Annotated in this window: 55 protein-coding genes and 1 tRNA gene (2 of these 56 cut by a window edge); 40 read left to right on the top strand and 16 right to left on the bottom strand. The window is 43.6% G+C overall.

The annotated features are described in order from the left end of the window. On the bottom strand, positions 1-865 hold the 5' portion of the coding sequence (locus MNR06_RS03985; RefSeq protein WP_243538843.1) for a BP74-related protein. It extends 179 nt beyond the left edge of the window; only the first 865 of its 1,044 coding nucleotides appear in the window; its start codon is at positions 863-865; its stop codon lies beyond the left edge, outside the window. 246 nt (positions 866-1,111) lie between these two features. Between MNR06_RS03985 and MNR06_RS03980 the strand changes: the two genes are divergently transcribed. Further along, the gene (locus MNR06_RS03980; RefSeq protein WP_243538841.1) at positions 1,112-1,342 is read left to right on the top strand and encodes a FeoA family protein; all 231 of its coding nucleotides are present in this window, start codon (positions 1,112-1,114) and stop codon (positions 1,340-1,342) included. Then, positions 1,318-3,237 (top strand): ferrous iron transporter B, encoded by a 1,920-nt coding sequence (gene feoB / locus MNR06_RS03975; protein WP_243538817.1) that lies wholly within the window; start codon positions 1,318-1,320, stop codon positions 3,235-3,237. The genes MNR06_RS03980 and feoB overlap by 25 nt, the downstream gene beginning before the upstream one ends. Positions 3,238-3,285: 48 nt before the next feature. Here feoB and MNR06_RS03970 read toward each other — a convergent pair whose 3' ends face one another. Genes MNR06_RS03970 through MNR06_RS03950 form a run of 5 tightly spaced genes read right to left on the bottom strand, consistent with a single transcriptional unit; the run spans position 3,286 to position 9,122 of the window. Next, positions 3,286-4,437 carry a glycosyltransferase family 4 protein gene (locus tag MNR06_RS03970; RefSeq protein WP_243538815.1) on the bottom strand — a complete coding sequence of 384 codons (1,152 nt, stop codon included), beginning with the start codon at positions 4,435-4,437 and terminating at the stop codon, positions 3,286-3,288. Beyond that, the gene (gene rfbB / locus MNR06_RS03965) at positions 4,425-5,411 is read right to left on the bottom strand and encodes a dTDP-glucose 4,6-dehydratase (protein ID WP_243538813.1); all 987 of its coding nucleotides are present in this window, start codon (positions 5,409-5,411) and stop codon (positions 4,425-4,427) included. Before rfbB ends, MNR06_RS03970 begins: the two co-directional genes overlap by 13 nt. A gap of 2 nt (positions 5,412-5,413) precedes the next feature. Continuing rightward, positions 5,414-6,301: a glucose-1-phosphate thymidylyltransferase RfbA gene (gene rfbA / locus MNR06_RS03960; protein WP_243538811.1), complete on the bottom strand. Its 888-nt coding sequence runs from the start codon at positions 6,299-6,301 to the stop codon at positions 5,414-5,416. After that, positions 6,298-7,437, bottom strand: coding sequence for a dTDP-4-amino-4,6-dideoxygalactose transaminase (rffA, locus tag MNR06_RS03955; RefSeq protein WP_243538802.1), 1,140 nt, complete (start codon positions 7,435-7,437; stop codon positions 6,298-6,300). The genes rfbA and rffA overlap by 4 nt, the downstream gene beginning before the upstream one ends. A gap of 41 nt (positions 7,438-7,478) precedes the next feature. Next, positions 7,479-9,122, bottom strand: coding sequence for a HAMP domain-containing methyl-accepting chemotaxis protein (locus MNR06_RS03950; protein WP_243538800.1), 1,644 nt, complete (start codon positions 9,120-9,122; stop codon positions 7,479-7,481). Between the two features lie 185 nt (positions 9,123-9,307). Here MNR06_RS03950 and MNR06_RS03945 point away from each other — a divergent pair, with 185 nt between their 5' ends. From MNR06_RS03945 to MNR06_RS03920, 6 genes are all read left to right on the top strand, one after another. Beyond that, positions 9,308-10,192, top strand: coding sequence for a hypothetical protein (locus tag MNR06_RS03945; protein WP_243538797.1), 885 nt, complete (start codon positions 9,308-9,310; stop codon positions 10,190-10,192). Positions 10,193-10,318: 126 nt separating this feature from the next. Beyond that, on the top strand, positions 10,319-11,056 hold the full coding sequence (locus tag MNR06_RS03940) for an efflux RND transporter periplasmic adaptor subunit (protein WP_243538796.1): 738 nt from the start codon (positions 10,319-10,321) through the stop codon (positions 11,054-11,056). Between the two features lie 4 nt (positions 11,057-11,060). Next, the gene (locus MNR06_RS03935) at positions 11,061-11,798 is read left to right on the top strand and encodes an ABC transporter ATP-binding protein (RefSeq protein ID WP_243538794.1); all 738 of its coding nucleotides are present in this window, start codon (positions 11,061-11,063) and stop codon (positions 11,796-11,798) included. Next, entirely contained in the window at positions 11,795-12,535 is a 741-nt protein-coding gene (locus tag MNR06_RS03930; protein WP_243538792.1) for an ABC transporter ATP-binding protein, read from the top strand. The genes MNR06_RS03935 and MNR06_RS03930 overlap by 4 nt, the downstream gene beginning before the upstream one ends. Continuing rightward, positions 12,532-13,638 carry an ABC transporter permease gene (locus MNR06_RS03925; protein ID WP_243538783.1) on the top strand — a complete coding sequence of 369 codons (1,107 nt, stop codon included), beginning with the start codon at positions 12,532-12,534 and terminating at the stop codon, positions 13,636-13,638. Before MNR06_RS03930 ends, MNR06_RS03925 begins: the two co-directional genes overlap by 4 nt. Next, positions 13,635-14,711 (top strand): ABC transporter permease, encoded by a 1,077-nt coding sequence (locus MNR06_RS03920; RefSeq protein ID WP_243538781.1) that lies wholly within the window; start codon positions 13,635-13,637, stop codon positions 14,709-14,711. Before MNR06_RS03925 ends, MNR06_RS03920 begins: the two co-directional genes overlap by 4 nt. On the opposite strand, the gene MNR06_RS03915 is transcribed toward MNR06_RS03920, so the two are convergent. The 3 genes from MNR06_RS03915 to MNR06_RS03905 all read right to left on the bottom strand — a co-directional run bounded on the left by MNR06_RS03915 (position 14,708) and on the right by MNR06_RS03905 (position 16,046). Further along, positions 14,708-15,217 (bottom strand): hypothetical protein, encoded by a 510-nt coding sequence (locus tag MNR06_RS03915; protein ID WP_243538779.1) that lies wholly within the window; start codon positions 15,215-15,217, stop codon positions 14,708-14,710. The genes MNR06_RS03920 and MNR06_RS03915 overlap by 4 nt on opposite strands. Before the next feature lie 11 nt (positions 15,218-15,228). Beyond that, entirely contained in the window at positions 15,229-15,777 is a 549-nt protein-coding gene (locus MNR06_RS03910) for a hypothetical protein (RefSeq protein ID WP_243538777.1), read from the bottom strand. A gap of 92 nt (positions 15,778-15,869) precedes the next feature. After that, the gene (locus MNR06_RS03905) at positions 15,870-16,046 is read right to left on the bottom strand and encodes a hypothetical protein (RefSeq protein ID WP_243538775.1); all 177 of its coding nucleotides are present in this window, start codon (positions 16,044-16,046) and stop codon (positions 15,870-15,872) included. Positions 16,047-16,084: 38 nt separating this feature from the next. Here MNR06_RS03905 and MNR06_RS03900 point away from each other — a divergent pair. Together MNR06_RS03900 and MNR06_RS03895 are read left to right on the top strand one after the other, a co-directional pair. Further along, positions 16,085-16,160 (top strand) — tRNA-Gly (locus tag MNR06_RS03900). Positions 16,161-16,558: 398 nt separating this feature from the next. Continuing rightward, complete coding sequence (locus MNR06_RS03895; RefSeq protein ID WP_243538774.1) at positions 16,559-17,491, top strand: hypothetical protein; 933 nt, start codon at positions 16,559-16,561, stop codon at positions 17,489-17,491. A gap of 8 nt (positions 17,492-17,499) precedes the next feature. Here the strand turns inward: MNR06_RS03895 and MNR06_RS03890 are convergent, their stop codons facing one another. Next, entirely contained in the window at positions 17,500-20,394 is a 2,895-nt protein-coding gene (locus MNR06_RS03890) for a PAS domain S-box protein (protein WP_243538766.1), read from the bottom strand. Positions 20,395-20,524: 130 nt separating this feature from the next. Between MNR06_RS03890 and MNR06_RS03885 the strand changes: the two genes are divergently transcribed. Beyond that, positions 20,525-21,304 (top strand): alpha/beta fold hydrolase, encoded by a 780-nt coding sequence (locus MNR06_RS03885; RefSeq protein WP_243538764.1) that lies wholly within the window; start codon positions 20,525-20,527, stop codon positions 21,302-21,304. A 34-nt stretch (positions 21,305-21,338) separates the two neighbouring features. Here MNR06_RS03885 and MNR06_RS03880 read toward each other — a convergent pair whose 3' ends face one another. Beyond that, positions 21,339-22,196 (bottom strand): TIGR02147 family protein, encoded by an 858-nt coding sequence (locus MNR06_RS03880; RefSeq protein ID WP_243538762.1) that lies wholly within the window; start codon positions 22,194-22,196, stop codon positions 21,339-21,341. A gap of 73 nt (positions 22,197-22,269) precedes the next feature. Here MNR06_RS03880 and MNR06_RS03875 point away from each other — a divergent pair, with 73 nt between their 5' ends. Then, positions 22,270-23,586 (top strand): TolC family protein, encoded by a 1,317-nt coding sequence (locus tag MNR06_RS03875; protein WP_243538760.1) that lies wholly within the window; start codon positions 22,270-22,272, stop codon positions 23,584-23,586. A gap of 163 nt (positions 23,587-23,749) precedes the next feature. On the opposite strand, the gene pgsA is transcribed toward MNR06_RS03875, so the two are convergent. Continuing rightward, a complete protein-coding gene (pgsA, locus tag MNR06_RS03870; protein WP_243538758.1) occupies positions 23,750-24,325 on the bottom strand; it encodes a CDP-diacylglycerol--glycerol-3-phosphate 3-phosphatidyltransferase in 576 nt (191 codons plus the stop codon). Positions 24,326-24,391: 66 nt separating this feature from the next. Between pgsA and MNR06_RS03865 the strand changes: the two genes are divergently transcribed. The 13 genes from MNR06_RS03865 to tsaE all read left to right on the top strand — a co-directional run bounded on the left by MNR06_RS03865 (position 24,392) and on the right by tsaE (position 35,630). Continuing rightward, positions 24,392-24,802, top strand: a complete 411-nt coding sequence (locus tag MNR06_RS03865; RefSeq protein WP_243538756.1) for an acyl-CoA thioesterase — start codon at positions 24,392-24,394, stop codon at positions 24,800-24,802. After that, a complete protein-coding gene (gene glpX / locus MNR06_RS03860; RefSeq protein WP_243538755.1) occupies positions 24,781-25,749 on the top strand; it encodes a class II fructose-bisphosphatase in 969 nt (322 codons plus the stop codon). Before MNR06_RS03865 ends, glpX begins: the two co-directional genes overlap by 22 nt. A 5-nt stretch (positions 25,750-25,754) precedes the next feature. Continuing rightward, positions 25,755-26,051: a hypothetical protein gene (locus tag MNR06_RS03855; protein WP_243538746.1), complete on the top strand. Its 297-nt coding sequence runs from the start codon at positions 25,755-25,757 to the stop codon at positions 26,049-26,051. A 183-nt stretch (positions 26,052-26,234) separates the two neighbouring features. Next, the gene (locus MNR06_RS03850; RefSeq protein WP_243538744.1) at positions 26,235-26,666 is read left to right on the top strand and encodes a type II toxin-antitoxin system RatA family toxin; all 432 of its coding nucleotides are present in this window, start codon (positions 26,235-26,237) and stop codon (positions 26,664-26,666) included. Then, positions 26,656-27,030, top strand: a complete 375-nt coding sequence (locus MNR06_RS03845) for a hypothetical protein (protein WP_243538742.1) — start codon at positions 26,656-26,658, stop codon at positions 27,028-27,030. The genes MNR06_RS03850 and MNR06_RS03845 overlap by 11 nt, the downstream gene beginning before the upstream one ends. 444 nt (positions 27,031-27,474) lie before the next feature. After that, positions 27,475-28,821 carry an aldehyde dehydrogenase family protein gene (locus MNR06_RS03840; protein ID WP_243538740.1) on the top strand — a complete coding sequence of 449 codons (1,347 nt, stop codon included), beginning with the start codon at positions 27,475-27,477 and terminating at the stop codon, positions 28,819-28,821. Positions 28,822-28,823: 2 nt separating this feature from the next. Continuing rightward, positions 28,824-29,768 carry a tRNA lysidine(34) synthetase TilS gene (tilS, locus tag MNR06_RS03835; protein ID WP_243538738.1) on the top strand — a complete coding sequence of 315 codons (945 nt, stop codon included), beginning with the start codon at positions 28,824-28,826 and terminating at the stop codon, positions 29,766-29,768. A gap of 84 nt (positions 29,769-29,852) precedes the next feature. Continuing rightward, positions 29,853-31,790, top strand: a complete 1,938-nt coding sequence (gene ftsH, locus MNR06_RS03830) for an ATP-dependent zinc metalloprotease FtsH (RefSeq protein ID WP_243538736.1) — start codon at positions 29,853-29,855, stop codon at positions 31,788-31,790. A gap of 60 nt (positions 31,791-31,850) precedes the next feature. Further along, the gene (cdaA, locus tag MNR06_RS03825; RefSeq protein ID WP_243538734.1) at positions 31,851-32,663 is read left to right on the top strand and encodes a diadenylate cyclase CdaA; all 813 of its coding nucleotides are present in this window, start codon (positions 31,851-31,853) and stop codon (positions 32,661-32,663) included. Continuing rightward, complete coding sequence (locus MNR06_RS03820; RefSeq protein WP_243538725.1) at positions 32,660-33,082, top strand: YbbR-like domain-containing protein; 423 nt, start codon at positions 32,660-32,662, stop codon at positions 33,080-33,082. The genes cdaA and MNR06_RS03820 overlap by 4 nt, the downstream gene beginning before the upstream one ends. After that, positions 33,060-34,457 (top strand): phosphoglucosamine mutase, encoded by a 1,398-nt coding sequence (gene glmM / locus MNR06_RS03815; RefSeq protein WP_407933195.1) that lies wholly within the window; start codon positions 33,060-33,062, stop codon positions 34,455-34,457. The genes MNR06_RS03820 and glmM overlap by 23 nt, the downstream gene beginning before the upstream one ends. 1 nt (position 34,458) lies before the next feature. After that, positions 34,459-35,184 carry a pyridoxine 5'-phosphate synthase gene (locus MNR06_RS03810; RefSeq protein WP_243538723.1) on the top strand — a complete coding sequence of 242 codons (726 nt, stop codon included), beginning with the start codon at positions 34,459-34,461 and terminating at the stop codon, positions 35,182-35,184. Beyond that, positions 35,184-35,630: a tRNA (adenosine(37)-N6)-threonylcarbamoyltransferase complex ATPase subunit type 1 TsaE gene (tsaE, locus tag MNR06_RS03805; protein WP_407933194.1), complete on the top strand. Its 447-nt coding sequence runs from the start codon at positions 35,184-35,186 to the stop codon at positions 35,628-35,630. Before MNR06_RS03810 ends, tsaE begins: the two co-directional genes overlap by 1 nt. A gap of 52 nt (positions 35,631-35,682) precedes the next feature. On the opposite strand, the gene MNR06_RS03800 is transcribed toward tsaE, so the two are convergent. Both MNR06_RS03800 and MNR06_RS03795 read right to left on the bottom strand, forming a co-directional pair. Continuing rightward, on the bottom strand, positions 35,683-36,330 hold the full coding sequence (locus MNR06_RS03800) for a thermonuclease family protein (RefSeq protein ID WP_243538720.1): 648 nt from the start codon (positions 36,328-36,330) through the stop codon (positions 35,683-35,685). A gap of 119 nt (positions 36,331-36,449) precedes the next feature. Then, the gene (locus MNR06_RS03795; protein ID WP_243538719.1) at positions 36,450-37,952 is read right to left on the bottom strand and encodes a hypothetical protein; all 1,503 of its coding nucleotides are present in this window, start codon (positions 37,950-37,952) and stop codon (positions 36,450-36,452) included. Positions 37,953-38,150: 198 nt separating this feature from the next. Between MNR06_RS03795 and MNR06_RS03790 the strand changes: the two genes are divergently transcribed. Genes MNR06_RS03790 through MNR06_RS03760 form a run of 7 tightly spaced genes read left to right on the top strand, consistent with a single transcriptional unit; the run spans position 38,151 to position 46,044 of the window. Then, positions 38,151-39,356: a cysteine desulfurase family protein gene (locus tag MNR06_RS03790; protein ID WP_243538717.1), complete on the top strand. Its 1,206-nt coding sequence runs from the start codon at positions 38,151-38,153 to the stop codon at positions 39,354-39,356. Continuing rightward, positions 39,349-40,431 (top strand): tRNA 2-thiouridine(34) synthase MnmA, encoded by a 1,083-nt coding sequence (gene mnmA / locus MNR06_RS03785; RefSeq protein WP_243538715.1) that lies wholly within the window; start codon positions 39,349-39,351, stop codon positions 40,429-40,431. Before MNR06_RS03790 ends, mnmA begins: the two co-directional genes overlap by 8 nt. Next, positions 40,416-41,759: a tRNA (N(6)-L-threonylcarbamoyladenosine(37)-C(2))-methylthiotransferase MtaB gene (mtaB, locus tag MNR06_RS03780; protein ID WP_243538713.1), complete on the top strand. Its 1,344-nt coding sequence runs from the start codon at positions 40,416-40,418 to the stop codon at positions 41,757-41,759. The genes mnmA and mtaB overlap by 16 nt, the downstream gene beginning before the upstream one ends. Next, positions 41,756-42,445: a ribonuclease III gene (gene rnc / locus MNR06_RS03775; protein ID WP_243538711.1), complete on the top strand. Its 690-nt coding sequence runs from the start codon at positions 41,756-41,758 to the stop codon at positions 42,443-42,445. Before mtaB ends, rnc begins: the two co-directional genes overlap by 4 nt. After that, positions 42,445-43,353: a GTPase Era gene (gene era, locus MNR06_RS03770; RefSeq protein ID WP_243538709.1), complete on the top strand. Its 909-nt coding sequence runs from the start codon at positions 42,445-42,447 to the stop codon at positions 43,351-43,353. The genes rnc and era overlap by 1 nt, the downstream gene beginning before the upstream one ends. Beyond that, on the top strand, positions 43,334-44,680 hold the full coding sequence (gene der / locus MNR06_RS03765; RefSeq protein ID WP_243538707.1) for a ribosome biogenesis GTPase Der: 1,347 nt from the start codon (positions 43,334-43,336) through the stop codon (positions 44,678-44,680). The genes era and der overlap by 20 nt, the downstream gene beginning before the upstream one ends. Continuing rightward, a complete protein-coding gene (locus tag MNR06_RS03760; protein ID WP_243538705.1) occupies positions 44,680-46,044 on the top strand; it encodes a sodium-dependent transporter in 1,365 nt (454 codons plus the stop codon). The genes der and MNR06_RS03760 overlap by 1 nt, the downstream gene beginning before the upstream one ends. Before the next feature lie 33 nt (positions 46,045-46,077). Here the strand turns inward: MNR06_RS03760 and MNR06_RS03755 are convergent, their stop codons facing one another. Together MNR06_RS03755 and MNR06_RS03750 are read right to left on the bottom strand one after the other, a co-directional pair. Continuing rightward, on the bottom strand, positions 46,078-46,851 hold the full coding sequence (locus MNR06_RS03755; protein ID WP_243538704.1) for an outer membrane beta-barrel protein: 774 nt from the start codon (positions 46,849-46,851) through the stop codon (positions 46,078-46,080). Positions 46,852-47,006: 155 nt separating this feature from the next. Then, a complete protein-coding gene (locus MNR06_RS03750; RefSeq protein ID WP_243538702.1) occupies positions 47,007-47,576 on the bottom strand; it encodes a glutathione peroxidase in 570 nt (189 codons plus the stop codon). 173 nt (positions 47,577-47,749) lie between these two features. On the opposite strand from MNR06_RS03750, the gene MNR06_RS03745 reads away from it, so the two are divergent. From MNR06_RS03745 to MNR06_RS03710, 8 genes are all read left to right on the top strand, one after another. Next, positions 47,750-49,051, top strand: a complete 1,302-nt coding sequence (locus MNR06_RS03745; RefSeq protein ID WP_243538701.1) for a hypothetical protein — start codon at positions 47,750-47,752, stop codon at positions 49,049-49,051. Then, complete coding sequence (gene purB, locus MNR06_RS03740; RefSeq protein WP_243538699.1) at positions 49,048-50,334, top strand: adenylosuccinate lyase; 1,287 nt, start codon at positions 49,048-49,050, stop codon at positions 50,332-50,334. The genes MNR06_RS03745 and purB overlap by 4 nt, the downstream gene beginning before the upstream one ends. Then, a complete protein-coding gene (locus tag MNR06_RS03735) occupies positions 50,334-51,266 on the top strand; it encodes a S66 peptidase family protein (protein ID WP_243538697.1) in 933 nt (310 codons plus the stop codon). Before purB ends, MNR06_RS03735 begins: the two co-directional genes overlap by 1 nt. Then, positions 51,266-52,327: a serine hydrolase domain-containing protein gene (locus MNR06_RS03730; protein WP_243538695.1), complete on the top strand. Its 1,062-nt coding sequence runs from the start codon at positions 51,266-51,268 to the stop codon at positions 52,325-52,327. The genes MNR06_RS03735 and MNR06_RS03730 overlap by 1 nt, the downstream gene beginning before the upstream one ends. A gap of 64 nt (positions 52,328-52,391) precedes the next feature. Continuing rightward, on the top strand, positions 52,392-53,798 hold the full coding sequence (gene mpl / locus MNR06_RS03725; protein ID WP_243538694.1) for a UDP-N-acetylmuramate:L-alanyl-gamma-D-glutamyl-meso-diaminopimelate ligase: 1,407 nt from the start codon (positions 52,392-52,394) through the stop codon (positions 53,796-53,798). A gap of 279 nt (positions 53,799-54,077) precedes the next feature. Then, positions 54,078-55,949, top strand: a complete 1,872-nt coding sequence (locus MNR06_RS03720) for a hypothetical protein (protein WP_243538693.1) — start codon at positions 54,078-54,080, stop codon at positions 55,947-55,949. Between the two features lie 3 nt (positions 55,950-55,952). After that, complete coding sequence (locus MNR06_RS03715) at positions 55,953-56,636, top strand: hypothetical protein (RefSeq protein ID WP_243538685.1); 684 nt, start codon at positions 55,953-55,955, stop codon at positions 56,634-56,636. Between the two features lie 26 nt (positions 56,637-56,662). After that, a protein-coding gene (locus MNR06_RS03710; protein ID WP_243538683.1) for a hypothetical protein crosses the window boundary here: on the top strand, positions 56,663-56,891 show its 5' end (the start). The gene runs 1,181 nt beyond the window's last position; 229 of the gene's 1,410 nt are visible here — the first part of the coding sequence; its start codon is at positions 56,663-56,665; its stop codon lies beyond the right edge, outside the window.

Here is a 56,891-nt window from a genome sequence, read left to right as displayed (position 1 = left end):
CCGACCATGAATAGGGGGATTTGTCCTTCGCTGAAAGAGCTCTGTTATACCCACCGTGGCCCAATTCAATGCGTGCCACGATTATTTTTTCTAATTGTTTATTCTGAATTTGTTCTCGGGCCGTAGCGACTTGTTGTAAATCGCTCAACGCAATGACAAAAGATTCTTCGGGGTTCGGTCCTTTCGTTGAAACCATAAAATAGTTTTTATCTGCGGCCGGGCTGAAGGAAACAATTTTAGGAAGAGCCGGGCTGATTTTTTCTAAGTTCTTTTCTTCGAAAACTAAAAGCGAATGAAGTCTTTGCTCGCCGATAATTTCAAGGCGCAGGACTTCTTCAGAAAAGTTCCATTTCAACGCCGATGTATCATAATACTTCTCGATGGTGATTTCTTTTTGTTCTAAAAGATTTCCAAATTTTCCATAACCACGCAGTTTTACAGTTTGGGCTTTAAGGAAAAGATTCATCAGTTGCAATTTCACAGTTGTGATTCCGCTTGGAAGATAGTGAGTCACTTCTGGCGAGGTCGTATCCGTTAACGGGTAATTTAAAGACCCCGCGCAACTGGCAGTTATTGAAAGACTTTTCTTATCCCAAGTTTTAAAAGCGAAGCCCTGTTTGCCACTAAGAAATCGGTCCCCGGGAATTTGGATTTGCGCTCCGCCTGCAAGGTCGAAGTGCTGCTCTTGGATTTCATCATCGATTCGTACTTGGCTCCAAGCCCGTTGCATTTCTGGGGTCTTATTCTTGATTGTGACGGTCATTTCCGAGGGCTCACAGAAGCCCGTGGAATAGACGATCTCGGAGGCCATTGAGGTCGAAGAAAGTAGCATGATGCCGTAAATAATAGCTTTACTTAAATCCATAAGACTTAGATCGGTCCAGTCGGGTTTAACTTAAGCTGAAGGACAGAAATCAGGACTTTCGAAGAGTATTAAGCAGGGCCTACAAAGGGTTTCAGATTTAAGCCCCCCAATATGAAAGGATGTACGATTTTTAAAGGGTATTCTAGGCGTTCTCAGTTTGTTTTCAATTGGTCCTGGAGGGGGTAAAGGGTTGGCTTTTCCTGCGCCGTCCCTTTAACAAGAAGGTTAATGTTTTCAAGAGGTTTCATGAACTTACTAGATTCAAAAATTAAACCTGGTCATTCGCTTGAAATTGTCGGTTTTTCCGGTGATCCAGCACTTCGTGAGCGTTTGATTGAAATGGGTCTGCGTATTGGTATCACCTTAACAATTCTTGGTCGTGCCCCATTTGGTGGTCCCTTGTTAATCCGTTTCAAAAATAGTTTTCTGGCTCTCCGAAACGAGGAAGCTTTATGCGCTCAAGTGAAACAAGCCTAACTGTTGATGGCAAAGCCATCGCGCTGATTGGTGCACCTAATTCTGGTAAGACAACTTTGTACAATTGGCTTACTGGCTCGCGCTTTAAAACAGTGAATTACCCTGGTGCCACCGTTGAATTTTCTTTAGGTAAATTGGCGCCACATTTAGGTGATGATTCAGTTCAAGTCATGGACACGCCGGGCACTTACAGCCTGCACCCAAAAAGCGCCGACGAGTGGGTGACGTTACGTGCTCTTTATGAAAATCCCAATTTAGAAAAAGTGGATGGTGTTATCGTCGTTGTCGACGGTACTCAAATTTCTCGTCATCTTCCGTTGGTGATGCAGCTTCGTGAGACTGGTTTCCCAATGATGGTTGTCATAACCATGTCGGATCTTTTGCGCCGCGAAGGTGTAGAAATTGATATGGGTTACTTAAGTCAAACTCTGGCGTGTCCGGTGTTGCCATTTGATGGATTGCTTGCCGGCGGGTTAAAAGAAATCGTCGCTGAAGCTAAAAAACTTCAGTGGGTGAAAGAACCTATTCGTCCAAAAGTATGGCCGTTTGAGATTCAAGAAACTAAACTTCAAGAAAGCGAAAAAATCGCAGAGAAGGCTTTGAATCAGTTCACCGAAAAAGCCCAGGAAAAATTAAACAAGATTGTTTCGACGACAGAAAAATTGGATCGCGTTTTGTTACATCCTATTTTTGGCATCGTTTTATTTGTCGGCATTATGAGCGCGCTTTTTTCTAGTGTTTATTGGCTTGCGACTCCGTTCATGGATTTGATCGATGGATGGTTCACGACAGCCAATGAAGCTGTTGTAGCGTTGGCTCCGGATGCTTTGTGGACCGATTTCTTAGCCAATGGAGTCGTGACTAGTTTTGCAGCCTTCATGGTATTCGTACCGCAAATTTTTATTTTATTTTTTGGTATTGGACTTTTAGAAAGTACAGGGTACCTGGCTCGGGCTGCGACTTTGATTGACCGTCCGTTCAGTGCTTTAGGTATGAGTGGCCGATCCTTTGTGCCTTTGCTATCCGGATTTGCTTGTGCAGTTCCAGCGATCATAGCAACTCGAAATATTCCTTCAACGAAGGATCGTTTGATCACTTCGTTCATTGTGCCTTTGATGAGTTGTTCTGCGCGTCTGCCAGTCTATGCTTTATGTATCGCCTTTTTATTCCATGGCGATTCGGCCTGGAAGGCCGGGGCTTCGTTAGCAGCGCTTTATCTTGGCTCGGTCCTTCTAGGGGCTTTGGCGGCAGGGATTGTCAGTCGTTTCATTCCACGTAAAGAAAATTCTTTCTTTATGATGGAGCTGCCGATTTACCGTCGTCCTAAGTTGCGTGTGTTGTTACGTCAGTCATGGACCCGTACGTATTCTTACATTAAGCGCGCGGGCCCTGTGATTTTTGCTTTTGCCGTGGTGATTTGGGTGGGTTCGACATTCCCTAATTATAAAGCTCAAGATCCTTACCAAAAATTGTCTGATAGTTATGTGGGACAATTGGGCAAGGTGATTGAACCGGTCGTGGCACCCATGGGTGTGGACTGGCGTGTCGGCGTTGGTTTGATCTCGGCTTTTGCCGCTCGTGAAGTTTTCGTTTCTTCTTTAGCAGTCACTTTTAACATCACGGATGCAGATGAAGAATCCCAACAGCAATCATTATTGACTCAAATGGGAACGGCCGTGAATTCACAGGGCGAAAAGATCTTTACTGTAAGTTCTGTGATCGGGTTAATGATCTTTTTCCTGATTGCTCTTCAATGCATGTCGACAGTGGGTGTGCAGATCCGTGAAAGTGGTTCCTGGAAATTTGCAATCACGCAACTTGTGGCCTTCAACCTTGCTGCCTATGTTTTAGTGGTTGTGGTAGTACAGGGGCTTAGATTCCTAGGGGTTCCATAAAGAATGGGGCTTTAAAGCCCCATTCTTTTTTTGATTTCAAATCTTGTTTTAAAGGGATTTATACAGGTCCAAATAGGTCGCTTGAGTTTTTTCCCAGTTATGATTCATCAGCGCCCATTCCTGTGCTTTTTTGCCTTGTAAACCAATGACTTCGGGATGTTTTAAATAATGGCGAATGGCTTCGGCGATGGATTTTGCATCCTCGGGCTCGACCAATAAACCGCGCTCGTTGTGGCCCACTTGTTCAGAGGTGCCCCCGGCATTGGTACCTATGACAGGTTTACCCATCATCATCGAATCTAAAACGCTTAACGAATAAGTTTCGTTGTAAGACGCAAGTACAAACACATCCAAAGCATCAATGTAGGAAATGTATTCTTTTTGAAAAGGAATACGAATCAGATGTTGTGTGTATCGTGGATTTTCAGTTTTATCTTGAATCCAATCGTTCAGCTCTTTAGAAGGTCCTTCAAAAGCGGTACTGCCGTCAGAGTTTTTACCTAAGATAGTAGGATCACCCACCACCCATAGCTGCATACGTGAAAGCTCTTGATCATTTAAGTACTCTAGCGCTTGCACCAACTCGCGGACACCTTTGCCTGGGTCAATTCGGCACAAAGTTCCGAAAACGATTTGATTGGGTCTGACAGCCATTTCTTCGCGCAAGGCTTTGCGTGCGCTGGGGTTTGGTTTGTAAATTTCAGTTTTTCTTCCGTATCGAACCAGACGAATTTTTTCTGGTGCAATAGGAAAGTTCTTTTTCACATCTTGCAGAATATTTTCTGAAGAACTGCACAGAACATCGACTTTTGAAAACAACCAGCGGTGCACCATGTCCTGTTTCGGAGGCGCATTCATATAAAGATTGTAAACGTGTTTAATGTCTTTACGCCCAAATAAAGCCAAGGCGCAAGCCCACATATCCCAGCGAGTGTGGGAGTGTAGGTGAGTGAAGCCGTGACGCTTAATCAATTTTCTAATTAATCTTGCTTCCGAAAGTTTAGAGATCTTATCAGAAGTGACAGAAATTACTTCCACGCCGCCCAAACGAAGTTGCTCACTGACGCGAGATTCAGCGGAGCATAAAACCATTTGTTTAACGCCCATTTCAGCTAACTTTTGTACAAGTTCTGCAGTGTAAATTTCAAGTCCACCCCAGCTGACGGAGTGGATGCAATGAAGTACTTTTATTTCGCCCATAGATTCTTATAGTAATTGATTGTGCGTTCTAGTCCTTCTTCTTCAAAGCGAACTGTTGGCTGCCAGTTCAGTTCTTTTTGTGCTTTGGAATAGTTGATCGCATAACGGAAATCATGTCCTTTGCGATCTTGGACGAAGCTTAATAAAGATTCTGGTTTACCTAAATGTTTCAGAATCATTTTTGCCACATCTAAGTTTTGTCGTTCTGAATTTCCACCCAAGTTATATACTTCGCCGTTTTTGCCTGCTGTGAACACTTTCCACACGCCTTCGTTGTGATCATCAACATAAATCCAGTCACGGATGTTCATGCCCGTGCCATAGATCGGAAGTTTTTCGTTAGCTAAAGCACGTTTGATCATCAAAGGAATGAATTTTTCTTCCACTTGCAAAGGACCATAGTTGTTAGAGCAACGGGTGATCGTCACTGGCAATTTGAATGTTTCAAAGAAGGAACGGCATAACAAATCCGCACTGGCCTTCGAAGCGCTGTAAGGACTGTTTGGAGCAATAGGTGTATCTTCAGTGAACGCGGGGTCGTCTAACTGCAAAGTTCCGTAAACTTCATCTGTGCTGACTTGCAAATATCTGAAGCTGCCAGTTTTTTCAAACTGCGCCAGGCTTTCTTTAAGCAGGTTCAATGTGCCAAGCACGTTGGTTTCAACAAAGATGTTGGGACTTTCAATAGAGCGATCGACATGGCTTTCTGCTGCGAAGTTAATGACACCATAAAACTGATATTTCTTAAAAAGCTGATCCATTTTGTGAGCGTCACGGATGTCTTCTTTAACAAAAGTTAAATGCGGATTTGCATCAAGCTCTTTTTGGATATTGCTTAAGCGGCCCGCATAGGTCAAAGCATCGACGATAACAAAGTCATATTGAGCCTTCACATCGTCACGGCAGGCGATGGTCTTAACAAAGTTGGATCCGATAAAACCAGCACAGCCAGTTAATAAAACACACTTCTTCATTTCTAAAGTTCCTCAGAAATAATTTTTTCTAGGTAAGAGCGGTACGAACACTTTGGCAGGCTCGCCGTAATTTGTTGTAACTGCTCTAAATTGATAAACTTCATACGGTAAGCAACCTCTTCAAGACACGCGACCTTCAAGCCTTGTCTTTCTTCGATGGCACCAATAAAGGCCGCTGCATCAAGCAAAGATCTCGGTGTTCCAGTATCAAGCCAAGCAAGACCACGATACATCATCTCCACACCCAATTTGTCTTCGTGGTGGTAAGATAAAATCAAATCCACGATTTCAGTTTCGCCACGCGGGGAGGGTTTTAGGCTCTTTGCGCGTTTAGCAACTGTATTATCAAAAAGGTAAAGACCAGGAACCGCATAGTTTGATTTTGGTTTTGCTGGCTTTTCTTCAATGGATTTTACTTTTTTTGTTTCTTTATCAAATTCGACTACGCCGTAAGCAGAAGGATCGGCAACATAGTAAGCGAATACGCGACCGTGCAGACTGTTTTCTTTATTCTTTTGCGATTCGATCGCTTTTCTAAAGAAATCCAAATCTCCATAGAAAAGATTGTCCCCCAAGATCAAGCAGACGTGGTCATCCCCGATGAAGTCTTCACCCAGAACAAAAGCCTCAGGCAAACCATTCGGTTTTTCTTGAATTTTATAAGTAAGGTGAATCCCGAACTGGGATCCATCGCCTAAAAGTTTTTTAAATAGCGGCTGATCATCGGGCGTGGTGATAAGTAAAATATCTTTAATCCCACCCAACATCAAAATACTTAAAGGGTAGTAAATCAGCGGTTTATCATACACTGATTGAAGTTGTTTAGTCATAACCCGAGTCATTGGATACAGGCGAGAGCCCGCTCCGCCAGCTAAAATAATACCTTTCATGGTGTCCCCTTAAAAAACTCCTGGATCTTTTCTAAAACGAAAGACGCATCAGCACTGCTTAAATCAGCAAACATCGGCAAGCGCAGCAAACGATTGGCATGGTCATCAGTTACTTTCATAGACCCTTCCACGCGACCATATTTGACCCCCGCAGGGGCAGAGTGCAGTGGCACATAGTGTGTCGTGGATTGAATGCCAGCTTCTTTTAAAAAGCTCCAAAGTTTCGCACGTTCATCAGCTGAATTCAGCAAGATATAATAAATATGAGCATTCGCCTTTGCTCCCTCAGGAACAACCATGCGTTGCAGGCGACCTGCTTTTTCTAAGGCCGCTAGACCCTGGTGATATTGATTCCAGATAGTCATGCGTTTGCTAGTGATAATTTCGCCTTCTTCAAGTTGCGATAAAAGAAACGCCGCTGAAAGTTCAGAAAGCAAGTAGGACGAACCTTTGTCCTGCCAAGTGTATTTATCAACTTGGCCATTTAAAAATTCCTGACGGTTAGTTCCTTTGTCGCGCACGATTTCGGCACGCTTCACTAGACGAGGATCGTTGATGGTTAATGCACCACCTTCACCACACACGATGTTTTTTGTTTCATGATAGCTAAAAGCCGCCATGTGTCCCCAAGCTCCCAAGGCTTTTCCTTTATAGGAAGCAAACATTCCTTGTGCTGCGTCTTCAACAACCCAGATGTTATGTTTGTTTGCGAGGTCCATGATTTTATCCATCTCACAACCAACACCCGCATAGTGCACAGGCATGATAACTTTAGTGCGGGGGTTGATGGCTTTTTCAATGCAAGCAGGATCAATATTCATGGTGCGCGGATCGACATCAACGAACACCGGGATAGCGCCGTAGAGGGCGACCACATTGGCCGTGGAAGTAAATGTAAATGAAGGTAAGATGACTTCGTCGCCAGGACCGATATCTGCAAGCACCATCGCCATTTCTAAAGCGGAGGTGCAAGAAGGTGTGATCACAGTCATCAAAGTCGGAAGATTTTTATTAATCCACTCAGAGCACTTTTTGTTGAAGCTGCCTTCGCCGCTAAGTTTTTTGTTGGCGATGGCTTGAATGATGTACTTCTCTTCGTTCTGACTCTTGGGCGGGATATTAAACGGTATTTTCATGCCGTTTAATCCTAGCCCAAGGACTTTATTGGGGCAACGTATTAAAAGCCGTCCGTAGTCCCAACTTTGCGAGGAGCAAGATCATCATCAAAAGGAATGATTTCAGCCGCCGCTGCCGGTTTTTTAGTTGGCATTGGTTTTACTTGCGCAAGTTCTGCTGATTTAACCGCCGCAGGTACAGGCGCTGTTTTTTTCTTAGCTGCTTTCTTTGGACCAGATGACTCCGCACGGCGTGCAGCCGAGCCTTCGACCATTTGATTTAGTTTTTCCACCATTTTTTGCATCATCTGCGTCTGGCTGTTGATTTCTTCAGCAGAAGCCGCCACTTCCTCAGAGGAAGCTGCGTTACTTTGTGCGCCTTGATCTAATTGATTCATGGCTTTGCTAATCTGAGAAATTCCCGTAGTTTGCTCTAAACTGGCTGCAGAAATTTCATTATTTAAGTCGGCTACTTTTTTAACTGAGCTTACGATGTTCGCTAGGGCTTCACCGGAAGTGTCTGCTGTTTTAGCGCCACGTTCGATCTTTTCAACACTTGCCACAATCAAAGTATTGATGTCTTTGGCAGCAGATGCAGAGCGTTGGGCAAGCGCACGAACCGCCTCCGCGACGACCGCAAATCCCTTACCGTGTTCACCGGCGCGGGCCGCTTCCACAGAGGCATTTAATGCCAATAAGTTTGTTTGGAAGGCGATATCGTCGATCACAGAAATGATTTCTTCAATCTGTTTTGAAGATTTAGAAATATCCTGCATGTTGTGAATCAATTGATCGATGGATTGCTGACCTTTTTCAGCCACTTCTTTTGAAGATTGAGATAGGGCTGCAGCTTGTTTTGCGTTATCTGAATTCATCTTCACCATTGAAGACATTTCTTCCAAGGATGCCACTGTTTCTTCCAGTGATGCCGCCGTATCGGTTGAGTTTTCAGAAAGGCTTTGACCTGCAGAGCTTAGTTGAGTGATGGCTGAAGCCACTTGAGTTCCAGCTTCAGATAAATCACTGCCAATAGAGCTGACTGTTTTACTAATAACAGCAGCGATCCAAGTTAAAATACCAAACACCAGGAAGCCGCAAAGTCCTGCAAGCAAAATAAGTAATTGAGCTTCAAAGGCTCTTTCTTCTTTTTGCTCTTTGTTATTTACAACCGAGCGGTCGTGATCCAGTTTCATATTTCCCGTGATAGCGGCTTGAATGTCGATGGCCATGACGTGCCATTCTCCGCCGTTCATCCATTTGTGAATTTTTGCGTCGGCCTCTGCATTGTTTTTCTCTAGTCCAACCAAAATTTCATCGGTCATCGCGAAGAAGGCTGGCTTCAAATCTTTGGCTTTAGCGTAGATTGCTTCTTGCTCTTTATCGAGCCCGGTTGCTTCATAGATCTCAATACCTTTTTTCAATTCGGCATAAGCATCCGTCGCTCTTTTGATAAATTTTTTGCGCGATTCAAAATCTTCCTTATTTGCAAGAGCAGCCCAAATGAAATAACCAACGCGGGCTCTTTGCATACCGATCGTGCTTAACGCTTCCATATTTGGAATGATATCTGCGTAGGCAGTTTCTAATTTATCTCCCAATTTTGAAGCGGAACGAATGGAAATTAAAGTCACAGCTGAAAGAGCTACGATGGGAATTATGGCAGAAAGCATGAGTTTCCCGCGTAGACCGCGCATCCATTTTGTCATGAAAAAATCCTTGTTAGAGCCAGAGCTGGAGCCTTTATCGACCTTTTAGACGCGTCGCTTTAGTTTGTAAAATGGTTCACTTTTGCTGAAAGTCGCACTGTCCCATTTCAAGTCTAATTTGTTTGAGTTTGTTTGCGTCCTGTTGATAGGATTTTTTTCAGTCTAGACCACAAGAGGGGGTAGTCATGACAAAGTCGACATTAAGTCGCGTTCTTGCAGGGATTGCGTTAGTAGCTACATTGGGATTCACGCATAAAGTCTCTGATTCAAAAACAATGTGCGCTGGTTTTGTACCTGAAAATAATCTAAATATTCCGGTGGGCTTATTTTCTACTGGCGGTATCACAGAAAAACAATTCAACGATGTGTTGGACCGCTTAGAGCGTCTGTACAAAGCAGATGTTGAAAGATTGGGCGATAAATTAAGAATCAACCGTCTTTGGTCTGATGGCACTGTGAATGCTTCTGCTCAACGCAGTGGTAACACACAGATTCTGAACATGTACGGTGGTTTGGCACGTCATCCAGCGACGAATGTTGAAGGTTTTGCATTGGTTGCCTGCCATGAGTTCGGTCACCACAATGGGGGCGCTCCGAAATCCGCAAGCATGTGGGGTAGCTGGGCTACTAATGAAGGTGGGTCCGATTACTTTGCTTCTTTAAAGTGTCTTCGTCGTTTCTTTGCTGAAGATGACAATGCAGCGATCTTAAAAGATCTTGATTTGGATCCTGTGGCTGATGCGGCTTGTACGGCTCAATGGCCCAATGAACAAGATCGTTTGATCTGCCTAAGAACATCTTTGGCTGGTCAATCTGTAGCGAATCTTTTCCAAGCTCTTCGTAAAGAAACAACAGCTCCAAACTTTGGTACTCCAGATAAAAGAACTGTCACTCGCACGAACGATGCGCATCCAGAGACACAATGTCGTTTGGACACTTACTTTGCTGGCATGCTTTGCACAGTCAGCGAAACTGATCCTGTGAACAAAGATGACTATAAAGCAGGTTCTTGCTATGCGCCTCGCGATTCTATCGGCGTTCGTCCACGCTGCTGGTTTGCTGCGAAGTAATTCCGGCTTCAAGTTTTGAATACAATAAAAAACCGGAATTCCTAAAAGGGTTCCGGTTTTTTGTTTTTTAAAATGGCCTGATCGCAAAAATCGGTTTTCTGAGGGTCTTAAGCTAAGCTAGGACCTATGCCTAAAAAGAAGCTTCTTCCCATCGCTGTGGTTTTAGTTCTTCTGCTGCTTGCTTATCTCGTGAAGCTGTTTTTCTTTAAAAAAGAATTTTCCTATGCTGGAACTGTTGAAATTACCAGAGTTGATATTCCTGCACGCGTGCCATCGGTCATCAAAACCTTCGAAGTAAAAGAAGGCGAGACGGTGAAAGAAGGGCAGAAGTTATTAAGCCTTGCCTGCGAAGATGTGCGCATCGCCTATGATCTTATCAAAAGTTCCTATGATCGAACAAGAAAGTTATATAAGGGCGGGAGTATTGCCCAAGAAGCCTACGATCAGGTGAATAATAAAATGCTTGATACAGAGTTGAAGCTCAGTTGGTGTGATATAGCATCCCCCTTAAAGGGCACTGTCATTACGACCTATTTTGAACCTGGGGAAATGGTTTCACCGGGCGCTAAACTTTTAACCATCGGTGATCTGCAGAACGTTTACGCTTTTTTTTATCTGCCCCACGATGAAATCGTCAACTTAAAGCCTGGTCAGAATATTTCAGCTCGCCTTCCGGAAATGGATGAAAAAGAGTTTGCTGGGACCATTTCGTATATCAATCCTGAAGCTGAATTCACTCCTAAGAATGTGCAAACTCGCGAAGAGCGAACGCGCTTAGTCTATGGTGTGAAAGTGCAGTTCGCTAACAACGAAACATTATTAAAACCCGGTATGACTTTAGAGTGGGCCGCGACTAAGGAATAATTGAATGCTGATTTCTATTGATGCAAAAAACATTTCTAAAAAAATGGGACCGAATCAGGCTTTAAGCAATTTAAATATGTCATTCAAGGCCCACGAAATCCACGGCATTATTGGCCCTGAGGGAGCAGGCAAGACGACGTTGTTAAGACTGATTATAGGCCTTTTAAATTCCGATGCTGGCGAAATCTATTACCAAGAACAAAATCGCCTGGTTGATTTTTCTAACATGCGCGAAGGCATTGCTTATATGCCTCAGACACAAAGTCTTTATCCGGAATTAAGCATCCACGAGCATTTGGAATTTTTTAAGACGCTATATCAATTAACTGATGAACAGTATTTTGCACGTCGGAAAAAACTTTTGGCCATGGCTCGCCTGGAAGATGTTACGGATCGACTTGCCTCGCAGCTTTCGGGGGGCATGTATAAGAAGCTGGGCTTGATCTGTGCGTTGTTGTCAGCGCCCTCGGTCTTATTACTTGATGAACCAACAAACGGTGTCGATCCACTGAGCCGTCGCGATTTCTGGAAGCTTCTTTATGAGTTAAGAGAGAACGAAGAAATTTTAATTATAGTAACGACCTCATATATGGACGAAGCTTTGAAATGCCAAACAGTGCATTTGCTTTTTGATGGAAAAACTTTGATTGAAGGAAATCCCCTAGAAATTTTAGCTTCCAAGAACTGTGAAAGTTTCGATCAAGTTTTTTTGCAGTACGATGATACCGTGGATAGTTTATGAACGTTGTTGATGTCGCATCTTTAAGTGTAAAGTTTGGCGACTACTTTGCGGTGAATAAAATTTCCTTTTCAGTAGGACAAGGTGAGATCTTTGGTTTTCTGGGCGCTAACGGCGCTGGTAAAACCACAACTATTCGCGTGCTCTGCGGTCTATTGCTACCCACCGAAGGTCAGGCTCAGGTTTGCGGTTTTGATGTTCTTAAAGATGCCGCCAAAGTAAAAAACTGCGTTGGCTATATGTCTCAGAAATTTACTTTGTATGATGATCTTACCGTTAAAGAAAATCTGGAATTTACCGGCGCCTTGCGCAAGCTGGATGAAGAAAAGCTTCGATTGCAAAAAGAAAAGCTCTTGGAATTTATTAGATTTAAAGGTGATGAAAATTCCTTAGTAAAAAATCTGCCTGGCGGAATCAAACAGCAAGTCAGCTTAATAGCATCCGTCCTGCATAATCCCAACATCGTTTTTTTAGATGAACCCACCGCCGGCGTCAGTCCAGCCTATCGCCAGCGCTTTTGGTCTTTGATTCGAGTGTTGGCTAAAGAAGGTAAGACAGTTTTTGTGACAACTCACTATATGGACGAAGCAGAACAATGTGAGCGTATAGCTTTAATGCGCTCTGGAGAATTGATCGCGCTGGATTCACCTGAAAACTTAAAGCGTCACAGTTTTCCGGATAAAGATCCCCACAAAGTCACCTTAGAAGAAGTCTTCATCCAGCAGGTAGAAGGGCGATGAGAATTCATTCGATTTTAGCCATCGCTAAAAAAGAGGTTTTTCACATCGTTCGTGATCCCTTCACTTTGGCCTTAGCTTTGGCGATGCCAGTGATTATGGTTCTGTTTTTTGGTTATGCGATTGAATTTAACATGCGCCACATCAGTCTTGCTATTTACGACGGAAACAAAACCCCTTTATCTCGCTCTATCGCGGAAACTTTTAAAAGCTCTGGATACTTTGTGGGTTATTCGGTTGTCAGTCCGGCTTTGGCACAGAAAGATCTCGATGCCGGTTTTGCCCATGCAGCACTGATTATTCCACCTACTTTAAGTCAGGATTTTCGCCCGTTTTCACAAGCCTCGGTGCAGGTTTTAGTGGATGGCGCGGATAATTCTTCAGCGGGTTCCATTCTTGGCTATATTGGGGGACTGCACCGGCGGGTGTTAGAAAAAGAGTTCGGCAGTTTTCAATTTTCGATCGAGATAAAAACTAGATTCCTATTTAATCCCGAATTGAATTCTCAGTGGTTTGTCGTTCCGGGGCTGACAGCTGCAATCATAGCGATCTTATCCATTTTGATGACGGCACTGACCGTGGCTCGTGAATGGGAAAATGGTTCCATGGAACTCTTGCTCGCAACGCCCGTGAAACCGATTGAAATCATCCTAGGTAAGCTTTTGCCTTATTCAGTGATGGGTATTGCCTCAGTGTTTTTTGTTTTTATACTTTCTCAGGTCGTTTTCGAGGTTCCATTTCGGGGAAACTTTTTTGTTTATCTTCTAGCTTGTTTGATTTTTCTAAGTACGTACTTGGCGCAAGGTCTTCTGATCTCGGTGGTCACGCGAAAACAGCAACTGAGCATGCAAATGGCCATGCTATCAGGGCTTCTTCCGACCATTTTACTGTCTGGATTTATTTTTCCCAATGAACATATGCCCACGTTTTTCTATTATTTCACGATGCTTTTGCCGGCTCGTTGGTTCATTAAAATCAGCCGCGAGCTGTTCTTGCAAGGCTCAACATTCCTAGAAATTCTTCCATCATTCGCAGTGCTCTGTGTTCTGTTTATCTTAATGATCTTGCTAGCGACCAAGAAGTTTAAAAAGGATGTTGAGCCGTGAAAACACTTTGGGGGTTTATAAAAAAAGAATTTCGCCAAACCCTGCGCGATCCACGCATGCGTTTTTTACTTTTTCTAGCGCCTTGTGTGCAGCTGACAATTTTCGGAGTTGCTCTTTCCACGGAAGCTAAAAACATTCGCCTTAGTATCGTCGGCAGTCCTTCAGACTATAGTTTGCAAAAGATGGAACAACTAGCCCTGGCTTCGGGATGGTTTATCCCGGCGAAAACTATATCAGCAGATCCCTTTGAACAGATACAAAAGGGCGAAGCTGATGCTGTGCTGGTCGCCCCGGTTGGTGGGTTAGAAGCAAGTCTCGGAAAGCAGCAAGGAAAAGTTCAGCTATTAGTGAATGCCACGAACGTCAACCGCGCTCAAAGTATCGAGAGGTATTTACTAAGCATCGTAGCAACGCAATATCCATTCACGCCGCCGTTACAGTTTGATCTAAGAGTTCTTTATAATCCCGCCTTGCGCACGTCGATGTTTTTAGTGCCGGGGGTGATGAGCTTATTAGTTTGTTTGATCACGGTTCTGTTAACCAGTATGTCCATTAGTAAAGAAAAAGAAATGGGCACATTTGAAACTTTAATTTCTGCTCCGGTGACTCCAGAAGAAGTCATCTTAGGAAAGACCGTGCCCTTCGTACTTCTAGGTCTTAGCAATGTTCCTTTGATTGTTTTGATTGCCATGGTTTTCTTTGGCATGCCTATGCGCGGCAGTGTTCTATTGCTGTTGCTTTCATCGTTTGTGTTCGTGTGTTGCACTGTCGGAATCGGATTATTTATTTCCACCATCGCGCGCAACCAGCAACAAAGTATGATGGGCGGCTTTTTATACCTTTTCCCATCAGTCTTGCTATCTGGTTTGGTGTTTCCCATCGAAAACATGCCCTGGGCCTTAAGGATTTTTGCTTTAATAAATCCACTGACTTATTTTATCGAGCTATTAAGAAATATCATGTTAAAAGGCGGGGATCTAAGGTTGATAAGTTTTAACTTATTAATTCTTTCAGCCATGGCAGTGACTGTGATCACTGCCAGTTGGCGAAAATTTAAAACCACGCTTGGTTAATCGCAGCACACGCAGCCGTTTTCGTCATTTTGAATCGGTACGGGCTTTACTTCGTCCGATATTTTTTCCAACTCAATTTCAAAAAGATCTTCTGTCTTAGTGTAACTGAATTTTGAATAAAGTGATAGGTGGTAGATGTTGCCGTCAAGTTTACGGATGCGCGTGAAGTTGCTAGCACTTTTAGATTCAAAAAAATAAAGATACTCTGATTGCGTCTCTTCATATTTATCGTTACTGCCTAAACCATTCTTGGAAGGATAGCCAAAAGAGCTTACTTGTTCGCCGCCCGCATAAGTCGGCCTAAAGAAGGCAAAACTTGTGTAATAAGGTTGAGCATCAACCGTAAAGGCCGTGGATTCACAAAGCTTTACCTCGGCAACGGATGGTGAAGAACTTTGATTTTCACAGGAGCGAATCTTGTAAGTGCCTTTTAAAGCAGAAAAAGTAGTGGCTTGCGCTGAAAATGCCACTAAATGCAAAGTCGCTAATGCCAATAGAAATTTCATGATGAGCTCCTTTAATCGTGAATAGGTCCGCCGTTTTCGTCACTAGGGTCGCAGGACTCGTCCACCTCGTCGCCAGATGAAGGCGGCGGAGGCGGTGGAGTCGGAATATCTGTGATTCTTTCTAATTCTAATTCAAACTTGTCAAAGTATTTAGATTTAGAAAATTTTTGGTGATGGGAAAGAATGTACCGTCCATCTCTCACTCTTCTAAGGATGGTGACTCCACCGGCATCAGGTGCATTGCTAGTGAAGGCGGCAAAATAGTCTGCTTGTTCGTAATAAGTGCTCTTGGGATGGTTTGCCGTGTCCTTAGGAAATCCGAAGGCACGAATCCAAGCTCCGGGTTGATTTGTCGAAAAATACATCATGGAACCAGTGGCAGTTGGATAAAAAGTCACTTGGAGATTTTCGCAAAGGGTGCGATCCCAGGGCGAGGGTGTTGAGCTTTCATTGTCGCAGGAAAGGATTTTATAGTCGCCCTTCATATTCCCAAAAGGCACTGCAAATGCAGCTGAATAGAGGCAGGCACATAAAAATAGAATGCCTTGAATAAAGCGCATTTTAAAACTCCCGGTTGTTTTTAAGATATGTATCCTAAAATGGGCGTTTATACGAATTTGATTTTGTTAATGCTAGCCGTGGCAGCTTAACTTTATTGTTTTGGAGCTTGAATCACCGGTGGGGAGGCCGGTAAACGGGAAGTTTGGTTGCGATGCCCCCAGCTATAGCCCACAAAATAGGCAAGACAGCCAATAAGAGCGAAAAACATCCATTTTTTGATGCGATTAACCAACCAAGTTTTCATTTTTTGATTTTTAACCGTTGACATAAACCTCTGGCAACTGTAATTTTGGTTTCTCTTCGAGCGCGGGAGTAGCTCAGTTGATAGAGCGATGCCTTGCCAAGGCATAGGTCGCGGGTTTGAGCCCCGTCTCCCGCTCCAAATTTTCCAACCACCAGTTATAGTCGTATTAATACTTCCCTTGTGGTGGAAAATTTCCGTTAGAGCAATCGGCTTCGCCGATCGCATAAAAAACCGCCATAGGGCGGTTTTTTTATTTGTGCTGTTAGCACTCCGCCGTTGGCGGAGTATTACCTAAAGTTTCCCGCCTTATTCGTTTGCTTTGGTTTTGTCTTTTTCAGCCGCCGGCTGAAAACTCCCTTTTCTATCGTTTTGTTTGGGTCAGTGGTTCAGTTACGGTCGTTTTTGCCTTTGGCAAAAACTCCTACTGAGAGGAACTAAATAATTAGACAGTGCGTTTTGTTTTGGGACTTGGTTTTGGGACTGGGTCTTGCATTATTCAGCTTCGTTGGCTTGAACTGCAAACGGAGAGATCTTAGATGAAAAAGAAATTTGCACTTGTGAATAGTAAGAGCGTTTTTAAATTGTCTTTGATTGCTGCTTTGATATTTGCGGCTGATCTTGCTTTGGCGGCCAAAGGTAATGGCAAAAAAGCGGTGGGTGGTCATTATACAGTTTATCGTTATGATGTGGCTGCTAAAGGATCCTGTCTTCCTGAGCATGGATCTAATCCTTCTGAAATTTTAAGACGAAATGGAATTAAATATTTAGGGAATCCTTCCCGGGATGAAGTTGCGGCTTTGGCTAAGGGGGTCGCGCAGGTTGAAAACTTACTGGGTGATCCTTTGCCTCGTCCGTGGCGACAAAATTTTAACTTTATCGATGCCTCGGGAAGTTGGAATCAAGGTCCTACGACCATCAACGTGCGACGTCCTAAAGGTTCGCCTAAGGGCACCAATGTGGGACGTTTGATGCATGAATTAGGGCACAGAGTTGGTAACTCCGGCATTTATCAAAAATACGCTGGCTACACGGGGCGCACTCGCTGCGCAATTACGGGGTATGCGGCTTCAAAATTTAACGAAGAATTTGCTGAAGTTTTTGAAGCTTACGTGGTCTATCCTGACCTTTTAGAGAAAAAGTGCCCGAAGGCCTTTGATTTCATGGCGAATCAATTGTTTCCAAATACTCATCATAAAATTGCGGCCTGTGATCGTACTACGGTTGCAAAAGATCCCGATTTCCCCAATGGTATTCCAATCCCAATTCCTCGTCCTAAGGACTTCGATACGCCTTCAGAAGTGGAATCTCAGCAGGATGTTGTCGTAACTCCTGATACGGGTGATGACGAAGTTGATGTTGATGATGAACACGAAGAGACTGATTCAGAGGGTGATGCAGAAACTGAAGATTCTGTTTCAAACGAGCGCGTTCCAATTCCAACAGCGCGTCCTGCGACAGGTGTAAGATAATTATAGAACTATCTACTTCCAACTCCTTCGATGTTCATCTTGGGAATTGTGAAGTGGAAAGTAGTTCCTTTTCCTAATTCGGATTCGGCCCATATTTGCCCGCCGTGGTTTTCTACTATTCTTTTACATACCGCAAGCCCGATACCGGTTCCTTCATACTGGCCCTTGTGGGCGCGGCTGAAGATTTCAAAAATTCTTTCCAGGTGTTTTTTCTCCATTCCAATTCCTTGATCTCGAATGCTGAACTGCCAGTGTTCACCTTTTGTCGTTACCTCGATATTGATTTGAGGCGATTGGGTGGGTTTGTGGAATTTCATGGCGTTGGCTATCAAATTTTGGAACAGCTGTTGGATTTGGATTTCATCCCCAAACACTTCCGGTAGCTCTGAATCGATAGATAGGCGAGTGCCAGTTTCTTCAATTTGCGCCAGAAGATTTTTTCGAACTGTAGCCACGGCTTCTTCTGTGCTGACTTTTTTAAAATCTTTTTTCTCCGTACCGGCTCTGGCGTATTCCAATAGGCGATCAATAAGAATGCGCATTCTATTTCCCGCATTAATAATGAAATCTAAATACTCTTCGCCTTCAGGGCCCAATTTGCTTGCAAAGTCTTCAGCAAGAAGTTCTGAAAATTGAGTGATCGATATCAACGGCGATTTTAAGTCATGGGCTGCGATGGCGGCGAAACGATCCAGCTCCTGATTCTTTTCTGCTAGTTCTCGATATAGTTTTGCTTTTTCGATTGAAACGCTGGCTCTTGTCGCCACTTCTTCAATCAGGGTCTTGTCGTGTTCAGAGATGGCTTCAGCCTCTGAAACGACCATGATGGCACCTATAATTTCATGGTCTGACGTCAACGGCACGCATACCAGGGATCTGATATTGAGCTCCTCTAAATAATCATGAAGCTTTTCGTCGGTAACGCCTTTTTTTAATTCATCTTCAGTTATACTTTTTTTGTATTGAGCTTTCCCGCTGCGCGCGACCTCAGTAGGGCAAAGAGGATTGCCCTCCGTGTGGGGATATTCATTTCTCATACGGCGAACCACGTCTACCTTATCCCTATCTTTGTGAGCTACGCCCACAGGGTGAAGGACGTTGTCGCCATTAAACAACTCGGCCGTGCACCAGGTTCCTACCTTGGAAATTATTTTTTCTGCTAAAGTTTGAAGAGAGGTATTTATATCCAAAGATTCCGTAAAGGTTTGGGCTATCTCTAATAGAAACTGAGCATCTTCCTGGTGTTCTTTTTCTATATGTATATCCGTATTGGCGCCGACGTACTTAAGAACATTTCCTTGGGAATCTAGAACAGGGACGGCGCGCACTAAATGCCAACGGTATTCCCCGGTTTCGCCGTTTCTAAAGCGCTGTTCAGTATTGAAGGGTTTTCCATGCTTAAACGATTCCGGCCAAAGCTCTTTGGTTTTTTTTACATCCTCTGGATGCATGGGCTGTAAATCTAAGTCATCCCATTTTGTGCCTTTAGGAAGCCCTAGATATTTATACCACCAGTCGTTATACCAATCGACATAACCGTCAGGCGTAGCCGTCCAAATAATCATCGGCAATGCATTTGCTAGTTCGCGGAATTTTGATTCGCTTTCCTTTAAAGCCTCTTCCGTAAGCTTTTGTTCGTGAATGTCAGTCCATTTACCAATCCAACCTTGCAAGACGCCTTGGTCGTCAAAGGTCGGATTTGCACGACACAAAACCCATCGCCAGCCGCCGCTGCGGCTTTTGATTCTTTGATAGAAGCCCATATCAGCTTCTTTTCTTTTAGCATCGTAAATGGAATCTAAACTGTTATCTACATCATCGGGATGAATAACTTTAGTGAACTTATCGCCGAAGGCGGCCACTTCAGGGCTTAATCCTGTGAATTCTTCGAATTGATGACTGACGTATTCAATCTCGATGTTCTTATTCATATACCAGATGATGCCAGGCACTTTGTTTAGCAAGGTGCGGAACTGCTCTTCGCTGCGGTTACGTTCCTCTTCAAAGCGCAATTGGTCGGTCATATCTTCGCAGATAACCACGCCCGCTACGATGGTGCCGGCATCATTGCGGATTGGATTCGCAGTCAGTCTTAGAATGCGGTACTCGCCATCGTGGCGTTGGATTTTGATAAGTTCACCTTCAACGACTTCACCCGTTTTAATAGCGCGGGCTAAGGGCCATTCGTGGGCTTGCAAGGGAGTCCCGTCCAAATGCCAGCCTTCCCTTTGTTTATATTCTTCAAGGGAATTTAAAAGATTGATTTCACGCCCAAAAATTTTTTTGGTCATCTCATTGGCAAAAACGATTCTTCCGGTGGGTGCTTCTGCAAAAATAACTCCGGCAGGTAACTGACTCATCACCGTTTGAAAGCGGATTTTTTCAAGCTCTACTTCATCGGTCAGCCGCTGGTGTTCCTTGCTCGAAGCGACCAGAAATTCTCTTCCGGCTTCTTCGATACCTTCTTGCAAGCAATCAAGTATCATGGCGATTGTTTCAAAATCTAAACCGCCATCTTCATCTATGACTGAAAATAGTATTCGGCGTAAAATCGAATACTCGTGAAGAACCTGATCCAAAGTGAAGTTTTGGAGTGTTGCTCTTTGTTTGCCATGGCTTTTAGCGTCTTGATAGATTTCGGGACTTTCCGGAGTGATGTCTCTTTCTAGAGCTTTCGCGATATCTTCTAGCAAAGTGGGTAAAGAGTCGATCAGAGCCACAGTGGAGTTGCCTTCCGCGGCCGGTAAAACTTCACGGCTGGTTTCGATGAAGTCTTGCAAGATCCTATCTTTATTTCTTCTAATGATCTTGGCATTTCGTGGATGGGCCGAATAGGAATGCAAACGAGAGTAACGCCCGCTGTGAGGAATATTTGAATGTAGATCCGGACGGTGTTGACCCATAGGACTCCAAATAATGGAAATGATAACAACACGGTGTTCGGAGTCATCTTGATCGTTGTTAATCTTTTTTTACGGAGGCGGATGTGAACCTTCGTTTGCCTTCGCGAAGAAGTTATTTGAAAATACAAATATGATTTCTGATTCTGAACAGTTCATTTTAGTTCCCGGTGGAAAAATCTATGTCAAAACATGGCTGCCGGTCAGCACTGATCTTTCACCGATCCTTCTCTTTCACGACTCCTTAGGTTGTATTGATATGTGGAGATCTTTTCCAAAAGATCTCGCAGAAAAAACGCAACGACCTGTTATCGCCTATGACCGTTTGGGGTTCGGTAGATCGTCCGAGCGGATAGGACTGCCTTCAGTAAGGTTCGTTGATGAAGAAGCTGAAGTTTATTTTCCTGCTTTGATTCATGCTCTGTCGTTAAATAAATTTGTATTATTCGGTCATAGTGTTGGTGGAGCGATGGCGATTGCCTGTGCCGCAAAATTTCAAGGCCCGTGTGAAGCAGTCATCACAGAGGCAGCCCAAGCTTTCGTTGAAGATTTAACCGTTAAAGGAATTTCTGAAGCCAAGGTGGCTTTTTCTAATCCACACAGTTTTGATAAACTTAGAAAATATCATGGTGAAAAAACTGAATGGGTTTTTAAGGCGTGGACCGATGTGTGGCTTTCGCCAGAGTTTGCATCATGGAGTCTTAAAGATGCTTTGCCTAAAGTAAAGTGCCCGGTCTTGGCTATTCATGGGGATAAGGACGAATATGGCTCTGTCCAATTTCCAGAAATGATTTGCAACTTGTCGGGTGGGCCTTCGAAAAAATTAATTATTTCAGATTGCGGGCACGTGCCCCATAAAGAAAAAGCGGAATTGGTCTTAGATCAGGTGGATAGGTTTTTAGCGTCAAAATAAAAAAATCGGCGGGCACCGCCGATTTTATTTTCTTTTAATTTCTTTCCGTCACTTCAAAGAAGCTTGTTGAAAGAGCGAATAGTGTGTCTTTGTTGTTTGAAGAATGAAGCTCTTGCATGATTTCTAAGCGGAACTTGCGGATTTTTTCAGAAATTTCTTTTGCTTTAGAGCTGTCAGTTGCAACGACCGTGCAGCCCATGTCCCAACGCTTGCGGTTGGCGATGTCCATAGCCTCAGCGGCTTTATTTTGCATCTGTGAATAGAAGTTGCGGGCTGCTTCTGAAGAAGCTCCATAACTTGAAGAATACTTTTGCGAAACCGAAACCCATTTATTTTCGTCCTTAGTCACCATTTTCAAAGTCTCTAAGCGATCTAGAGATTTTTCTACGGTGTCTAGAGAAAGACCTAAGCGGGAAGCGATATTTTCAATGGATGTTTCAAAGTTATCTAAATGTAAAAGCTGTAAGATAGCTGTGTAATGCCAGTCAGAAATAACAGCGAACTCATCTTCACCAATTTTTTCAAAAGCTTCCTGACGAACTTGCACGCGTTTTTGCGCCATTTCTCTAAGTACGGCGCTGCGAGCGTGTTCTGCTAATGCTAAATCAACAAAGAAGTCTCTTTCAGACGCAGAAAGATTCAGTTTCGTCGCAAGATTTACCGCACGACTTTCTGAAAGACCAACTTTGTTATTGATGATTTCACTAAGGCGAGAGCAAGGAACTTCCAGATCGCGAGCAAAAGCACGAAGAGAATAAGAAGGATTCTTCCTTTGTCTGCGTTCTAATTCTTTCAAAATATAATCGCGATAGTGGTGTTTTGACATGGAACGGGTTTTTACCGGATTTTTAGATGATGTCACGCGAAATTCCGCAATGGTGTTCCAGCTCATTCCGCCCTGTAGATCTGCAAATCTATATCTAATCTTTTTAAAACCTGAGCCGCCCTGGATACCATAGTCTCTTATGAATCGGTTGGCCTGGGGTTTTAGTATTTTTTTTGTAGTAATTTACGGGTCCTACAATGCTCATGGCTCGCCTTTACGCCTTTCAGAAGCATTAGAGCAGGGGCTAAGCTCGTCTCCTAAAACCCAACGGGCCGAATCTTACTTGCGTGAAAGCGAGTGGAAAAAAACCGAGGCCTACGCCGGATTTCTGCCAACTTTAACAGCCAGTGCAAGTTATCTGTTTGATAAAAAATACCTACTTGTCGACGTGGCCTTGAACGGATTACCTGTATCGATTCCTCAAGTGATACCGACCTCAAATTTATATATCACGGCCCAGTGGTCTTTGTTTGATGGCTTCAGTAGTACTTACCGTCTGCGCAGTGGAAGGTCCTTAGAAGCCTCAGCAAAAAGTGATTTAGATTGGACTCGGTTTCAAGTCGAGCGCGAAATCACTCTTTTATTTTATCGGGCCCTGGCAGCTAAAGAAATGCAAGCGGTGGCTGAACAAAATTTGAAAGCATTAGATAATCATCTTCGCAATGTGCGGCTGTTTCGTAAAGTGGGGTCTTCAACAAACATTGATGTTTTACGTGTCGAAGTTTTATTAAGTGAAGCTCAATCCGAAGAATTAAATGCCGCCGATAATGTTGAAACTAGTAAAGCACGCCTCAGTGAAGCGTTGGGAGCAGATCAAGATGTGGGCGAAATTGAAGGTGAACTGCCGCGATTAAAAAAAGACCTGATAAGCGATATCAAATTTGACGTCATCACTGAGAGGTCTGATTTAAAATCCTTGATGGCCAAAGTTGAAGCTTTGAATTATCAAGAGCGAGCGGCTGAAAAGTACTGGGTGCCAAAGGTTTTTTTAATGGGGCAGTATCAATACTATAACAATCGCACGGATGGATTTGATGACTATGATAACTATCGTGAGGCTTATTATTATGGTGTGACCCTGACCTGGAATATCTTTGATGGATTGCTTTCCATAGCTCGCTCTAAACAAAGCATTGAACAGAAATATCAGTCCGAAAAAGTTTTACGAATGGCGCAACTTAAAGCCAAAAGAGATTTGGATTTTTGGAAAAGAAAGTTCGTTTACTTCTGTACGTTGGTGGACGCCCGTCTCAGCGATATCGCTAAGGCTCAAGAAAGCACTCGACTTTCGCGGGAAGGCTTAAGGGCCGGAGCAAGAACCAATAGCGACGTCCTAGATGCCGAAGCTGATCTTTTTCGCGCCCAGGCAGGTGTCGTGAATGCGCAGCTGGGGGCCATCGAAGCTTTGATCAACTTAGAATTAAGCCTCGGTCAAAAAATTGCGGATTTTAAATAAAGTTTTATTTATTTTGTTACCACGAACGAAGGAAAAGACGTGGCAGCAAAGGACGGTGGATGCTGGTTTTTAGCTGAAGCAATTTTCAAATAACTGCTCAATAAAAGAGCTAGAAAAATGAAAAACCAATTACTTGGAGATAAATGCAACAGCATAAAAAACCTTAGTTAATAGGGCTTCCTAGAGCTTTTTTGCTTTTTAGATAGCCAACGTAGTATTCGATACCGCTCGTTATACTTAAAATGACGCTGATCCACAAGACACCGTAGGCGATTTTGTCCAAATAAGGCAAATACGGCTCCATGGATCCAATAATTACAAGGGGGATGGCCACCATCTGCATGGCCGTCTTCCACTTACCGGCTGGTTTGGCTGCTATAACGATTTGATCTGCCGCGGCAACCGAGCGGATGCCGCTGATAAAATTGTCCCTAGCCAAAATAATGATGACCATCCAAGCATCGACTTTGCCTTGGGCCAAAAGCATGGTCAGGACGCTGGTCACTAGAATTTTATCAGCTATCGGATCCATGAATTTTCCGAAGTTACTTACGGCATTGTATTTACGTGCGTAGTATCCATCGTAATAATCCGTGATAGAGGCAAAAATAAATACGACAGCAGCGATCACGTTATACCAAAGGTCGTTGGGCCACATCAGTGCGACAATTACAGGCACAATAAAAATTCGACTCATGGTGATTCGCATAGGCAGATGTTTTTGAAACTCAGTCGTCATTTTTAGCCCTCATAGCATTTTGGAATAGCACTAGACTAACCTATCAATGGCAGCTAGAAATAATCAATGTTTATTCATCGTCACAAAGTGCAGTTTTACGAAACAGATTTGATGGGCATTGTCCATCATAGCAACTATCTTCGTTTTTACGAAGAAGCGCGGGTGGCTTGGGCCCATGCCCATGGTTTATTGGAATATCAAAAGCCGGGGTCAGCCAGTCACTTTGCTGTTTATGAAACACAAGTGAAGCATATCAAGCCCACATTCTTTGGTGATGATTTAGAAATCGACGTGCAAGGTAGAACGGAAGGAAACCGCATCGTGTTCCAATACCGTCTGCGTGGTCGTGACAACGAAGTGTGTTCTGTGGCGAAAACGGTGCATGTGCCACTAGGACCTGATTTAAAACTTCTAAGACTTCCGGCTAATATGAAGGCCGCAATGGAGAAAGAACAATGGACAGAAACCTGGCTTTAGAATTTGTACGCGTAACGGAAGCAGCCTCTTTGGCATCAGCTCGTTGGATGGGACGTGGAGATGAAAAAGCAGCCGATGCGGCCGCAGTCGATGCCATGAGAAAAGCCTTTGACGTTGTTCATATGGACGGAACCGTTGTGATCGGCGAAGGGGAGCGTGATGAAGCTCCAATGCTTTACATCGGTGAAAAAGTGGGCAGCAACGTGAAAGATGCTCCCGCTTTGGATATTGCTCTGGATCCTTTGGAAGGTACAACAATCTGTGCGACCGGTGGACCTGGCGCGATTTCTGTTATTGCGGTGGCTGAAAAAGGAAAATTCCTTCATGCGCCGGATACTTACATGGATAAAATTGCCTGTGGTCCTGCAGCTAAAGGTAAAATTGATATTGATAAATCAGCTACTGAAAACATTCGCGCGGTCGCTGAAGCCCTCCGTAAGCCAGTGAGCGATTTAACAGTTGTGATTTTGAATCGTCCTCGACACGAAGCTTTGATTGCTGAAGCTCGTAAAACGGGTGCGCGTATTAATCTTATTGGTGATGGTGACGTGTCTGCAGCGGTGGCAGCAGCATGGCCGGATTCTGGGATTGATTTGTTAATCGGTATCGGTGGAGCACCCGAAGGAGTTATCTCCGCAGCAGCCATGCAATGTTTGGGCGGTGACTTCCAAGGTCGCTTGAAATTCAGAAACCAAGAAGAACGTGACCGTGCAAAACGCATGGGCGTAACAGATCTTGATAAGAAATTTACCATTGATGAACTAGCTTCTGGATCCGTGATGTTTATCGCGACTGGCGTCACTGATGGCGCACTTTTAAAAGGGGTTCGTTTCGGTGCCAATGGCGCTGCAAAAACTCACTCTGTAGTTATGCGTTCTGCAACAGGCACGATCCGTACTATTGAAGCTTTCCATGATCTTTCGCGCAAACCTAGTTTGAATGTTTAGTTTTTATGGAAGTGAAGCTGATCTGTTTTAACTGCAACAAGGAAATGACCTTCCACGGTCTGATCGGACGGCGGGAGGAATGTCCTCATTGCCGTTCTGATGTTCATGTTTGCAAAAACTGCGAACATTATGACGTCAAAGTTTATAATGAATGCCGTGAAACAGCAGCGGACGTCGTACGCGAAAAAGATCGCGCCAATTTCTGTGATTACTTCACGCCACGCAAAGGCGGCACCGGAGCTGTTGATAAAAAAGCAGCTCTTCTTGCAGCGGCCGAAGCTTTGTTTAAAAAGCCAACCTAACGTAACATAAGGTTGGCGAGAAGTAGTCAGCTGCAAGGCGGAGGATTCTGGCTGCCACGGAGGCGTACCTGAAGGGTACGTCGGAGAGCAAGACAGAACCGCACAACGCAGTCAGCTGGCTTATCGACGACCGTGGTCTAGCCTCGCGTTGACTCATGATAAACAAGTTGCCAGACTTACTTTATGGCAAAAGCATCTACCACCGAAGTTTTCAACTGCACTCCCGAACAATTCTATAAAATCATTTCAGACTACGAAAAATATCACGAGTTTTTGGCTGAAGTTAAGCAATGCAAGGTGCTTAAAACTGAAGGCAATCGCAAGCTTGTTGAATATAATGTTCAAGTTATCAAGTCTTTGAAATACTCGCTGTGGATGACGGAAAATGCTCCGACAAGCATCACTTGGGAATTTGCATCCGGTGATATTTTTAAAACATCTGTGGGTTCATGGAAGTTAGAAAATGAAGCCGGTAAAACCCGTGCAACATACACCGTTGAAGCGACTTTCAGTATGTTTGTTCCCGGTCCTATCGCAAATGCCTTGGTCAGCGTGAATCTTCCAAATATGATCAGCAGCTATCACAAAAGAGTAAAACAACTTTATGGCGTCTGATGATTCACACAAAAAAGACGAAAAAGACAACAACCAAGGGGACCTGAAAGGTTTTCTTGGCGATACTGTGAAAAAAGTTTTCACCGCAGGAATGGGTGCCGCTTTTTTTACGGAAGAAAGTCTTCGAAATTATGTGTCTGAATTAAAACTTCCTAAAGAAGCCTTGAACATGCTGATTCAAGGAGCCAATAAATCCAAAGATGAAATGACCCAAAAGGTTACTAAAGAGATCGTTTCAATTATTCAAAAGATCGACTTCGTAAAGGAAGCGTCGAAATTTGCAGAAACCCATAAATTCAAAATCACTGCAGAAATTGACATCATCAAAAAAGATCCAACCGACAAAGATAAAAAATCTTCGTAAATCCTAGACTAAGGGCGATCTCAAGTTGAGACGCTTTTTGGCCGATAAATTTACCATGGAACAAGAAATACTTAGCGTCATTTCAGTGGTACTTTTCTGCGGTTGCTGTCATCAATTTATCAAAACAATTGTGACACCAATTCCAATGCTAGCAAGCGAACGCCCGTATGCAAGAGCAGCTATGCAACTTGGCAAGTTCTATAAATCGATGGCATGGGGAGCAATGACTTCTGCGTTTCTTCTTGGTCTCGTTTATTCTTTTCACTCGGTATTTACCTCGCTATAGTTGCTTTGAGACCGATGAAAAAGACGCATCTGACTGCGTTGTGCGGTCCTGTCTTGCTCTCCGGCGTACCCTACGGGTACGCCTGCGTGGCAGCCAGGATCCTCCGCCTTGCATATGCATCTTTTTGATCGGCCTCAAAGAACCAGTGAGGTGTTTTTATGGGGTCGTTTTCAACTGTTAATCCTGCTACCGGCGAAGTTCTAAAATCCTACAAACATATTTCTTTTGATAAAGCTGAAAAAGTTATTGCCGATGCTAACGATGATTTTAAAGTTTGGCGTAAGACTTCTTTTGCTGAGCGTAGTGATGTTCTTAAGAAATTAGCGGACGGGCTTCGTAAGCATAAAGCTGAGTTTGCTGAGTTGATGCATTTAGAGATGGGTAAGCTTGTGGCTGAGGCTAAAGCTGAGATTGATAAGTGCATTATGACTTGCGAATACTATGCGGAATCGGGTCCTAGTATGTTGCAAAATCAAAAGGCTACTCCATCGACTTATCCTTCTGCAGAAGTTAGCTTTCAGCCTCTGGGTGTGATTTTTAGTATTATGCCTTGGAATTTTCCTTTGTGGCAGGTGATTCGCTTTGCTGCGCCGGCGGTGATGGCTGGGAATGTGATTCTTTTAAAACATGCTGATTTGACTGCCGGGGCTGGGGAATTGATTGGGAAGATCTTTTCTGAGCTTGGAACTACAGTTCAGCTTTTGCGTAACTTGCATGTCGATCATGAAGTGGCGGCGCAAATAATCGCGGATTCTCGAGTGAAAGGTGTGACTTTCACTGGCAGTAGTTCGGGCGGTAAGGCTGTGGCTTTGGAAGCTGCTAAAAATTTGAAAAAGATTGTTTTGGAGCTTGGTGGCAGTGATGCGTACTTGGTTCTTGCTGATGCGGATATTGAAAAGGCTGCGAAAGTAAGTACTAAAGCTCGTCTTGTGAATGCAGGGCAAAGTTGTGTTGCAGGGAAACGCTTTATTGTCGACGAAAAAGTTTCTGCTGCTTACATCAAAGAATTCGTTAAAGAAATGCAGGCGGCTGAAATTGCGCCTTTGGCTCATTCCCGCTTTCAAAAACAGATTATCGAACAGGTTGAAAAATTAAAATCCTGGGGTGGCAAGGTTGTACTGGGTGGCACGGCTCCACAGGGGGCTGGGGCGTTCTATCCGCCGACGGTTGTAGTTTTTGAAAAAGACCATCCTGAAGTTCACAAGATGGAGGTTTTCGGTCCGGTGGCTTCAGTTATCGTCGCAAAAAACACCGATCACGCTCTTGAAATTGCCAATTCCTCACCCTTTGGTTTGGGGGGCGGGATCTTTACTCAGGATGTTAAAAAGGGCAAAGATCTCGTTGAAAAAGAATTGAATGCAGGATTTGTAGTTGTGAATGACCAAGTCAAATCGGATCCAAGAATTCCCTTTGGTGGCGTTAAAGAATCAGGGTATGGTCGTGAGTTAGGGCCCTTTGGAATTATGGAATTTGTGAACATCAAAACGGTGGCCCTAGGGAATTGACGGTGGTTTTAAAAAAGCAGGATTTGGACCATCAAGTTTGGAAATTGATCAAACTTCATGCTTTGCAAGAAAAAAAGATCCTTGTGGCATTATCTGGCGGTGTAGATTCCGTCGCACTGCTGCGCACGCTAACAAAGGTTCATAAAAAAAATCTTCTGGGTGCGGCTTACTTTCATCATGGCGAAGACTCCAATAAAGAATACCGTGATCGTGCTCAAATTTTTTGCGAAAAACTTTGCAAGAAATGGGGTGTGCCGTTTTTCCCTCTGGCTTCAGCAAAAAAACTAAAATCAGAATCTCAATATCGCGAAGCGCGATACCAGGCCTTTAAGGATTTGATGCAAACGGAAGGTTTTGTGGTTTTGGCAACAGGCCATCATCGCGAAGATCTGTTAGAAACTCGACTTTTGCGTTTGATTCGTGGCACGGGGGCCCAGGGGCTTCAAGCTATGCATGAATACAAAGCAGGGATCTTTAGGCCGCTGCTTGAAATTGCAAAATCAGAACTCAAAGATTATCTGCGAGCTGAAAAAGTGCGCAGTTTAGAAGATCCCACGAATAAGGATCTGGACCCTTTGCGTAATTGGGTGCGCCTTAGATGGTTGCCTCAGCTTGAAAAAAAACAACCAGGTAGTTCTGCGTCCTTAGCACGATCTTTAGAAACCATCGCGTTAGAGTTAGAGGGATCTTCTCAAGGGGATTTGCTGCAGCAGAATGAGGATTATAAGACACACGGCCTTTTGCGAGGTTTTTACCTGTCATTGAATCCCACTGAACAAAAAAGATTGTTGGCGCAGTACCTTTTTGCCCTCGGAAAACGGGATTTTTCTCAATCTCAACTCGAAGAAATTCAAAAGCGCCTAGACAAGTCGCAAAAAGTGATCACATTCCAAGTAGGAAAATGCAATTGGGAAGTTAACGCACAGCAAATCAAGGTCCAGTCCTGATTTTAGAGAGAAAATCTCTCTGTGTTGATGTAGCTTTCATGTTAGTCTTGAAGGGTGATTTGACCCTGACCGAAAGGAACTTAAATGCGATCAACTCAGAAAACGCTAGCTCTGTGGTTCTTCTTGATCATTATGGCTGTTTTTCTATTCCAAGCCTATGAGAGCAAGCACCAAAAAGTCATCGCTGACATGAATTATTCAAAATTCACTGAAGCTGTTAAAGCCAATGAAGTGGCTAGTGTGACTTTCCGCCAAGACAGCAGTGAAATCGTCGGTGAAGTAAAACCAGAATTTGAAAAAAAATATAACGGAACTCACTTTGCGTTCGTTGGTAATACTCAAGATGAAGGCTATAAATTCCTTCAATCCCACGGTATCACTCCAAACTATGAGCGTGCTGACAACGGTGGATTCTTCCAATCACTTCTGGTGAACTGGTTGCCGCTGATTTTAATCGTCGGTATGTTTTTATTCATCATGCGCCAAGTGCAAGTGGGCGGCGGTAAGGCGATGTCTTTCGGTAAAAGCCGTGCGCGCCTTTTAACTGAACACAAAAACCGTGTCACTTTCAAAGAAGTTGCGGGCGTTGATGAAGCGAAAGATGATCTTCAAGAAATCGTAAACTTCCTTAAAGATCCAAAAAAATATACGAAACTGGGTGGACGTATTCCAAAAGGTGTTTTGCTAGTAGGTCCTCCGGGAACTGGTAAAACCTTGCTTGCTCGCGCCGTTGCCGGTGAAGCAGGTGTGCCATTCTTTACAATCTCTGGTTCTGACTTCGTTGAAATGTTTGTGGGTGTCGGTGCAAGCCGCGTTCGTGACTTGTTTGAACAAGGTAAGAAAAATGCTCCATGCTTGATCTTTATCGATGAGATCGATGCTGTCGGTCGTCACCGTGGTGCTGGTATGGGTGGTGGTCACGATGAACGTGAACAAACTCTGAATCAGTTGCTAGTTGAGATGGATGGTTTTGAATCTACTGAAGGTGTGATCTTGATCGCAGCGACGAACCGTCCTGACGTATTAGATCCTGCATTATTGCGCCCAGGTCGTTTCGACCGTCGCGTGATCGTGAATAAACCAGACCTTAAAGGTCGTGAACAAATCTTGTCTGTTCATATGCGTAAGACACCATTGGGACCTGACGTTGAGGCTTCTAAGATTGCCCGCGGTACACCAGGCTTCTCTGGTGCGGATTTAGAAAATCTAGTGAACGAAGCAGCTCTTGTGGCCGCTCGTACTGATAAAAAATATTTGGAAATGGAAGACTTTGAAAAAGCGAAAGACAAAGTCATCATGGGAGCTGAAAGAAAATCCATGGTCATTTCTGAAGAAGATAAACGCGTAACGGCTTACCATGAAGCGGGTCATACGCTGGTTGGTAAAAAGCTTGAAGGTTTAGATCCAATTCACAAGGTGACGATCATCCCTCGCGGTATGGCTTTGGGTGTAACTCAAACCCTTCCTGAAAAAGAAAGCGTTTCATTGTCTAAGACAAAAGCTGAAAACATGATCGCCTTCTTATTTGGCGGCCGTGCTGCTGAAGAAGTGATCTTTAAAGACATTACGACTGGTGCAGGAAACGACATTGAACGTGCGACTGAAATCGCCCGTCACATGGTTTGCCAATGGGGTATGAGTAAGCTAGGTCCTTTGGCTTTTGAAAAACGTGAAGGCCCTGTGTTCCTAGGAATGCAATATGGTCACACTCATAAAGATTATTCTGAATCTAAAGCTGAAGAAATCGATGCGGAAGTTTCAAAAATCATCCATGATGGTTACACAGTGGCTGTGAAAATCCTGACTGACTATAAAGATGCGCTTGAGCGTTTGGCTTTGGCTCTTCTAGAGTACGAAACCATCGACGGCCATGAAGTCGACATGCTTGTGAACGGAGCTGCGATTTCTGAAATCGAAAAATACCGCTCTAATAAAAAAGACGGCGGGGTTGGGGTTATCAGCGCCGCTAAGAAAGATTCATCAGGCGATCCGGTGGGTAATACCGGGCCAGTAACGATTTAACAATCTGACTTTGAATAAACCCATTCTTCGGAATGGGTTTCAGCTTTGTGGGGCATCTTGATGTTGCAGCAGTTTGTCGACAACCTGATCTTTATCGTTCAGCATCTTCGTATTCAAGATGCGATCGATATGCTTCTGGTTTGGATGGTGGTCTACCGGATCTTAATTCTGATCAAACGCACCGGCACCATTCAAATGCTCTCGGGCCTAGGGGTTTTAGCCATTGGCTATATCCTCAGCATCTGGTTAGAGCTTTTTACCTTTAATTGGATTCTAGAAAAATTCTTTTCAAACTTATTCGTGATCGTGGTCGTCTTGTTCCAGGCCGAGATTCGCAGAGCTTTGGCTCATATCGGAAGCAATCCGTTCTTTAGTGATTCATCCAATGTCCAAGAAACCCAAGTGATTGAAGAAATTGCTAAGGGTGTGATTTTAACTGCACAAAAAGGCTTCGGCGCCTTGGTGGTGGTAGAGCGTGAAATCGTCATCGACTATCACATCGAATTCGGAACAGAGATGGAATCAAAGGTTTCTGCTGAACTTTTAGCTTCGATTTTCCATCCCGAAAGTCCTATGCATGACGGCGCGGTTCTTATCCGTAACGGTAAGATCCACTCTGCAGGCTGCTTTTTGCCCTTAAGTAAAAACCCAGCTTTGGATAAAAACCTGGGAACCCGTCACCGTGCTGCGATTGGTTTAACGGAAGAAACAGACGCCTTGGTGTTTGTGGTGTCTGAAGAAAATCGTTCTATCGGTATCGTACAAGGGGGGCACCTTTCTACCCAAGTGGAGCTAGGTGATATTCGTAAAGCCCTTTATGAAACCTTTGGCTTAAAATATAAAGCCTTCTCACAGCAAGGGGAGGGCGTATGAGACGTCGTTGGTCCAATGCCTTAACTGAAAATTTCAGCTATAAGGTTGTTGCTTTATTCATCTCGTTGATTTTGTGGCTCACGATTCTGGGGCGCCGTGATTTCGTCTTAAGTAAAAATATCGATATCGAACTTATCACTGCACCTGGAACTCAGGTGGTGGCGCAGACGGCGGACCATGTGAAGGTGAAAGTTTCAGGTCCCCGTTCTTCATTAAAAAAGTTCTTGGAGAGTTCCCTGTCTCAGAGTATCACATTGGATGTTTCTCAGAAGGGTGAAGGGGTTGTGTACGTTGATATCCCTTTAAATAAAATCGAAGTGCCCATCGGCGTAAGGATTTTGGGGGTTCGTCCCAACCAAATTCAAGCTGAGATTGTGAACGTGAAAGGTCAGATTGATGACAAACAAGAAGGTAACTAAATTGGATAAAAAGCCTGCAAAACTTTTTGGTACGGATGGTATCCGTGGTACTGCAAACCAATGGCCAATGACTCCAGAAACTGTTGTGAAAATCGGTCAAGCTATTGGTTATCTTTTGCAAAAAGAAGCCCATTCAACTTCAGGTCCACGCAAGGTGGTTATCGGTAAAGACACTCGTTTATCTGGTTATATGATCGAACAAGCTCTTGCCAGCGGACTGAATTCAATGGGTATCTTCGTGCAACTGGTGGGTCCACTTCCAACCCCAGGTATCGGTTATTTGACTCGCACGATGAGAGCGTCTGCAGGGATCGTGATTTCTGCTTCCCACAATCCATTTCACGATAACGGTATTAAAGTTTTCGGTTCTGATGGTTTTAAAATTTCTGAAGCCATGGAACAAGAAATTGAGCGCCTGGTTCTTGAAGAAGACCTGACTCAGTTTTTGCCAGCAAGTAAAGAAATTGGTCGCACACGTCGTATTGAAGATTCCCAAGGTCGTTATATCGTTTACGTTAAAGGCACATTCCCCCTTGAATACACTCTTGATGGAATGCGCATTGTTCTAGATACAGCCAACGGAGCTTCCTACAAAGTCGCGCCGTCCGTATTCCAAGAACTGGGTGCTGAAGTGATTCAATTGGGTGATGATCCAAATGGAACGAACATCAACGATAAGGTGGGTGCTTTGTATCCAGCAAAACTTGCTGAAGCTGTTTTGCAATATCGCGCTGACGTCGGTATCAGTCTTGATGGTGACGCGGACCGCGTGATCATGGTGGATGAAAAAGGTGAGATCGTTAACGGCGATCGTATTCTTGCTATCTGTGCATTGCACATGAAAGAGCGTGGACTGCTTAAAGGTGACACATTAGTAGCGACGCAAATGTCGAACTTCGGCCTTGAAAAACGTATGAACGAAGCGGGCATCAAACTTGTGAAAACAGGTGTTGGTGATAAGTACGTTGTCGAAGAAATGCGTAAAAATGGTTACAACCTGGGTGGTGAGCAGTCAGGTCACATCATTTTCTTAGACCATACCACTACGGGTGATGGTTGTATTGCGGCTTTAAGCGTTTTAGCCGTGATGAAACAAACTAAGAAAAAAATGAGTGAACTCAACCATGTCTTTGAAGACATGCCGCAAATTTTAATTAACTGCCGTGTGAAACGTCGCACGGACCTTCATGAACTTCCTGGTTACAACGACATGATCCGCAATATCGAAAAGAAATTGGCGGGGAATGGCCGTGTGTTTGTTCGCTTCTCTGGTACCGAACCGGTCATCCGCGTTTTAGTAGAAGGTGTGGATAAAACACAGATCAATCAGTTTGCTGAAGAAATCGCATCTTTCCTAGAAAAAGAGCTATCATAGTATGAAAAATAAAATTCGTTTGGGTGTAAATGTGGATCACGTGGCGACTCTTCGCCAGGTGAGAGGTGGAACTACGCCGTATCCAAGTGTTTTGGATATGGTGAAAAAATCCGTAAAAGGTGGCGCAGAGCAAATCACGATTCACTTGCGTGAAGACCGTCGTCATATTCAGCTTCATGATTTAAAGCTTCTAGCTAAAGAATGTCCTGTGCCTTTAAATCTTGAAATGGCTGCAACTTCACAAATGGTGGCTTTTGCAAAAAAGTACCGTCCTGACTGGGTTTGTTTTGTTCCTGAAAAACGTGCGGAGCTGACAACTGAAGGTGGCTTAGACGTAAAAAAAGGTTTTAAGAAAATGGCCCCGATGGTTGAAAAACTTCAACGCATTGGTATTGAAATTTCCATGTTCATTGAGCCTTCCATTGAACAAGTGGAAGCGTCTTATGAAATCGGCGCTGATGCTGTTGAATTCCACACTGGCAAATGGGTTCATCTTACGGGACCTCGTAAAGAAAAAGAGTGGAAGCGTTTAGTAGACGCTGCTGAATGGGCGAACTATTTAGGTATGAATGTTCACGCTGGTCATGGACTTGATTATGGTCACTCTAAAATGATCAACAAGCTGCCTTATTTGCAAGAAGTGAACATTGGCCACTCTTTGATCTGCTATGCGCTAGAAGACGGTTTAGAAGCTTCTGTGCGCAAAATGAGAAAGATCTTAAAGTAATGCCATTTGCCTTAAACTCTGAAAGAACGGTGAGCAATCTCAGCGAGCTCAAAGAGTTTTGGGTGGAACTGCTTCCGCACATAAATGATCGCTGCATTCTTCTGATGAGTGGTGATGTCGGTGCGGGAAAAACCACATCTGTTCAGTTTATCGCTGAAATTCTTGGGATGCGCGATGTTCAGTCGCCGTCATTTGCGATTCATCTTCGCTATGAAAATGCCCAAGGTCGCACTTTGGATCATTTGGATTTGTACCGTCTTAAAGATGATGATGATTTGGAAAGCTCTGGTTTTTGGGATTTGTTTGCGCAGAAGAATTCTTTGATCATCATTGAATGGGCCAATCGCCTGGATTTTGATTATCTGCCTTTGAATTGGCAGCGCTTGGAAGTAAAATATGAAAAACTAGGCGAAACCGAAAGAAAAATCACCACAAGACTAGTATAAAAAAAAGGCAGCTCATGAGCTGCCTTTTTTATTCTAACTATTTTATTCAAACCTAGTTTGCGTAACCCATCATTTTTGCATCGTCGGTGTTAGAGAAAAACACGCGACGATAAACTGGCACCTTTTCGTAGTTATCAGCTGCATATAGTTTTTTAGATTGCGCATCACCCACTTGGTTTCTGCCAACTTGATTGCGCGAAGTTAAACGGAAAATATAAGGAAGTTCTACATCTGAATTTTCATAGGCAAAAATGCCGCGTTTTGCATCGTAAGCTTCTTTTGCAGCTTTGCTGTAATCACTGACATAACGTTTATCAAATGGATAGATGAAGTACATTGCACCCCATCCTTGACGAAGCATCTCTTTATTGATGTCGACTCCGTCTTTAACTAAACGACCTAGGATTCTGCCGTGTTTGTCAGCTTGGCTGCCATTCGAAACTTCAACGATGGAATCAACTGGAAGTAATGAGCGCAAGAAATCACGGGCTTGGTAAGCGATTTCACCTTGGGTGTTACCAAAGAAATCAACTTCTGGAGTGTCCACACCCATCAATCTTACTTTGTATTTCAATCCATCATTCACACCAACAGCGTTAAGAGTATCGCCGTCATGAACTGCGGTAACACGAATTTGAAAAGCAAATGCGCCCAACGGCAAAAGGACAATAGCAAACAACAACGAGCTAAAAAGTTTCACAGCCTGCCTCCGATTTTCAGAAGGCAATTTACCATGGAACATCGAAAGCTTAGAGTCTTAATATAGATAGGGAGAAATTCACAAAAGCTGTCAAAAAAGTAGACGCCGGGTGGATCAGACTAGGCGGCAAAACCCTTCAGAAACTCAGCAGAAAGCTTTTCAGCCAGGTTTAATGAAGTTTTATTGTAAGCAGACTTTTCGGCAAAGCCCATGATCATGCCGATGATTTTTTCATTAGCAATAATAGGTGTGATCGTCACGTGATCCGGGATCTTAGCTTCATTCCAATCATCAAAGAATTTTTCATTCAATTCATTGATAGAAATATAACCGTGATAAGGTTTTTGTGTGTTCGCTACGATGCTAAAAATGCTCGGTGTTGCTAAAGGAAAACGGGTTGAAGTGTCCTTCATACCTTTAAAGTTTTCATCCCAAGCAAAGGCCGTTAATTGCGTTTCTTGATCATCCAAAGTCAGGATCATGGACTTTTCAAAATGCGCTTTCATTTCACTTAAAGTGCTTTTGATTTTCTCAGTCAATAAAGCGGCATTTTTCTTTTTCACTTTATCCAAAGCAAAAGTTCCGTTCGCCACTGGATTCATAGTCGGTTTTGCTTGGGAAACAGCCTGTGGACGAGGAGTCATTGGAATTGGTTTATTCCCAAAACTGTCTTCAAAAGCGGGAGGCAATTCCGTTTTTGGCGGCGGTGGAGGAGGCATTGAAGGCTTCTTCACTGGCTCAGACGCAGCAACAGGAGCTGCGGGAATGACTGGCGCCTCGACGGGCTTTGGAGCTACTTTTAATTCTGGCTTCGCTTTCGGAGCAGGTGCTGGCACCTCATCCATCAGCATTAAGTCATCATTAGCTGGCGCTGAGGCAACTGGCTTAACTTGAACCGCAGGAACCGTTTCTTCAAGAACTTGTGAGGTTTCAGCAGCAACGGGTTCTAAAGCTGGAGCAGCTTCTTGAATCGCATTTAAAGCTTCAAGGCGAATCTGTGTTGGGCCATCAAATAGACCATCCATTGCCTCTTCAGATTTTTCACTCACTTCATCAGCAACAGCAACCTCTTCTTGAACCCCAAGGTCATCAAAAGAAAAACTGTCAGTAGACTGCTTCGTAACAGTGACAACAGATAAATCAAAACCTTCAGGAAGTTCACTTGCATCCATTGAAGCTGCAACAGCAGGAGTAAGAGTAATTGGAATTGCAGTTACTGCTGTATGAAGTCCTGCTTTTTCAGCATAGGAATTCAAACTTTCAAATTCGGCCAATACGAAAATGGCCGGCACCGAAGAAGGGAAATCCTGTGGCGGTTGAAGACAAGCTACGATGAGGGAACCATCCCACTCCGCCACAGGCAGACACTCCACAGACCATTGAAAATGGGTCGCCCACTTCGCGAACATTTCCTGGGAAAACGGAGTTTCTGTAAAAAATCGTGACTGAAGCTTAGGTAGTTTATAATGAGTCATAGCCCAAGAAAGGTACTTCTCAGAGTCGAGAGATTTTCCTTTTAAAGCAAAAGCCAAAAGGCTCAAGGATGAACCGCTCTTTTCAAAAGATTCGGTAAGTCCTTGAAGTTGCTCTTTAAAGTGTTCAAACCAAACTGGATTACTCATTAATGGTTTTATCGGAAAATAGAAGGAAAACCTTAGGCTTAGCCGGGCATTCGGGGGCCAAATAACCAATATGAGCCTTATAGAGGTCTAGGTTTGAGTGAATATTTTCCACCTTCGTTAACGCAGTAGACACCCAAAAACTTCAAATATTCATAAGAGTTTTCAATACTTAAGAAATGTGCTACCTTTCGCCAACTTATGACCCAGACCAAGATCTTCCACTATTTCGACCATAATGCCACGACCCCTGTGTGCAAAGAGGTCCTTGAAGCTTTGCCCGAGTTGGCAACGGCTTGGGGCAATCCCAGTTCTATTCACTGGGGTGGAAGAATGCCAAAAAATATTCTGCGTGATGCACGTAAAGCTGTCGCTGATGCCGTTGGTGTAAGCCCGTTGGAAATCGTTTTTACTTCTGGTGGCAGTGAAGCGAACAACACAGTTCTAAAAGGTTTGTTTGAATATTATCAAACGGCTCCGTTTCTTTCACCAGAACAAAGTCGTCGTACTCACTACATGTGTTCTTCCGTTGAACATCCAAGCATTATCAAAGCGATGGATCACTTGAAGTCTTTGGGTGCACGCGTGGATTTCATTCCGGTAAATCGCCAAGGTCAAATCGACTTAAAATTTTTCGAAGAGCATTTATCAGAAGAAACAGCTTTAGTGTCTGTGATGTTTGCCAATAATGAAACAGGCACCTTGTTCCCCATTAAAGAAATGGCGAAAATGGCCCACGCTAAAGGAGCTTTGTTTCATACAGATGCTGTTCAGGCCTTTGGAAAATTGCCGTTGAATTTAAAAGAGCTGGAAGTGGATTTCGCCTCTTTTTCCGGTCACAAATTTTATTCAGTGAAAGGCTCAGGATTTTTGTATTCACGCAAAGGTTCCAACTTTTCTTCGCTGATCAATGGCGGAGGTCAAGAAAGACATCGTCGTGGTGGAACTGAAAACACTTTGGGTATTGGTGCCTTAGGTGTGGTTGCTAAACGTGTGAACTTGATTGCTGATAAGGCAAAAGAGCTCACAGTTCTTCGCGATTACATGGAAAAAAGAATTTTGACAGAGATTTCTGAAGTGACCATCACAGCTGGGGAGTCAGCGCGCTTACCAAACACCAGTTCATTGGTGTTAAATGGTGTCGACGGGGAAACCATGTTGATGGCTTTGGATATCAAAGGTTACGCGGTTTCAACCGGAGCAGCATGCTCTAGCGGAAATCCTGAACCAAGTCCGGTGTTATTAGCGATGGGACTAAGTCGGGCAGAGGCGCAAAACAGTTTGCGTGTCAGCCTGGGTTGGGACACGACGCTAGAACAGGTTGATGGTTTTATTGAAAATCTTAAAACCGTTGTTAATAGATTAAGATCGTTAAGAAGTGATGAAGGAGATTCAACCCATGTCTAAAGGACGTGTGCTTGTTGCTATGAGCGGAGGCGTGGACAGTTCTGCCGCGGCTGCGCTCTTGGTCGAACAAGGCTATGAAGTTATCGGTGCGACTATGCAAGTGTGGGACTATTCCACTTGCGACATCGAAGAAGGAAACGGCACCTGCTGCTCAAGCATCGATGTGGATGATGCGAGAAGTGTAGCAGATCGCTTGGGTATTCCGTTTTATGTAATAAACTGCGAAGCGAAGTTTAAAGCTTCCGTGATTGATCCTTTTTTAAAAGCTTATCTTGAAGGTCAAACTCCGCTTCCATGTGTGAACTGCAATACCTATTTAAAATTTGACCACTTAGTTAAAAAAATGCGTGAGCTTGAGTGTGATTACCTGGCAACAGGCCACTATGCTAAAATCGTTTACGATGAAAAAGGTAAAGCTTCTATCCATACATCCACAGATGATTGGAAAGACCAAACGTATTTCTTATTCACTATTGATCCAGAGTTAGTACCAAAACTTTTATTCCCTGTGGGCGACATGAAAAAGCCGGAAGTCCGTGCTTATTCTGAAAGCCGTGGTTTGGTCACTGCGAAGAAAAAAGATTCTCAAGGTATTTGCTTTGTAGGTAACCAAGGCTATCAAAACTTTATTAAAAGCCAGGTGGATAAAACCGTTCTTGATTCTAAGCGCGGTAAAATCAAACGTTACCCAGAAGGTGACGTGATGGCTGCCCACGAAGGCATTCACAACTTCACTATCGGTCAAAGCAAAGGCTTAGGCATGGATCACCATGAAAAGCTTTTTGTTATTAAAATTGATGCTGAAACAAACACGGTATGGGTGGGTGATGAAAGTCACTTGTTTGCTCACGAAGTGGATGTGATTGAACCAAAACTTCTTGGTGATATTGCTGACGGCGAAGTTATGAATGTGAAAATTCGCTATCAACATAAAGGTTCAACCGCACAAGTGTTTAAAACTGAAAGTGGTTACCGTTTGAAGTTTGAACAACCACAAAGAGCGGTGACTCCAGGTCAAGCGGCCGTGTTTTACCGTGATAAAGAACTTGTGGGGGGCGGATGGATAACACTGTAAAGTATCAAGTTCATACGTTTGGTTGTAAGGTAAACACCTACGATGCAGGTCTTATACAAAAGAACTTGAATGCCAATGGCTTTACTCCGGTTATTCACGGTGATAAATCAGCGCGCATTCACGTCTTGAATACGTGTGCAGTGACTGCTGAAGCAACGAAAGAGGCATTAAGATACATTCGTCGTCTTAAAGTTAAAGACCCATTTTGTACGGTTGTAGTTACGGGATGCGCTGCTCAAGTAGATACAGGTTCATTTTCTAATCTTCCGGGTGCGGACCTGGTTGTCGCAAACTCGCATAAATCAAGTTTGCCTGATTTGTTAAATAAGCATTTCCGTGGCGAGCTGACTGAAAAAGTATTTAAGTCGAACATCTTTAAAAAAGAAGATCTTGAAGCGGGTGGAGGTATTGAGAAACACCACACGCGTACGTTCCTGAAAATTCAGGATGGATGTAATAGCTTTTGCACTTACTGCATTATTCCATATGCGCGCGGCAAAAGCCGCTCTATTCCTGTTGCTGATCTGGTGCAAAGAATTAATGACCTTTATGCAGAAGGTTCCCGTGAAGTTGTATTAACGGGCGTGCATATTGGTGATTACGAAGACGAAGTCACTGGCAAAAAATATGTGATGGAAGATTTGATCGAAGCACTTTTAGCAAAAACTAAAATGCCACGTTTCAGACTTTCAAGTTTAGAGCCTGTGGAAGTTTCTGAAAGACTTCTAGAGTTATATAAAGATTCACGCCTGTGCCCGCATTTCCATATGAGCATTCAAAGTGCGAATACCGATGTGCTATTTCATATGAAGCGTAAGTACACTCAAGAAGATGTACGTAAGTCTTTAAATGCCATCGCAGAAAAAGTACCGGGATCTTTCGTGGGGATGGACGTGATCGTAGGTTTCCCAACAGAAACTGAAGAACAATTCCAAGATACTTACAATACCCTTGCGGAACTTCCTTGGACAAAAATCCACGTATTTCCTTACAGTGAAAGACCAGGAACGCGCGCGGCAGCCTTAGATGTGTCGGTGTATCCGCACATCAGAGCAGAAAGAGCTGCCAAACTTCGTGAATTAAGTCTTTCCCGCTACACAGAAATGGCTCAATCCCAAATCGGTTCTACTAAGAAAGTTTTGGTTCTTAAAAATGCCGCTAAAGGTGGTCAAGGTCTAAGTCATGATTACTGGCCTGTGGACATCATGGGTGCAGAGAGTTTCTTAGATCACTGGGCTGGACAAGAAGTGGATTTAAAAATCACGGGTTATGATCATTCCAATAAACAACACATGGAAGGTCACTTGATCGGCGAGGTTTTAACATGAATCAGTTAGAACAACGTTTAGGTTATAACTTTAAGAACGCAGCTTTGCTTGAAAGAGCTTTGACTCACAAAAGCTTTGCTAATGAATTAAAATCGCCAACGGAACACAACGAAAAATTAGAATTTCTAGGTGATGCTGTTCTTGATCTGGTTGTTGGTGAATTCTTGTACGAAAAATTTCCTTCAGACACCGAAGGCGGTCTTTCTAAAAAAAGAGCCAGCATCGTCAATGAAGAGGTTCTGTCTGAACTTGCTATCGGCATGGAGCTTAATAAGTACATGCAACTAGGTAAAGGCGAAACCTTAACGGGTGGCGCGTTAAAACCTCGTCTAGTTGCTTCTTCGTTTGAAGCTATCGTTGGAGCCTTGTTCTTAGATGGCGGCTTTGAAGTGACGAAGGAATTCATTCGTCGCGAGTTTGCAGCTTTGACTGAAAAAGTCTGCGGCAATGAGGATTTTGAAAAGGATTATAAAACGCGTCTTCAAGAAATTGTGCAAAAGGCGCTGAAGGAAACTCCGAAGTATGAGGTTCTGGCTGAAGAGGGCCCACCCCATGACCGCGAGTTCCTAGTGTGTGTGAAGGTAAAAGAAGACGTGTGGGCCCAAGGGCGGGGTCGCAGTAAAAAGAATGCTGAACAATCAGCGGCAAAAAACGCTCTAGAAACAAAGTATAAGGAGACTCACTAATGGCATACAAAGCTGGATTTTTAGGACTGATCGGTCAACCGAACGCGGGTAAAAGTACGCTGATGAATTATCTGGTTGATGAGAAAGTTTCCATCGTCTCTTCAAAACCACAAACCACTCGTCGCAGAATCTTGGGTATCTGGAGTACGGATCAGGGGCAAGTTGTTTTCGTAGATGCTCCGGGTGTGATTAAAGCTGAAAAAGGCCTAAATAGTTTCTTGGCAAGAGAAGCAAACGAAGTGATCTCTGATTCTGATGCGCTATTAGCGATCGTCAGCGTTGATGAAGAAAAGCCAGAGCATGCTGAACAAATCGTCGATATGGTCGCTAAAAGCGGTAAACCTTGGATGGGTATTATCACTAAGGCCGACATCGAAGAAAAAGCTCATCGTGTTCTTATCCTTAAGGACATGATCGAAAAAAAGGGTGGCAAGGCGCTTTCGATTTCCGTGAAAGAATCCCTGCAAGATTCAGAAGAGCGTGAAGCTCTTTTAATTGAACTTTTAACGATGATGCCTGAATCACCAGCACCATTATACGATATCGAGCTTTTCACTAGTGAAAATGTTCGTGAGATGGTGGCAGAAGTGATCCGCGAAAAGTGCTTTGAATGCGTTCATCAAGAAGTTCCGTATTCACTTGCTGTGCGTATCATAAAATTTGATGAAAACGCATCTCCGATTCCGAAAATTTATGCAGAGATTTTGGTTTCAAGAGAAAGCCACAAAGCTATTGTCATCGGCAAGGGTGCTGCGGTTATCAAAGAGATCGGCATGAAAGCCCGCAAAGAAATTGAAAAAATAATGGATAGTAAGGTTTTCTTGGATCTAAAAGTGCAAGCGAAACCAGAGTGGTTTGAGAACAAGAGAATTATGAAGGAGTTGGGATATGCAACAAAGTCTGAGTAAAGCGGAGTTTGCGCCCAAGGTGGCCATCATTGGTCGCCCGAACGTAGGTAAATCAACACTGTTTAATATTATCACTGAGTCCCGTAAGGCTGTGGTTAAAAACCAAGCTGGGGTTACTCGTGATATTATGATTGAGCCCGTTGATATTTGGGGTAAACAGTTTGATTTGATCGACACAGGTGGAATCACTGAAGCCGGTGACATCTTTTCTAAACTAATTCGTGAACAAGTCACAGAGTTCTTGCACTCTGTTGATTTGATCGTCGCTGTCATGGATGGTCGCGCAGGACTAGTGCCTGAAGATCGTGATATCATCCGCGTAGCTAAACAAACCGGTAAGCCATTCTTATTAGTTATCAATAAAGTTGATAGAACAACGGAAGAAGAAATTGCCAAAGCTGATTTCTACGAATTCGGTGTTGATATTATTTCAGCTTCTTTTGAACAACGTCGTGGCGTAGGCGATATCTTGGAATGGATCACAAAACAAATTCCAGAAAATCCAGGAACAGTTAAAGAAGGTTTAAACATCGCTATCGTTGGTAAGCCGAACGTAGGCAAAAGCTCTATCTGTAATGCGATCTTGGGTTCTAACCGCATGATCGTTTCTGATGTTGCTGGTACGACGATTGATGCCGTGGATTCCCCATTTATTTATAATGGATCGAAATACACTCTTGTAGATACTGCGGGTCTTCGTCGGTCTGCTAAACGTGAAGATGATCTAGAGATCATCTCTGCATTTAAGTCCCAAGAAGCGATTCGCAGAGCCGATATCGTTTTATTGATGGTCGACGGAACTGTAGGCCCTACGGATCAAGATGCGCGCATCATGCAAGCGATCATTGAAGATCATAAAGGTGTGATCCTAGTTGCGAACAAATCAGACCTTGGTGGAAAAGAAATTCCTGAATACCGCAAAACTTTCCGAGAACAAGTGGAAAGAGTTTTCCACTTCTTTACTGATGTGAACGTCGTATTTACGAGTGCTAAAACTGGCTACGGGCTTGAAGAGCTTTTTGAGATGATTGAAAAAGTAGGTAAGCAATTAACATTCAGAGTTCCGACTTCTGAGTTGAATGACTTCTTTTTTGAGACGATTCGTAAAGCACCAGCTCCAGTTTGGGGAACAACGAACGTGAAGTTCTATTACTTGACTCAAACTTACCAGCGTCCGCCTGCATTTATTGCGTTTGCGAATCACCCTGACGGCGTGACGAATTCTTACCGTCGCTTCTTAACTAAGAACATCAAGGATCGTTGGGATCTTTACGGTGTGCCTATACGTATTTTCTGTATGAAATCTCGTAAGGGCGGATCCGAGTAATGGCAAAACGCGGCTCATGGAGAACACGCTTTGGGTTTTATCTTTTGGCCATTGGCTCTGCCTGTGGTCTTGGAAATCTTTGGCGTTTTCCCTATGTGGTAGGTGAAAACGGCGGTGGTGCCTTTATCCTTATTTATGTCTTTATGGCCTTAGCGATCGGTGCACCGATGCTTATTGCTGAATTGATCCTAGGTAAGAACAGCCGCAAGTCCGTTATCGTTGCAACTCAACAGCTTAGCACAAAAGCCGGCAAACATTTTAAGTGGGTCGGGCGTTTTGCGGTCATCTTAAGTATCGTTGTACTTTCTTATTACGCTGTGATCAGTGGTTGGGTTCTGCACTTTTTAACTCAATTTTTAGTCTCGTTATTCAGCACCCCTGAAGTCGTTACCACGAAAACCAATCTTGCTTCTTTGATGTCGAATGGTTGGCTGCAATTTATGTTAGCCAGCGCGCATTTGTTAATCACCGTTGTTGTAGTTGTAAAGGGTGTGCAAGAAGGTTTAGAAAAGTGGATCAGTTATACCATGCCGTTATTTGCGGCCTTGGTTATCGTTCTGGTTGTTAGATCTTTTTCTTTGCCATCAACCCCTGAAGTATTGCGTTTCCTATTCTATCCTGATTTTTCAAAGCTTAATTTAGCTTCCCTTAATCACGCCCTAGGACATGTGTTTTTCACTTTGTCTGTAGGTTTTGGAACCATGGTGACCTTTGGTTCTTATATGCGTGAAGAAGATCATCCGCCGACGGCAGGATTCCGTGTGACTTTGGTTGATACGGCCATTTCATTGATCGCTGTTGTGATGATTTTTCCCGTGGCTTTTCAGGCGACCAATGCTCCACTTACAGATCCGGCTTTGATGTTTGAGGTTTTACCTAGTTATTTAATCAGCATTCCTGGCGGAGCTTTGTTTGGTTTGGCTTTCTTTGCCTGCCTTTATATGGCGGCGCTGAATGCCAGTATCGGACTTTTAGAAGTTGTGGTTTCTAACTGGGTGGATGTGCAAAAGAAGATGGAACGGGGAAGTGCCAGTTGGTATTCGGGTATTATCGCCCTTTTTCTTGCCACCTTTCCTGCGTTATCCAGTACGTTGTTTGCTGACTTTGAAGTGAAGGGAAGATCTTTGATTGAGTCTCTGGATTCTTTGTTGATCAACTGGGCGCTACCGATTGTCGCCTTAGGTATGTTGGTCGCTTACAATCTAGGAACTTCCGAAAAGGAAAAAGAGCTGAACTTTGTCGATAAAGATAAGTTCGTAAGTTATACGATGTATCCCCACTGGTTGTTCACCCTGAAGTGGGCTGCACCCTTTGTCATCGGGTTGGGCCTGATTCTGCAAATTATAGGCGCTATATTAAGATAGAAACTAAAAAGCCCACTTTCGTGGGCTTTTCTATTAGAAGTTCATTCCGATGATCGCCAGGAACGAGAAAAAGTCCCCGGTTATATTTTTATCAAGTTTTTCTGTACCACCGCCTGAAGGGATGAAGTTCTTATTTTCATCGCTAAAGTTCACATAGTGGTAAGCACCTTGAATTCCAAGATAAGCTTTTTTACGCATCAATGGAATTTCTAAACCTGCACCGATGTCGACACCCATAGCAGAGTCACGGCTGAATCCATCTAGACCCGCAATAGTGTAAGTGCGATAGAACTGACCAAGGCCGCCTAAGATATAAGGATTAAGATCAGCAAGACCACGGGTTACGTTTTGAGTATTCAAGTAATACTTTAAGTCAAAGTTAATAGAGCTGATTGACACGTTCCCAGTGTAAGTAACACTTTCATCATTTGTCGTAAAGCGCACGGCATGGTCACCTGTTTGGAAGCCAAGGCTCATCGCTAAACGAAGATCAAAGAAATAGCTTAAGAAAATTCCGAAGGTAGGGGCTGCTTCATAGGTATCTGCCATGTTTCCTGAAAAACCGCGGGTACCGCCAGCAAGACCGATCGTAAAGAATCTACCGTTACGGAAAAAGTTGATATCCGCTTCTTCATCAGATTCTTCATCGAATTCACTGTAGTCAGTAAAGGGGTCATAGGCTTCATCGGGATCGACTTGCGCTAAAAGATATGATTTATGATCCGACTGTGCTTGGGCATGATTAGAAATGGTCAGGCCAAAAAGCAGCACAAGTGCGGCAGTGCCGAAATGAATAGCGGTTTTCACAAGTTCCCCCTTAGGAAAGCCACCTCCAAAAAAGGCCACTTCCCTTTATTTATTATCGAATAAATCGGGGCAAAACTTCAAAAAAAAGTATGAAAACCCAGGCTAGGTCTTAAGGTTTGTCTCAACTTGAAACAAAAAATTTAAAATGCTTTTACCTACAAGGGTTCTTCAAGGGCTTTTTCGACGGCATTGATGATACTGCTAGAAGAAGGCTTGGTGATGGAACTCCAGCGTTCAATGACTTCCCCTTTGCGGTTCACTAGGAACTTTTCAAAATTCCAGCTGACATCCTTGAATAACAAGCCTGGCTTTTTTTCCGTCAGAAATTGATAAACGGGTTGTTTGTCTTTGCCGCTGACCGGAAGTTTATCAAACAAAGGAAAAGTCACGCCGAATTCTTTTTCGGCAAACTTTTGAACCTCGGTGTTGTCGCCTTTTTCTTGCTTAAAGTCGTTAGATGGAAATCCTAAGACGATGAATCCGCGGGATGCGTATTTTTTGTACATCTCTTCAAGGCCTTTAAGCTGTGGCGTGAATCCACATTGGGAGGCTGTGTTAACAACCAACACCACTTTTCCCCGATAAGTGGAAAAATTGATCTTCTTTCCAGTCAGGGAATTTGCGGAAAGCTCAAAGAAATTTTCTGGTTTCTCATTGGGTGAAGCATCTTTCCCGTAAACCAGGGTTGAAGCAAAAATAAGAATGAAAAAGATGAAGTGGCGCATAGGTTCCTCCCAAGCGGTTTAAAGTCTAAGAGTCCTCGTCCTAAAGGACAAGAAAAAGGGATTTGATAATATTTAGATGCAGCGCGCGCCTTTGACTTTAAGGAAGCCTGATTTTCTAATCATTAAGACCGTTTAGAAGATATTTTCAAACAAAAAGAAGGAGCCCAAAAACCATGGAGTTGGGAAGTCCATTGATTTTGATTTCTGCTTTTGGCCGAGGCCATTGGTTGGCGGCAGCATTAGCAAATGAAGGAATCAAAACGACGTTGGTGGATGTCTCATCAAAACTTGGTGTGTGGCCCACAGAAGATGTCGAAGGTCCCTTTGGCTTTTTTCGTAACGAAAAAATTTCTGAATCCCATTTGGAACGTTTGTATTCCGATGACCCTTTTGAAGAACTTCCGAATGGTTTTACCCTGTGGATGAAAGACGGTCCCTTCGAGTGCAAAGGTCCTTTGACTAAATTTAAAATAGAAAAAGCGAACCTTGATTCCCAGGTGAAAGAACATCTGGCGGGGGCTGTCAGTGGGAAAGCCCGTCGTGCCCTTTATCGCAATATCGACTCCTTAGAATTTGATCAGTCATGGTTGCTTCATCTTGCCCATCAGTTTGCTGCGACCACTTATCAAGCCAATGCTTGGTCGGCGCAGGCGGGTGAGGCTTTGCCGGTCTTTTCTAACTTTTTAACTCGTCAGGCAACTCGCAACGGCCTAGAAAAATCTTTAGAGTGGTTGCAAACCAAAGGTGTCGATATCATTCGTCCCCAGCAAATCATGGACGTGTCGTTTGGTTCAAAAAAGACCATCACCGGTTTAGAGCTTTCAGGCCAGAAACAAGGTTTGTTCCGTCTAGAGCAAATTGTGTGGATGCTTTCTAGTGAAGAGACTTATTTTTTAAATGAGCGTTTAGGAAAATACTTTTTCCCCGAAGGTGCTATTGAACCTGAATGGTCTTGGGTTCGTTACCGTGTCGGCTTAAAAGAAAGTTTTGAGCGCGATCGTTTGCCAGCCCATACGTTGGTGATTGAGGATATGAATTCGCCTTGGACCCACGAAAATCTGATGGTCCTTCAGCGCACTTCTTTGCCTGATCAGTTTGATGTGTGGATGCGACTGCCAACGGTGCAGCGATTCAACAAAGATTACTTAACTTCGCGCAGTCAGCGCATGAAGAATTATTTAAGCCAAAGAATGGCTTTAACGGATCCCCAGGTCTTAAGCTTCCCGCAGGAATATTATTATACTTACTCGCAATTGGGTGCGACTCGTTTCCCGGTGTTTTCAGATAAACACGGGTCTCGTCGCGGGCAAGCACAATATAAAAACTTGCACCTGAGCAATCCTGAAGTATGGCCTCACTATGCGTGGACCGCGTACTTTGAACGCGATGAAATGATTTTAAATAAACTCACTGTATGGTGGAAAGAAAAGCTTCTTAAAGAGCAAAAAGAAAAACGAAAGGAACACGTTTCGTGATCGAAAGATACACTCGCCCGGAAATGGGCCTTTTATGGCATTCAGACCATCGCTTTGGAAAAATGATGGAAGTGGAAATTGCTGTGGCCGCTGTGCAAGCTCAAATGGGAATTATTCCTAAAGCGGCAGCAAAGGCCATCGCACAAAAATCACGATTCAGTGTTAAAAGAATCAGCGAAATCGAAAAAGAGACTAAGCATGATGTCATTGCCTTTGTTTCAAACCTGGCTGAAAACGTCGGTCCGCACGGAAAATACATTCACTACGGCATGACATCTTCAGATGTTTTAGATACGGCGTTTAGTCTGCAGGTGCGTGAAGCCGGTGAAGTGCTAATGCGCTCTATCGCCGGGTTAGAAAAAGCTTTAAAATCATTGGCTAACAAACACGCAGAAACTTTGTGCGCAGGTCGTACCCACGGCATGTTCGCAGAGCCTACGACATTTGGTTTTAAGATGGCGGGTTTCTTAGCTGAAACAGAACGTAATGCTAAACGTGTAAGAGCTGCTCTTGATACTATGAACGTATGTAAACTCAGTGGAGCGGTTGGAACATATTCAAGCCAATCACCGAAGGTGGAAGCTGCCGTCGCAAAAAGATTAAAGCTAAAAATTGAAACGATTGCGACTCAAGTAATTCCTCGGGATCGACATGCTGAGATGTTAAATGCTCTGGCAATGCTGGGAACTGGATTAGAGCGCTTGGCAGTTGAACTTCGTCATTTACAAAGAAGTGATGTGGCTGAAGTGACAGAGGGCTTCACCAAGGGGCAAAAGGGGTCTTCGGCAATGCCCCATAAGAAAAATCCAATCAGTGCTGAAAACATCACAGGGCTTTCTCGCCTGTTAAGAAGCTATGCTATTGCGGGGTTAGAAAACGTGGCCCTATGGCATGAGCGTGACATTAGCCATTCTTCTGTGGAACGGGTGGTTTTTCCAGACGCCTTTATTGTTGCTGATTATGCCTGCAACCGCATGATGATCTTGCTTGAAGGTCTGGATGTGAATAAAAAGCGCATGCAAGACAATATCGATAGTTCGCAAGGTCAGATTTTTAGTTCCCATGTTTTACTTGCGTTGATTCAAAAAGGCATGATTCGCGAAGAGGCTTACGCTTTGGTGCAAAGACTTTGTCATTCATTGGGTTATGGCGAACACTTGCGCGAAAAATTAAATCAGGATCCAGAAGTGCGTAAGCTTTTAAAGCCGAAAGAGATTGACGAAATCTTCACCGGCAAAAAACATAAGAAATCCATTAAAGATATTATCAAACGAGTGCAATAGTGGCTGATTGGAAGTTTTTAAAAGAAGGCGATGTGATTGATGTGGTAGCCCCAGGTTATCCATCGCAAGCCCATGAAGTCGAAGGTGCTGCAAATTTTCTAAAAAAATGGAATTTACAAGGTCGTATTCCGCCGGGACTTATTAAACCGCATTTTTTGCATGCCCATGAAGATGAAGACCGTTTTGGATTTTTAAGGGCCGCTATTGAGTCCAAAGATTCCCATGTGATCTGGTGCTTGCGTGGTGGTTACGGCAGCAATCGTCTTGTGCCGATGCTTGCGAAACTAAAAAAGCCAAAAGCTCCGAAGCTTGTTATCGGTATTAGCGATATCACCTCACTTCATACGTTCTTTATTCAAGAGTGGGGTTGGTCCACATTGCATGCGCCCTTGTTAGATCGTTTAGGCCGAAACTTAGTAGCGCCGAAATATGAAAAGGAACTTCACAACATTCTTTTTGGCAAACAAGACCAAATCGAATTTAAAAAGTTAAAACCTTTAAATGACGCCGCAAAAAAGACGGGGAAGATTCAATCCAAAATTGTCGGGGGAAATCTCACGGTTCTGCAGTCGACTTTGGGAACTCCATGGCAAATTAAGACGGATAAGTCTTTGCTCTTCGTAGAAGACCTTGGCGAGCGCGGATATCGCATCGACAGAATGTTTGAACAGTTCCGCCAAGCGGGTTTGTTTAAAAGATGTCAGGGGCTAATTTTAGGCGATTTTATTGGTGGGGAAGAACCATCAACGCAAAAGAATAATTTTAACTTAGTATTTAAACGTTGGGCCCAGGATTTGAATATTCCCATGTACCAGGGTCTAGAAGCAGGACACGCCGTCGTACAAAGACCTGTACCCTTTAATACTTCCTGCGAGTTGACCTTAGAAAAGGGCAAAGCTCGTTTGGTTATTGAAACCGGAGGACGCAAGTAATGAAATTTTCAGTGTTAGAAAAAAATCTAATCAAACAGCTTGAAGAAAATATTCGTGATACGACTCCAGGTGTGATGGTTCGTGCCTATCAGGGTGGTCGTATCATCTGTGACGTCGCTGTGGGTAACACCTATGCCTATTATGATTTAGCCAGTCTGACGAAAGTCATCTTTGCGGTGCAAGGGATGCTGTGGGCGTTTGAACAAGGGAAGTGGAATTTTGAAACGAAAGTTAAAGATTTAATTCCGTGGTTTCCGGAAGAAACAACTAAAGTGACTGAGCTACTGACACACAGTTCTGGTGTTCCTTGGTGGTTGCCGATTTACCAAGAAATCAAGCCAGAGCTTTCTCGTGAAAAGAAATTTGAGCAGCTTAAAGAGATTCTTAAAAAAGTAAAAGTAGATAAACAGGATCAGGCTATTTATTCAGACGTGGGCTTTTGGTGTCTTGGCTTTATCTTAGAAAAACTTTTTGATAAGCCGCTTTTGCAAGTCTGGGAAGATATTAAAAATAAATTCTACCTAGGAACGACTTTAGAATTTCACCCTGACAACACCTTTACAACGCGCGCCGGACTTTATGCTCCGACAGAAGAGTGCCCCGTTCGTAAAAAGCTGATCCAAGGTGAAGTCCATGATTTAAATGCGTGGAGCCTAGGTGGTGTTTCTGCCCATGCTGGACTTTTTGGAAGTATCGATGATGTGGGTTGGTTCTCGCTTCACTTGCGTTCTCATTTAATGGGGATTGCAAGATATTCGATTCGTCAAAAGACGGCCCAACTTTTTGCTAAACGTGCTTTGCCAGAAGGTAAAGGCGATTGGGCAATGGGATACATGATGCCAACTCCAGGTTCAGCAAGCTGCGGAACTTATTTTAGTTTGGATTCGATCGGTCACACGGGATTCACGGGGACTTCGATGTGGTATGACCCGAAAATGGATTTAAGCGTGATCATTCTATCTAATCGCGTGCTTTATGGCTCTGACAACAAAGCCTTCAGCAAATTACGCCCTGAAATCCACAACTGGATCGTCGAAAATTATCGCAGATCCGGTGTTTAAGGCGAAGGCGCCCCTGGCTGAAGCAGTGTAAGAAACATTCAATAAAGTAAAAGGAAACCTTTAAATGGAATTAAAAGCAGGAAGCCACATTCATCTGATGGGAATTTGCGGGACGGCGATGGCGTCTTTAGCGGGTTTACTAAAAGATCGTGGATTTAAGATCACTGGAAGTGATTTGAATCCTTATCCACCGATGTCGACTCAACTTGAAAGTTTGGGAATCAACATCATGAAAGGCTATAAAGCCGAAAACCTTCATCCAAAACCAGACTTCGTCATTGTGGGGAACGTGATTTCTGCAAACAACGAAGAAGCGCAAGAGTTGAATCGCTTGGGCATTCCATTTACTTCACTACCGAAAGCCATGGGTGAGTTCATCATCCAGAATCGTGAAAGCGTTGTGATCTCTGGAACCCACGGCAAAACAACGACAACATCGATGATGTCTTGGGTGGCGGAAGTTCAAGGGGTAAAACCAGGCTTTCTGATTGGCGGGATTGCGAAAAACTTTTCTCAGTCCTTTAAAAATCCTGAAGGAAACTATTTTGTTATCGAAGGTGATGAGTATGATACGGCTTACTTCGATAAAGTTCCTAAGTTTGTTCACTATAAACCAAAGCACGTTATTTTAACGTCTGTTGAATTTGATCACGCGGATATTTATAAAGACTTGCAAGCAGTGAAAGATTCTTTTGCTAAGCTTATGCATCTTATTCCTGAAAACGGAACTTTATTAGCCTGTGCCGATGATGCCAATGTGATGGAATTAAGAAAGCTAGCTCGCTGTAAGAATTCCTACAGCTACGGTATTGGTAAAGGTGACTTCCAAGCTGAAATTCTAAGCCAAGATGAAAAGGGTGTGAATTTCCAAGTTCGTCACGGTGGCGAAGTTTTAGGGCCTTACCTTGTTTCATTAACGGGGGACTACAACATCCTAAACGCTACAGCTGTTATTGGACTTTCAAAATGTCTGGGATTTTCTGAAAGCAATATCAAAAAAGCCTTAGAAAGTTTTGAAGGAGTCAAACGCCGTCAAGAAATTCTAGGGGAGCCAAACGGCATTTTGGTGATTGAAGATTTCGCCCATCATCCAACGGCAGTAAGGGAAACAGTGAAAGGTATTCAGAAAAAATATCCAAACCGCAAAGTGTTTTCTGTGTTTGAGCCAAGAAGCGCGACATCTCGTCGTAAGGTATTTCAAAAAGATTACGTAGAGGCATTTAAAGGCTCCCACGAGGTCCTTTTGGCAAAAGCTTTTGATCAATCTAAGATTGATGAAGAAAATCGTTTTTCTTCCCATGAGCTTGTTGCAGATTTGCGCGAAAGTGGAGTGACTGCAGAGGATTTTGATTCCGCTGATCAGATAGTTTCTGCTCTTAAATCCCGCGCTAAAAGGGGAGATGTGATTCTTATCATGAGCAACGGTGGCTTCGATGGGATCTATGTCAAACTTATGAACGCGCTTGCTTAAGCGGATTTTTGTTTCACTCTGAAGCAGAAATCATCTGATTTTCAATTTATTTTCAGAACCGGAACACTTTGTTTTCGTTTAGTTGCAAGGTGTTTCGTCTCTTCTTGAAACAAGTTTTTACCAGTCTTCAACTACTTAGCTAAAAGTGCTTTTAAATACTGTCTCAAGTAAAAACAAAAGCCGCATTTTGCCTCTTGAAAATTCCTCTTCGTCAGGTTTCTGACAGTCACATAAACGCCAGATTTGGTCGATAATGTAATGACTTGGGGGAATGAAAATATGAATGGCAACAAGCTGGGTTTACGCCCTTACTTGATTGTAGTCTCTTTAGCGTTTGCTTGTGTAAGTGCGCAAGCCGCATCTGAAACAGATATGCGTAACGCTAAGAAACTTTATGAGCGCCTTACTGGCGTGAAAGTCAATTCAAGCAAACCCGAATTAAAAAAGGTCGCTGATCTTTTAGCTGAAGGTAAAAAGCTTGAGGCGGCTCGCTATGTCACGACTTTGCCGGATTTCCTTAACGTGCAGGTTAAAAACTTGGCTTTGCGTCTTTCAAACAAAGACGAATCAGTGAAGGTAGGCTTCAGTGATTTTGCAGCACTTATCGTGGGTGTCGTTCGCGATAACAAAGACTTCCGCGACATTCTCACTGCTGATTATTTCTATGAACTCAATGGCGTTACAAACCAAGATGACTTAAGAACTCGTCATTACAATCAAAGCCACTTCGTTCCTGCTGAAACGACGTACATGGATTTAACGAAAGCGTTGGTTCATAAGCCTCGCCAGCAGATGGTTGTTAGCTCGGTGGATACCCCGTACAACCAAAAAGACAAATCTTATCCGCTAATGACTTTAGCGAACAATCCAGAACCAGCGGGTGTTCTTTCGACTCGCACCTTTGCTGAAAGAGCGTTGGGAGGCGGTACCAACCGTCGTGCGGTTGAATTTTCATTAAAACAATTTCTTTGTGTTTCCATGGCGGAAGCTGCGGATTCAAGCGCTTCTGACCAATATGTAGGTCGCGACGTTGAACGTTTCCCAGCTGGTGATTATAATAAATATCTTACTTCTTGTAAGAGCTGCCACTCGGTAATGGATGGTATGCGGGGTGCCTTTGCGAAGATGGATTATGCCAACTTCACAAACTCAGGCGCAACGGGCGTTTACTCTGTGATGCATGGTGATTTCTTTAAAGATAATGATATCGCAGCAGCTTATAACAAGTACCTTGCGGATGTCGTGAATCCGACAACAGCTTCCATCATTCCAGACCTAGAGACTAACCAAGAAAACTCGATCTGGTATAAAACTCGTTATGATTATTTGATTATGCGTGGGCAAACGGCTGTTAACGCTAAAAACACACTAGATGCGGCTTTGATTCAAATCCGCGATCCAAAGATTGTGACGTCTTTGATTGCTGAATATCGCGTTAAAAAAGCAGCGGCACTTGCTGACTTTAGAACGAACCGCAATGATGCAACTTACAGAACAAATTACGTAAAAACGTGCTTAGACCATTTGGGTAACACGGCAATCACTGCCGAAGTTCAAGAGCAACGTTTCTTACAGTGTAACTTGGACTCTAAAAAAGATATGTCAGTTCTTTACGCTTACTATGGTGAATCGATGGCTGCTAAAGGTGTATCACAGGCGGATATTGACAAACTTCAGGGTAAGTTAGTGAATCGCAATCGCCAAACGAATAACAACTACATTCGTCCCTACCTCGAAGCGAAAGAACAACTAAAGCTTTACCCACGTAACGTGTTTGATTCAGACACAGGTGTTGCGACGAAAATGAATAAAGGAAGTTACGCTTACGGTTTCGTAGTTAAAAGCGATAGCTTCGTGAACAATGCGACTTTGGGTAGCAAGGCTACGTTCTTTGGCTGGCGTGGTCCCAATAAGGATGGCGGTAATGGTCCGAAGGATTTCGGCCGCATGTTGGCGGATTCGCGTCGTTTCAGTCAGTGTATGGCAAAACGTGTTTATGAAGGCGTTTGTATGAAGAAACTTGAATCAACACAGTACACGACTTTGGTTCGCCTGGGTGATCGTTTCGAAGCTTTGAATTATAACTTAAAAGGTCTTTATCAAGAGATCGCTCTGGATCCAGTGTGCGGCCTTATTAAGGATGGGGAGTAATTCATGATCACGACTAAAAAAATCGGTGTCTTCATCGGTATTACATTCTCATTTTTATGCGTCACTCTTTCTTTTCAAAACTGTGCCCAGCAATCTGATTTTGCGTCTTCAGACCCAGTGGCGTTTGGCGATGGTGGCGGTGAAGAGCAAACTGATTCAGGAACAGTGGCACAAAAGTCTGAAAATCCAATTGAAGGCGCACCCACGGATGCCAAACAAACTTTGGAATCAATGATGTCTTTATTGAATCTATCAGGCGCTGATATCAATATGACGGAAGTAAATAACGAGATCAATTATCGTCGTAACTTACTTGTGCCGCAAAACGATATCAAACTTATTAACTCACCTTCTATTATCGCTATGACTTCGTTAGCAGCCGTGGTTTGTAAACAGGCCGTTGCTAAAGAGAAAAAAGGCACGAAGGATATTTTTAAATATATTGATTTTGCTCAAGGTCCCAAAGCCTACGGAAAAATGGGTGCAATCAATACTTATATTCTGATGGTCGATCGCTTTTGGATGCGCAAACCTTCAAAGGAAGAAATCACCATGTTCTCTGAAACAGTGGATGAGTATTTTAGTACCTTAGATTCTGCAGCGATGGGGAAAGCAGCAGAGTCAGATAAATTAGCCATTTTTATGTGTTCAGGAATGTTATCAGTGCCTGAATCATATCTTCTGTGATGTAGCAAAAAGGGATTGGGGGGAAAATGAAAAACGATAAACTAAAAAAAGTCCTGGATGAAAAAACAGACCACTCAAGCCTCCGCCTGTCTCGCCGCGAGCTATTAGAGGCGGGCATCATCACCTTTGCTGCACGTATGGCAGTACCCGGTGCGGTGACATCTATTCTTACGATGCAAAACGCGATGGCTGCCGAAGAAGCAGCAATGATGCCGTTTGTGACTTTAAGTCTGAGCGGGGGAGCTGCCCTTCACG

The organism is Bdellovibrio reynosensis (assembly GCF_022814725.1).
Classification (GTDB): Bacteria; Bdellovibrionota; Bdellovibrionia; order Bdellovibrionales; family Bdellovibrionaceae; genus Bdellovibrio; species Bdellovibrio reynosensis.
This window is presented reverse-complemented; position numbering and strand designations above follow the sequence as displayed.

Excerpts from the sequence above, each read along its gene's own strand:
- MNR06_RS03730 (WP_243538695.1), top strand. The coding sequence starts at position 51,266 with ATGAAATTTTCAGTGTTAGAAAAAAATCTAATCAAACAGCTTGAAGAA.
- MNR06_RS03895 (WP_243538774.1), top strand. The coding sequence starts at position 16,559 with ATGAAAAAGAAATTTGCACTTGTGAATAGTAAGAGCGTTTTTAAATTG.
- MNR06_RS03820 (WP_243538725.1), top strand. The coding sequence starts at position 32,660 with ATGAGACGTCGTTGGTCCAATGCCTTAACTGAAAATTTCAGCTATAAG.
- MNR06_RS03905 (WP_243538775.1), bottom strand. The coding sequence starts at position 16,046 with ATGTCAACGGTTAAAAATCAAAAAATGAAAACTTGGTTGGTTAATCGC.
- feoB (WP_243538817.1), top strand. The coding sequence starts at position 1,318 with ATGCGCTCAAGTGAAACAAGCCTAACTGTTGATGGCAAAGCCATCGCG.
- MNR06_RS03935 (WP_243538794.1), top strand. The coding sequence starts at position 11,061 with ATGCTGATTTCTATTGATGCAAAAAACATTTCTAAAAAAATGGGACCG.
- MNR06_RS03840 (WP_243538740.1), top strand. The coding sequence starts at position 27,475 with ATGGGGTCGTTTTCAACTGTTAATCCTGCTACCGGCGAAGTTCTAAAA.
- pgsA (WP_243538758.1), bottom strand. The coding sequence starts at position 24,325 with ATGACGACTGAGTTTCAAAAACATCTGCCTATGCGAATCACCATGAGT.
- glpX (WP_243538755.1), top strand. The coding sequence starts at position 24,781 with ATGGACAGAAACCTGGCTTTAGAATTTGTACGCGTAACGGAAGCAGCC.
- glmM (WP_407933195.1), top strand. The coding sequence starts at position 33,060 with ATGACAAACAAGAAGGTAACTAAATTGGATAAAAAGCCTGCAAAACTT.
- MNR06_RS03845 (WP_243538742.1), top strand. The coding sequence starts at position 26,656 with ATGGCGTCTGATGATTCACACAAAAAAGACGAAAAAGACAACAACCAA.
- MNR06_RS03970 (WP_243538815.1), bottom strand. The coding sequence starts at position 4,437 with ATGGGCGAAATAAAAGTACTTCATTGCATCCACTCCGTCAGCTGGGGT.
- MNR06_RS03790 (WP_243538717.1), top strand. The coding sequence starts at position 38,151 with ATGACCCAGACCAAGATCTTCCACTATTTCGACCATAATGCCACGACC.
- tsaE (WP_407933194.1), top strand. The coding sequence starts at position 35,184 with ATGCCATTTGCCTTAAACTCTGAAAGAACGGTGAGCAATCTCAGCGAG.
- MNR06_RS03890 (WP_243538766.1), bottom strand. The coding sequence starts at position 20,394 with ATGGGTCAACACCGTCCGGATCTACATTCAAATATTCCTCACAGCGGG.
- era (WP_243538709.1), top strand. The coding sequence starts at position 42,445 with ATGGCATACAAAGCTGGATTTTTAGGACTGATCGGTCAACCGAACGCG.
- MNR06_RS03865 (WP_243538756.1), top strand. The coding sequence starts at position 24,392 with ATGTTTATTCATCGTCACAAAGTGCAGTTTTACGAAACAGATTTGATG.
- rnc (WP_243538711.1), top strand. The coding sequence starts at position 41,756 with ATGAATCAGTTAGAACAACGTTTAGGTTATAACTTTAAGAACGCAGCT.
- MNR06_RS03930 (WP_243538792.1), top strand. The coding sequence starts at position 11,795 with ATGAACGTTGTTGATGTCGCATCTTTAAGTGTAAAGTTTGGCGACTAC.
- der (WP_243538707.1), top strand. The coding sequence starts at position 43,334 with ATGCAACAAAGTCTGAGTAAAGCGGAGTTTGCGCCCAAGGTGGCCATC.
- MNR06_RS03720 (WP_243538693.1), top strand. The coding sequence starts at position 54,078 with ATGAATGGCAACAAGCTGGGTTTACGCCCTTACTTGATTGTAGTCTCT.
- MNR06_RS03885 (WP_243538764.1), top strand. The coding sequence starts at position 20,525 with ATGATTTCTGATTCTGAACAGTTCATTTTAGTTCCCGGTGGAAAAATC.
- rfbA (WP_243538811.1), bottom strand. The coding sequence starts at position 6,301 with ATGAAAGGTATTATTTTAGCTGGCGGAGCGGGCTCTCGCCTGTATCCA.
- MNR06_RS03850 (WP_243538744.1), top strand. The coding sequence starts at position 26,235 with ATGGCAAAAGCATCTACCACCGAAGTTTTCAACTGCACTCCCGAACAA.
- mnmA (WP_243538715.1), top strand. The coding sequence starts at position 39,349 with ATGTCTAAAGGACGTGTGCTTGTTGCTATGAGCGGAGGCGTGGACAGT.
- MNR06_RS03945 (WP_243538797.1), top strand. The coding sequence starts at position 9,308 with ATGACAAAGTCGACATTAAGTCGCGTTCTTGCAGGGATTGCGTTAGTA.
- MNR06_RS03855 (WP_243538746.1), top strand. The coding sequence starts at position 25,755 with ATGGAAGTGAAGCTGATCTGTTTTAACTGCAACAAGGAAATGACCTTC.
- MNR06_RS03795 (WP_243538719.1), bottom strand. The coding sequence starts at position 37,952 with ATGAGTAATCCAGTTTGGTTTGAACACTTTAAAGAGCAACTTCAAGGA.
- MNR06_RS03880 (WP_243538762.1), bottom strand. The coding sequence starts at position 22,196 with ATGAGCTGGAACACCATTGCGGAATTTCGCGTGACATCATCTAAAAAT.
- rffA (WP_243538802.1), bottom strand. The coding sequence starts at position 7,437 with ATGAAAATACCGTTTAATATCCCGCCCAAGAGTCAGAACGAAGAGAAG.
- MNR06_RS03940 (WP_243538796.1), top strand. The coding sequence starts at position 10,319 with ATGCCTAAAAAGAAGCTTCTTCCCATCGCTGTGGTTTTAGTTCTTCTG.
- cdaA (WP_243538734.1), top strand. The coding sequence starts at position 31,851 with ATGTTGCAGCAGTTTGTCGACAACCTGATCTTTATCGTTCAGCATCTT.
- MNR06_RS03915 (WP_243538779.1), bottom strand. The coding sequence starts at position 15,217 with ATGAAATTTCTATTGGCATTAGCGACTTTGCATTTAGTGGCATTTTCA.
- MNR06_RS03925 (WP_243538783.1), top strand. The coding sequence starts at position 12,532 with ATGAGAATTCATTCGATTTTAGCCATCGCTAAAAAAGAGGTTTTTCAC.
- MNR06_RS03980 (WP_243538841.1), top strand. The coding sequence starts at position 1,112 with ATGAACTTACTAGATTCAAAAATTAAACCTGGTCATTCGCTTGAAATT.
- MNR06_RS03760 (WP_243538705.1), top strand. The coding sequence starts at position 44,680 with ATGGCAAAACGCGGCTCATGGAGAACACGCTTTGGGTTTTATCTTTTG.
- MNR06_RS03750 (WP_243538702.1), bottom strand. The coding sequence starts at position 47,576 with ATGCGCCACTTCATCTTTTTCATTCTTATTTTTGCTTCAACCCTGGTT.
- mpl (WP_243538694.1), top strand. The coding sequence starts at position 52,392 with ATGGAATTAAAAGCAGGAAGCCACATTCATCTGATGGGAATTTGCGGG.
- MNR06_RS03745 (WP_243538701.1), top strand. The coding sequence starts at position 47,750 with ATGGAGTTGGGAAGTCCATTGATTTTGATTTCTGCTTTTGGCCGAGGC.
- MNR06_RS03910 (WP_243538777.1), bottom strand. The coding sequence starts at position 15,777 with ATGCGCTTTATTCAAGGCATTCTATTTTTATGTGCCTGCCTCTATTCA.
- MNR06_RS03875 (WP_243538760.1), top strand. The coding sequence starts at position 22,270 with ATGAATCGGTTGGCCTGGGGTTTTAGTATTTTTTTTGTAGTAATTTAC.
- mtaB (WP_243538713.1), top strand. The coding sequence starts at position 40,416 with ATGGATAACACTGTAAAGTATCAAGTTCATACGTTTGGTTGTAAGGTA.
- MNR06_RS03950 (WP_243538800.1), bottom strand. The coding sequence starts at position 9,122 with ATGACAAAATGGATGCGCGGTCTACGCGGGAAACTCATGCTTTCTGCC.
- MNR06_RS03715 (WP_243538685.1), top strand. The coding sequence starts at position 55,953 with ATGATCACGACTAAAAAAATCGGTGTCTTCATCGGTATTACATTCTCA.
- ftsH (WP_243538736.1), top strand. The coding sequence starts at position 29,853 with ATGCGATCAACTCAGAAAACGCTAGCTCTGTGGTTCTTCTTGATCATT.
- MNR06_RS03810 (WP_243538723.1), top strand. The coding sequence starts at position 34,459 with ATGAAAAATAAAATTCGTTTGGGTGTAAATGTGGATCACGTGGCGACT.
- rfbB (WP_243538813.1), bottom strand. The coding sequence starts at position 5,411 with ATGAAGAAGTGTGTTTTATTAACTGGCTGTGCTGGTTTTATCGGATCC.